Annotated in this window: 51 protein-coding genes, 1 tRNA gene and 1 riboswitch (1 of these 53 cut by a window edge); of the genes, 26 read left to right on the top strand and 26 right to left on the bottom strand. The window is 72.2% G+C overall.

Translation table 11 applies throughout. The features are described 5' to 3' along the window. Positions 1-149, top strand: the 3' end of a protein-coding gene (locus tag ACFP2V_RS17295) for a MerR family transcriptional regulator (protein WP_381212579.1). It extends 328 nt beyond the left edge of the window; only the last 149 of its 477 coding nucleotides appear in the window; the start codon falls outside the window, past its left edge; it ends in the stop codon at positions 147-149. Between the two features lie 212 nt (positions 150-361). On the opposite strand, the gene ACFP2V_RS17290 is transcribed toward ACFP2V_RS17295, so the two are convergent. The 3 genes from ACFP2V_RS17290 to ACFP2V_RS17280 all read right to left on the bottom strand — a co-directional run bounded on the left by ACFP2V_RS17290 (position 362) and on the right by ACFP2V_RS17280 (position 3,257). Beyond that, a complete protein-coding gene (locus ACFP2V_RS17290) occupies positions 362-1,219 on the bottom strand; it encodes a DUF4429 domain-containing protein (RefSeq protein WP_381212852.1) in 858 nt (285 codons plus the stop codon). Positions 1,220-1,277: 58 nt separating this feature from the next. After that, positions 1,278-2,495: an alpha/beta hydrolase gene (locus ACFP2V_RS17285; protein WP_381212576.1), complete on the bottom strand. Its 1,218-nt coding sequence runs from the start codon at positions 2,493-2,495 to the stop codon at positions 1,278-1,280. An 87-nt stretch (positions 2,496-2,582) separates the two neighbouring features. Then, on the bottom strand, positions 2,583-3,257 hold the full coding sequence (locus tag ACFP2V_RS17280) for a TetR family transcriptional regulator (protein ID WP_381212573.1): 675 nt from the start codon (positions 3,255-3,257) through the stop codon (positions 2,583-2,585). 167 nt (positions 3,258-3,424) lie between these two features. Between ACFP2V_RS17280 and ACFP2V_RS17275 the strand changes: the two genes are divergently transcribed. Both ACFP2V_RS17275 and ACFP2V_RS17270 read left to right on the top strand, forming a co-directional pair. After that, a complete protein-coding gene (locus ACFP2V_RS17275; protein ID WP_381212570.1) occupies positions 3,425-5,047 on the top strand; it encodes an MFS transporter in 1,623 nt (540 codons plus the stop codon). A 257-nt stretch (positions 5,048-5,304) separates the two neighbouring features. After that, entirely contained in the window at positions 5,305-5,613 is a 309-nt protein-coding gene (locus tag ACFP2V_RS17270; RefSeq protein WP_381212567.1) for a small hydrophobic protein, read from the top strand. 213 nt (positions 5,614-5,826) lie between these two features. On the opposite strand, the gene aceE is transcribed toward ACFP2V_RS17270, so the two are convergent. Continuing rightward, positions 5,827-8,574 (bottom strand): pyruvate dehydrogenase (acetyl-transferring), homodimeric type, encoded by a 2,748-nt coding sequence (gene aceE / locus ACFP2V_RS17265; RefSeq protein ID WP_381212564.1) that lies wholly within the window; start codon positions 8,572-8,574, stop codon positions 5,827-5,829. Between the two features lie 409 nt (positions 8,575-8,983). Here aceE and ACFP2V_RS17260 point away from each other — a divergent pair, with 409 nt between their 5' ends. The 6 genes from ACFP2V_RS17260 to ACFP2V_RS17235 all read left to right on the top strand — a co-directional run bounded on the left by ACFP2V_RS17260 (position 8,984) and on the right by ACFP2V_RS17235 (position 13,716). Then, positions 8,984-9,421 carry a DUF3052 domain-containing protein gene (locus ACFP2V_RS17260; protein WP_326752493.1) on the top strand — a complete coding sequence of 146 codons (438 nt, stop codon included), beginning with the start codon at positions 8,984-8,986 and terminating at the stop codon, positions 9,419-9,421. Between the two features lie 157 nt (positions 9,422-9,578). Further along, a complete protein-coding gene (locus ACFP2V_RS17255; protein ID WP_381212561.1) occupies positions 9,579-10,037 on the top strand; it encodes a peroxiredoxin in 459 nt (152 codons plus the stop codon). Between the two features lie 132 nt (positions 10,038-10,169). Then, complete coding sequence (locus ACFP2V_RS17250) at positions 10,170-10,745, top strand: TerD family protein (protein ID WP_381212558.1); 576 nt, start codon at positions 10,170-10,172, stop codon at positions 10,743-10,745. Positions 10,746-11,045: 300 nt separating this feature from the next. Further along, complete coding sequence (locus tag ACFP2V_RS17245) at positions 11,046-11,621, top strand: TerD family protein (RefSeq protein WP_381212555.1); 576 nt, start codon at positions 11,046-11,048, stop codon at positions 11,619-11,621. A 75-nt stretch (positions 11,622-11,696) separates the two neighbouring features. Further along, positions 11,697-12,833, top strand: a complete 1,137-nt coding sequence (locus ACFP2V_RS17240; RefSeq protein ID WP_381212552.1) for a DUF475 domain-containing protein — start codon at positions 11,697-11,699, stop codon at positions 12,831-12,833. A 145-nt stretch (positions 12,834-12,978) separates the two neighbouring features. After that, entirely contained in the window at positions 12,979-13,716 is a 738-nt protein-coding gene (locus tag ACFP2V_RS17235; RefSeq protein WP_381212549.1) for a TerD family protein, read from the top strand. Positions 13,717-13,735: 19 nt separating this feature from the next. On the opposite strand, the gene ACFP2V_RS17230 is transcribed toward ACFP2V_RS17235, so the two are convergent. Then, positions 13,736-14,671 carry a TerD family protein gene (locus ACFP2V_RS17230; protein WP_381212546.1) on the bottom strand — a complete coding sequence of 312 codons (936 nt, stop codon included), beginning with the start codon at positions 14,669-14,671 and terminating at the stop codon, positions 13,736-13,738. Between the two features lie 203 nt (positions 14,672-14,874). Here ACFP2V_RS17230 and ACFP2V_RS17225 point away from each other — a divergent pair, with 203 nt between their 5' ends. The 3 genes from ACFP2V_RS17225 to ACFP2V_RS17215 are packed head-to-tail and all read left to right on the top strand — an operon-like array spanning position 14,875 to position 19,468. After that, complete coding sequence (locus ACFP2V_RS17225; RefSeq protein ID WP_381212543.1) at positions 14,875-16,041, top strand: HpcH/HpaI aldolase/citrate lyase family protein; 1,167 nt, start codon at positions 14,875-14,877, stop codon at positions 16,039-16,041. 32 nt (positions 16,042-16,073) lie between these two features. Continuing rightward, positions 16,074-18,656, top strand: coding sequence for a phosphoribosyltransferase (locus ACFP2V_RS17220; RefSeq protein WP_381212850.1), 2,583 nt, complete (start codon positions 16,074-16,076; stop codon positions 18,654-18,656). Further along, complete coding sequence (locus ACFP2V_RS17215) at positions 18,656-19,468, top strand: HAD family hydrolase (protein ID WP_381212540.1); 813 nt, start codon at positions 18,656-18,658, stop codon at positions 19,466-19,468. Before ACFP2V_RS17220 ends, ACFP2V_RS17215 begins: the two co-directional genes overlap by 1 nt. Positions 19,469-19,538: 70 nt before the next feature. On the opposite strand, the gene ACFP2V_RS17210 is transcribed toward ACFP2V_RS17215, so the two are convergent. From ACFP2V_RS17210 to ACFP2V_RS17190, 5 genes are all read right to left on the bottom strand, one after another. Further along, a complete protein-coding gene (locus ACFP2V_RS17210) occupies positions 19,539-20,303 on the bottom strand; it encodes a DedA family protein (RefSeq protein ID WP_381212537.1) in 765 nt (254 codons plus the stop codon). A gap of 129 nt (positions 20,304-20,432) precedes the next feature. After that, the gene (locus tag ACFP2V_RS17205) at positions 20,433-20,657 is read right to left on the bottom strand and encodes an FmdB family zinc ribbon protein (protein WP_381212534.1); all 225 of its coding nucleotides are present in this window, start codon (positions 20,655-20,657) and stop codon (positions 20,433-20,435) included. Positions 20,658-20,761: 104 nt separating this feature from the next. Then, the gene (locus ACFP2V_RS17200; protein WP_381212532.1) at positions 20,762-22,201 is read right to left on the bottom strand and encodes a hypothetical protein; all 1,440 of its coding nucleotides are present in this window, start codon (positions 22,199-22,201) and stop codon (positions 20,762-20,764) included. 74 nt (positions 22,202-22,275) lie between these two features. Beyond that, positions 22,276-23,103 carry a DUF4097 family beta strand repeat-containing protein gene (locus tag ACFP2V_RS17195; protein ID WP_381212529.1) on the bottom strand — a complete coding sequence of 276 codons (828 nt, stop codon included), beginning with the start codon at positions 23,101-23,103 and terminating at the stop codon, positions 22,276-22,278. 105 nt (positions 23,104-23,208) lie between these two features. Next, on the bottom strand, positions 23,209-24,846 hold the full coding sequence (locus tag ACFP2V_RS17190; protein ID WP_381212526.1) for an IS200/IS605 family accessory protein TnpB-related protein: 1,638 nt from the start codon (positions 24,844-24,846) through the stop codon (positions 23,209-23,211). Between the two features lie 311 nt (positions 24,847-25,157). Here ACFP2V_RS17190 and ACFP2V_RS17185 point away from each other — a divergent pair. Further along, positions 25,158-25,229 (top strand) — tRNA-Val (locus ACFP2V_RS17185). A gap of 87 nt (positions 25,230-25,316) precedes the next feature. Here the strand turns inward: ACFP2V_RS17185 and ACFP2V_RS17180 are convergent. After that, positions 25,317-25,673, bottom strand: a complete 357-nt coding sequence (locus tag ACFP2V_RS17180; protein WP_381212523.1) for a hypothetical protein — start codon at positions 25,671-25,673, stop codon at positions 25,317-25,319. 139 nt (positions 25,674-25,812) lie between these two features. Here ACFP2V_RS17180 and ACFP2V_RS17175 point away from each other — a divergent pair, with 139 nt between their 5' ends. Next, positions 25,813-26,058 carry a DUF2277 domain-containing protein gene (locus tag ACFP2V_RS17175; protein ID WP_381212520.1) on the top strand — a complete coding sequence of 82 codons (246 nt, stop codon included), beginning with the start codon at positions 25,813-25,815 and terminating at the stop codon, positions 26,056-26,058. Positions 26,059-26,139: 81 nt separating this feature from the next. Here the strand turns inward: ACFP2V_RS17175 and ACFP2V_RS17170 are convergent, their stop codons facing one another. The 3 genes from ACFP2V_RS17170 to ACFP2V_RS17160 all read right to left on the bottom strand — a co-directional run bounded on the left by ACFP2V_RS17170 (position 26,140) and on the right by ACFP2V_RS17160 (position 29,385). After that, positions 26,140-26,742 carry a DedA family protein gene (locus tag ACFP2V_RS17170; protein ID WP_381212517.1) on the bottom strand — a complete coding sequence of 201 codons (603 nt, stop codon included), beginning with the start codon at positions 26,740-26,742 and terminating at the stop codon, positions 26,140-26,142. Between the two features lie 172 nt (positions 26,743-26,914). Beyond that, positions 26,915-28,651: an alkaline phosphatase D family protein gene (locus tag ACFP2V_RS17165; RefSeq protein WP_381212514.1), complete on the bottom strand. Its 1,737-nt coding sequence runs from the start codon at positions 28,649-28,651 to the stop codon at positions 26,915-26,917. An 89-nt stretch (positions 28,652-28,740) separates the two neighbouring features. Continuing rightward, positions 28,741-29,385, bottom strand: coding sequence for an HNH endonuclease family protein (locus tag ACFP2V_RS17160; protein ID WP_381212511.1), 645 nt, complete (start codon positions 29,383-29,385; stop codon positions 28,741-28,743). A gap of 492 nt (positions 29,386-29,877) precedes the next feature. Between ACFP2V_RS17160 and ACFP2V_RS17155 the strand changes: the two genes are divergently transcribed. Next, positions 29,878-30,459, top strand: coding sequence for a TMEM165/GDT1 family protein (locus ACFP2V_RS17155; RefSeq protein WP_381212508.1), 582 nt, complete (start codon positions 29,878-29,880; stop codon positions 30,457-30,459). Between the two features lie 312 nt (positions 30,460-30,771). After that, on the top strand, positions 30,772-31,449 hold the full coding sequence (locus ACFP2V_RS17150) for an HAD-IA family hydrolase (protein WP_381212505.1): 678 nt from the start codon (positions 30,772-30,774) through the stop codon (positions 31,447-31,449). Positions 31,450-31,503: 54 nt separating this feature from the next. Here the strand turns inward: ACFP2V_RS17150 and ACFP2V_RS17145 are convergent, their stop codons facing one another. After that, positions 31,504-32,928: a peptidoglycan-binding domain-containing protein gene (locus ACFP2V_RS17145; protein ID WP_381212502.1), complete on the bottom strand. Its 1,425-nt coding sequence runs from the start codon at positions 32,926-32,928 to the stop codon at positions 31,504-31,506. Between the two features lie 160 nt (positions 32,929-33,088). On the opposite strand from ACFP2V_RS17145, the gene ACFP2V_RS17140 reads away from it, so the two are divergent. Further along, positions 33,089-35,329, top strand: coding sequence for an MDR family MFS transporter (locus tag ACFP2V_RS17140; RefSeq protein WP_381212499.1), 2,241 nt, complete (start codon positions 33,089-33,091; stop codon positions 35,327-35,329). A 180-nt stretch (positions 35,330-35,509) separates the two neighbouring features. Here the strand turns inward: ACFP2V_RS17140 and ACFP2V_RS17135 are convergent, their stop codons facing one another. Then, entirely contained in the window at positions 35,510-36,001 is a 492-nt protein-coding gene (locus ACFP2V_RS17135; protein ID WP_381212847.1) for a GNAT family N-acetyltransferase, read from the bottom strand. Between the two features lie 130 nt (positions 36,002-36,131). On the opposite strand from ACFP2V_RS17135, the gene ACFP2V_RS17130 reads away from it, so the two are divergent. Together ACFP2V_RS17130 and ACFP2V_RS17125 are read left to right on the top strand one after the other, a co-directional pair. Next, positions 36,132-36,845, top strand: a complete 714-nt coding sequence (locus ACFP2V_RS17130; protein ID WP_381212496.1) for a hypothetical protein — start codon at positions 36,132-36,134, stop codon at positions 36,843-36,845. Between the two features lie 5 nt (positions 36,846-36,850). After that, the gene (locus tag ACFP2V_RS17125) at positions 36,851-37,504 is read left to right on the top strand and encodes a hypothetical protein (RefSeq protein ID WP_381212493.1); all 654 of its coding nucleotides are present in this window, start codon (positions 36,851-36,853) and stop codon (positions 37,502-37,504) included. A gap of 24 nt (positions 37,505-37,528) precedes the next feature. Here the strand turns inward: ACFP2V_RS17125 and ACFP2V_RS17120 are convergent, their stop codons facing one another. Then, the gene (locus ACFP2V_RS17120; RefSeq protein ID WP_381212490.1) at positions 37,529-37,960 is read right to left on the bottom strand and encodes a DnaJ family domain-containing protein; all 432 of its coding nucleotides are present in this window, start codon (positions 37,958-37,960) and stop codon (positions 37,529-37,531) included. 149 nt (positions 37,961-38,109) lie between these two features. On the opposite strand from ACFP2V_RS17120, the gene ACFP2V_RS17115 reads away from it, so the two are divergent. Further along, positions 38,110-38,502, top strand: a complete 393-nt coding sequence (locus ACFP2V_RS17115) for an FHA domain-containing protein (protein ID WP_332427157.1) — start codon at positions 38,110-38,112, stop codon at positions 38,500-38,502. Between the two features lie 30 nt (positions 38,503-38,532). On the opposite strand, the gene ACFP2V_RS17110 is transcribed toward ACFP2V_RS17115, so the two are convergent. Next, positions 38,533-39,204 carry an O-methyltransferase gene (locus ACFP2V_RS17110; RefSeq protein WP_381212487.1) on the bottom strand — a complete coding sequence of 224 codons (672 nt, stop codon included), beginning with the start codon at positions 39,202-39,204 and terminating at the stop codon, positions 38,533-38,535. 341 nt (positions 39,205-39,545) lie between these two features. On the opposite strand from ACFP2V_RS17110, the gene ACFP2V_RS17105 reads away from it, so the two are divergent. From ACFP2V_RS17105 to ACFP2V_RS17095, 3 genes are read left to right on the top strand one after another with little or no spacing between them, the layout of a single operon-like run. Continuing rightward, positions 39,546-41,702: a bifunctional glycosyltransferase 87/phosphatase PAP2 family protein gene (locus ACFP2V_RS17105; RefSeq protein ID WP_381212484.1), complete on the top strand. Its 2,157-nt coding sequence runs from the start codon at positions 39,546-39,548 to the stop codon at positions 41,700-41,702. Next, positions 41,695-41,961 (top strand): hypothetical protein, encoded by a 267-nt coding sequence (locus ACFP2V_RS17100; protein ID WP_381212481.1) that lies wholly within the window; start codon positions 41,695-41,697, stop codon positions 41,959-41,961. The genes ACFP2V_RS17105 and ACFP2V_RS17100 overlap by 8 nt, the downstream gene beginning before the upstream one ends. Then, a complete protein-coding gene (locus ACFP2V_RS17095) occupies positions 41,958-42,344 on the top strand; it encodes a PIN domain-containing protein (RefSeq protein WP_381212478.1) in 387 nt (128 codons plus the stop codon). Before ACFP2V_RS17100 ends, ACFP2V_RS17095 begins: the two co-directional genes overlap by 4 nt. Before the next feature lie 129 nt (positions 42,345-42,473). Here ACFP2V_RS17095 and ACFP2V_RS17090 read toward each other — a convergent pair whose 3' ends face one another. The 8 genes from ACFP2V_RS17090 to ACFP2V_RS17055 all read right to left on the bottom strand — a co-directional run bounded on the left by ACFP2V_RS17090 (position 42,474) and on the right by ACFP2V_RS17055 (position 51,769). Continuing rightward, positions 42,474-42,890, bottom strand: coding sequence for an aggregation-promoting factor C-terminal-like domain-containing protein (locus tag ACFP2V_RS17090; protein WP_381212475.1), 417 nt, complete (start codon positions 42,888-42,890; stop codon positions 42,474-42,476). A 360-nt stretch (positions 42,891-43,250) separates the two neighbouring features. Further along, on the bottom strand, positions 43,251-44,141 hold the full coding sequence (locus ACFP2V_RS17085; RefSeq protein WP_381212472.1) for an ECF transporter S component: 891 nt from the start codon (positions 44,139-44,141) through the stop codon (positions 43,251-43,253). Then, positions 44,138-45,874, bottom strand: coding sequence for an ABC transporter ATP-binding protein (locus tag ACFP2V_RS17080; protein ID WP_381212469.1), 1,737 nt, complete (start codon positions 45,872-45,874; stop codon positions 44,138-44,140). The genes ACFP2V_RS17085 and ACFP2V_RS17080 overlap by 4 nt, the downstream gene beginning before the upstream one ends. Next, positions 45,871-47,016, bottom strand: a complete 1,146-nt coding sequence (locus ACFP2V_RS17075; protein WP_381212466.1) for an energy-coupling factor transporter transmembrane component T — start codon at positions 47,014-47,016, stop codon at positions 45,871-45,873. The genes ACFP2V_RS17080 and ACFP2V_RS17075 overlap by 4 nt, the downstream gene beginning before the upstream one ends. Beyond that, entirely contained in the window at positions 47,009-47,746 is a 738-nt protein-coding gene (locus tag ACFP2V_RS17070) for an SCO2322 family protein (protein ID WP_381212463.1), read from the bottom strand. The genes ACFP2V_RS17075 and ACFP2V_RS17070 overlap by 8 nt, the downstream gene beginning before the upstream one ends. Then, positions 47,743-48,996, bottom strand: a complete 1,254-nt coding sequence (locus ACFP2V_RS17065; RefSeq protein WP_381212460.1) for a prenyltransferase/squalene oxidase repeat-containing protein — start codon at positions 48,994-48,996, stop codon at positions 47,743-47,745. Before ACFP2V_RS17065 ends, ACFP2V_RS17070 begins: the two co-directional genes overlap by 4 nt. 130 nt (positions 48,997-49,126) lie before the next feature. Beyond that, positions 49,127-49,199: riboswitch (cobalamin riboswitch) on the bottom strand. A gap of 212 nt (positions 49,200-49,411) precedes the next feature. Further along, positions 49,412-50,767, bottom strand: coding sequence for a glycoside hydrolase family 10 protein (locus ACFP2V_RS17060; protein WP_381212457.1), 1,356 nt, complete (start codon positions 50,765-50,767; stop codon positions 49,412-49,414). A 291-nt stretch (positions 50,768-51,058) separates the two neighbouring features. Then, positions 51,059-51,769, bottom strand: a complete 711-nt coding sequence (locus ACFP2V_RS17055) for a TetR family transcriptional regulator (protein WP_381212454.1) — start codon at positions 51,767-51,769, stop codon at positions 51,059-51,061. Positions 51,770-51,976: 207 nt separating this feature from the next. Between ACFP2V_RS17055 and ACFP2V_RS17050 the strand changes: the two genes are divergently transcribed. The 3 genes from ACFP2V_RS17050 to ACFP2V_RS17040 are packed head-to-tail and all read left to right on the top strand — an operon-like array spanning position 51,977 to position 55,373. Further along, positions 51,977-53,488 carry a glycosyltransferase family 4 protein gene (locus ACFP2V_RS17050; protein ID WP_381212451.1) on the top strand — a complete coding sequence of 504 codons (1,512 nt, stop codon included), beginning with the start codon at positions 51,977-51,979 and terminating at the stop codon, positions 53,486-53,488. Next, positions 53,482-54,300, top strand: coding sequence for a class I SAM-dependent methyltransferase (locus tag ACFP2V_RS17045; protein ID WP_381212449.1), 819 nt, complete (start codon positions 53,482-53,484; stop codon positions 54,298-54,300). Before ACFP2V_RS17050 ends, ACFP2V_RS17045 begins: the two co-directional genes overlap by 7 nt. Next, complete coding sequence (locus ACFP2V_RS17040) at positions 54,297-55,373, top strand: prenyltransferase (protein ID WP_381212446.1); 1,077 nt, start codon at positions 54,297-54,299, stop codon at positions 55,371-55,373. The genes ACFP2V_RS17045 and ACFP2V_RS17040 overlap by 4 nt, the downstream gene beginning before the upstream one ends. Positions 55,374-55,498 lie beyond the last annotated feature (125 nt).

The raw sequence follows: 55,498 nt of genomic DNA, 5'->3' as shown, positions 1-55,498 counted from the left end.
ACGCCGACCGCTTCGACCTCCTCAAGGCGACCCGCGAGGACGTGGTGGCCCGGATCGCGGAGCTCCAGGGCACCCTCGCCGTGCTCGACCGGAAGATCGGCTTCTACGCGGACGCCGGCCGCGCCCTGGCGTCGGAGAGGGCCCGTTGAGCGACGGCGGTACCGAAGGGCTGGGCGGTGCACACTGACGGTCCCTCTGCTCGACCGGCGCTCATCCGTGAAGGCCGTGAACACCGTGCCGCACAGTGCTCACGGTTTCGCCGACGAGGCGCCCGCCGGGCGGCCTGGATGCGGCGGCGCCCGCGAGCCATCCCGGCCGCGGACCTCGCCGCGGACCCGGCGGGGTGCCCCGCCCAGGGCGTCTAAAGCTCCGCCAGCAACTCCGCCTTCTTCACGGAGAACTCCTCGTCCGTCACCAGTCCCGCCTGGTGCAGTTCCCCGAGGTGGCGTATGCGGTCGGCGATGTCCGCGGGGTCGCGGCGCACGGCGGCCGCGGCCACCGCGGGCACCGGCGTGGACGTGCGCGCCGCCGCGAGGACGGCCGCCGCGAACGGCAGTGACTCGTGCACGGGCCCGTAGCCGAGCCCGAACACCACGGCCGCCGGATCCTGGTCGGCGTGCGGGGGCTGGGCGGGCTCGTCGCGGCGCAGCAGCCGCAGATGCCCTTCGAAGACCTCCGGGGAGCGCCACTCCACGCCACACAACTCCCCGATGGAGAAGCGCTGGTCGCCGGCCTTCCACTTCGCGGACGAGGCACCCGTCCAGAACCAGCGGAAGGAGACCGTGGTCCCGTCGAAGGCGGCCCTTCCGTCGTACGCCTTGAACCGCAGCGGCGCCTCGGGGGGCGGTACCAGGTGGCGCTCGGCGGGACCCGACTCGGTGAGCAGGGCGAGGAGTTCGCCGGCGTAGTACTCGGCGAGCGTCCCGCGTTCGGCGGGCAGCACGAGCCGGTAGGGGTCGCAGCTGTCCTTCAGCTGCCCGGCCGCCGCCTCCATCAGCGGGTCGGCGCCGGGCCGCGGCTCGATGCGCAGCACGACGGTGCCGCGTCTGCCGGGGGTCAGCGTCACTCCGGCGATGGCCTCCAGGGGGATGCGGCGCTCCCCGAGTGCCTGAAACAACTTGGGTGTTCTGATCCCCCTTTCGTACCGGATGAGCACGGAGTCGGACTCGAACTCCCAGGCAGCGTGAAATCCGGCCAGTACGTCACCCATACGGCTCATCGTATGCGGCACGAGCTTTTTCGTCCCCTCCCCGTGCGTACCGCAGTTCCTCCGTTCTCTACGCGCGTCCCGATGCGGCGGCGTGGGACAAACCCGCCCGGCATACGCCGTTCTCGTGTGCGCAGTCCACCGCACGGTATGCGCCAACGCCGATCTCGGCGAAGTTGCGCAGGCTGTCGGTGCCCGGCACGAAGTACCCGCTGTGTCCCCGGGCCTCACGCGCCGACAACACGCGCGCTCCGAAGGCCGAGGACACCGGGTCGGCCCCGTGTCCCAGCCCGCCGACCTCCAGGTAGGGCACGTCCTGGATCCAGTCGTCGGCGTCCCGCATCGCCCACACCCGTGCGTGGGTGCGCAGGTCGGTGACCGTCTCGGCCCGCATGCCGGGACTGCCGGCCACCGCTATGTCGGTCACCCGGCCGGGCAGCGTGGGCGCGGCGAGCCCGCACACCACGGAGCCGTAGCTGTGGCAGAACAGGGAGACGCGGGCCTCGCCGGGCAGGGCGCGCAGCAGCGAGCCGAGGCGTGCCGCGCCGTCCTCGGCGCGCATCGCCATCGCCGACTCCATGCCGAGCCCGCTGGGCGCGGTGTAGTCGGCCCAGGCGATCACGGCGGTACGGGTCGAGGGAGCCGCCGTGTGCTCGGCCGCGTAGAGCGACTGGGCCATGCCGACGGGCGCCGCATAGCGACGATAGGTGCGCTGGAAGGTGAGCAGGTCGGTGTCGACGCCGGGGACGACGACCGAGACCCGCTCGGCCTTGCGCAGGTTGCCGAACACCTCGGCGACCCGGCCGGGGCCCGACGGGTCGAAGGCGAGGATCTGGCGGCCGGGGCTCATCAGGGCCGTGAAGCGGTTCATCCGGCGGCCCGCCTGGTGCTGCCCGGCGGGCGTGAGCCGTTTGTCGCGCATCCGTTCCCGCTCGACCTCGCGGGCCTGCCCCAGCGCGATGCGGTTGGCGCGGTAGCGCAGCGTGGCCGGGGCGCCGTTCATGTTGCCGACCGCGAGCGGGAAGCGGTGGGCGAGGCCCACCCGTTGCGCCTTCGTGAGGGAGGCGAAGAACCGGGCCAGTTCGGCGGGCGCGGACTCGGGGTCGGGCAGCCGGTGGCCTCCTGTGCGCCCCTGCTCCCAGGCGATGAGCGAGGCCGGGAGCGGTGCCGTGTCCCGCTGCCGGCGCAGTGCCGTCCAGCCGGTGGTCGCCAGCATCACGAAGACGACGGCCAGTGCGAGGAGCGCACGCCACACGTTCAGTTGCGGGGTGGTGTCGAAGGAAGTCACTGACAGGACACACTAGGAGAACGAGAGGGTCTCGCGTCAATCGTGTGACGAGTATCACGTTTCGCTGCGTCGATGTGTGAGCAGGGGTCAACCGGCTGTGGGCCGGGTGCCGTTCCAGGGCCCCGCCAGGACGGGCCCCAGCTGGTCCAGGTGGGCCGTCATCAGCTCGCGCAGGGCGGCGAGGTCGGCGTCCCCGGCGGACCAGGACCGTTCCGCCACCCGGACCACGCCGCAGACCGCGGCCACCAGGATGCGCGGCCGGGGGTCGGTGTCCAGGTCGACGCCCTCGCGGCCGGCGATCACGCGGGCCAGCCGCTCCTCCAGTTCGCTCGAGCGCCGCAGATGGGCGGCGAGCAGCGCGGGCGTCGACTCGATCACCCGGTACACCCGCAGGTGCAGCTCCAGCGGCACGACCTGCTCGACGACCTCGTTGATGCCGTCCCAGCTCTCCCGCAGGGCGCCGCGGAGCACGTCCAGCGGCGGCTCGCCGGGTGGGCGCCCCCGTACGGCGTCGACGACGAGGGACTCCGCGAGGTGCGGGACGTAGAACGCGACCTCCTCCTTGCTGGCGAAGTAGCGGAAGAAGGTGCGCTGCGAGACGTGGACGGCCGCCGCGATGTCGTCGACCGTCGTCCCCTCGTAGCCGCGGGCCGCGAACAGCTCCAGGGAGGACCGGACCAGCGCGTCGCGGGTGAGCCGTTTCCTGCGTTCCCGCAGACCCGGCGCCGGCACCGCACCGACGACGGTCCCGACCGTCTCCATCGTTCCTCCCGTAGCTCTCCGGATCGATTCCCCGGCGGTTCCCCATGGCTTCCCTGAAGCCTTTGCAGAACCGTTCTCCCAGTTCAGGCTATACGGGCATGTCGACCGGGTTACTGATCGGTGAATTGGTTTGTCAACTGTCAGTGGCTGTCATTAGCCTCGAAGGCATGACTAGTCAGACCACCATCGACGCGACGGGACCCGGGGACAGGACCCCTCCGGACACCCCGTCGGACGCGGCACCCGGCAGAGGGCTGCGCGGCCATCCCTGGCTCACCCTCTTCACCGTCGCCGTCGGCGTCATGATGGTGGCCCTCGACGGCACCATCGTCGCCATCGCCAACCCCGTCATCGCCAGGGACCTGGGCGCCAGTTTCGCCGAGGTCCAGTGGATCACCAACGCGTACTTCCTCGCCCTCGCGGTCTCCCTGATCACCGCGGGCAAGCTCGGTGACCGGTTCGGCCACCGGCAGACCTTCCTCATCGGTGTCGTCGGCTTCGCCGCCGCCTCGGGCGCGATCGGCCTGTCCGACAGCATCGCGTCGGTCATCGTCTTCCGTGTCCTGCAGGGTCTGTTCGGCGCGCTGCTGATGCCGGCCGCGCTGGGCCTGCTGCGGGCGACCTTCCCGGCCGAGAAGCTCAACATGGCCATCGGTATCTGGGGCATGGTCATCGGCGCCTCCACCGCCGGCGGCCCGATCCTCGGCGGCGTCCTCGTCGAGCACGTCAGCTGGCAGTCGGTCTTCTACATCAACGTCCCGGTCGGCGTCATCGCGCTCGCCCTCGGCGTGTGGATCCTGCTCGACCACCGCGCGGAGAACCGCCCGCACTCCTTCGACGTGCCCGGCATCGGCCTGCTGTCCGGCGCGATGTTCTGCCTCGTCTGGGCGCTGATCAAGGCCCCCGAGTGGGGCTGGGGAGACCTGAAGACCTGGGGGTTCATCGCCGTCTCGGTGGTGCTTTTCGTGGTCTTCGCGTTCTGGGAGAAGAAGGTCAAGGAGCCGCTGATCCCGTTGGCGATGTTCCGCTCCGTCCCGCTGTCCGCGGGTGTCGTGCTGATGGTCCTCATGGCCATCTCCTTCATGGGCGGCCTGTTCTTCGTCACCTTCTACCTGCAGAACGTGCACGGCCTGAGCCCGGTCGACGCCGGTCTGCACCTGCTGCCGCTCACCGGCATGATGATCGTCGGCTCCCCGCTGGCCGGCGTGGTCATCACCAAGGCCGGCCCGCGCATCCCGCTGGCCGGCGGCATGGCCTTCACCGCGCTCGCCATGTTCGGTGTCTCCACGCTCCAGAAGGACACCGGCAGTGCCGTGATGTCGCTCTGGTTCGCCCTGCTGGGCCTCGGCCTGGCGCCCGTCATGGTCGGCGCCACCGAGGTCATCGTGGGCAACGCGCCACTGGAGCTCTCCGGTGTCGCCGGTGGTCTCCAGCAGTCCGCCATGCAGGTCGGCGGCAGCCTCGGTACGGCCGTGCTGGGCGCGGTGATGGCCTCCAAGGTCGACAGCGACCTCGCGGACAACTGGGCGGACGCGGGACTCCAGCCGCTCACCCCGGAACAGGCCGCGCAGGCCGCCGAGGCCGTCCAGGTCGGTGTGGCCCCGGTGAGCGAGCAGATGCCCCCGGACATGGTCGCGACGGTCACCGACGTGGCGCACGACACCTTCCTCTCCGGCATGAGCATGGCTTCCCTGGTCGCCACCGGAGTCGCCGTCGTGGCGGTGGGCGTCGCCTTCCTCGCCAAGCGCGGTGAGAACGCGGAGGCCGGCGCGGGCGTCGGCCACATCTGACGGATCCGGGGACCGGGTTCGCTCATCAGGGTGAACCGACGTGACGGTCCCTCCCGTTCGGAGGGCATCGCAGGTCACAGTGGGTCATGTCCTCCGTAGGGCCTGGAGGATGCCGGCTGCGGCGCGCTGCTGGAGGGGGGCGGCGCGCAGGCAGCGGCTTGCTCGTCCGCGCTTCGGAGGCATTCACGCTCCGGGTGGGGGTACCCGCATGTCGAACCCCACTACAACCCCAACCAACCCCGGGGTTCAGGGAGTTGATGATGGCGAGCTTCTCGAACGGCACGCGCAGGCACCCCCGCTCACGTGGCCGGACGTGGTCACGGACCGGGCCGGATCGCGCGACGCTCGGAATCATCGGAGTCATCTGCGCGGTCGCCGGTTTCTTCGTGCTGGGGATCGTCCTCGGCCCGGTGGCGATCGTCTGCGGCTGGCTTGCCATGGGCCGCAGTTGGGCCGGGTCCCGCCCGGTCCCGGCGCTGGTCGCCCTGGTCCTGGGCGCCATCGACACGCTGCTGGCGATCATCTGGCTGGCTTCGGCCACCGGCTCGGGCTACGGAGTGTTCTGACGACCCGGGAGATCCGGGTCCGGACGGAGGACTCCGGGTCCGGACGGAGGAAGGCCCGGCGGCGGTACGGATGCCTCCGGGACGGAATGGGGGTGGGCCTCCGGTGATTCGCCGGAGGCCCTTCCTCATGCGCCCTGCGCCGTGTGAGGCGCTCCGTGCCCGTGGGCGGTGTCCGACGTCCGTCGGGGCGGGTGGATGCTGTCCGTCGCGGCGTCAGGCGTCGCCGCCGGCCGTGCCCGGTTCGGCTGCCACCACGTCCAGCAGCTGATAGCGGTCGATGGCCTGCTTCAGCACGGACCGGTCGATGTGCCCCTCGCGGGCCAGCTCCGTCAGCACCCCCACCACGATCGACTGCGCGTCGATGTGGAAGAACCGCCGGGCCGCCCCGCGCGTGTCGGCGAAGCCGAAGCCGTCCGCGCCCAGCGACTGGTACGTCCCCGGCACCCAGCGCGCGATCTGGTCCGGCACCGAGCGCATCCAGTCCGACACCGCCAGGACCGGCCCCTGCGCCGAGGACAGCTTCCGGGTGACGTACGGCACCCGCTGCTCCTCCTCCGGGCCCAGCAGGTTGTGCCGCTCGCAGTCCACGGCCTCGCGCCGCAGCTCGTTCCAGGAGGTCGCCGACCAGACGTCGGCCCGCACGTCCCACTCCTCGGCGAGGATCCGCTGCGCATCGAGGGCCCAGGGCACCGCGACACCGGAGGCCAGGATCTGCGCGGGGAGCGAGCCCGCGGTGCCCTCACGGAAGCGGTACAGGCCCTTGAGGATGCCGTCCACGTCCACGTTCTCCGGCTCGGCCGGATGCTGGATGGGCTCGTTGTAGACGGTCAGGTAGTAGAAGACGTCCTCGCCGTGCGGGTGCTGCTCGTCGCCGCCGTACATCCGGCGCAGACCGTCCTGCACGATGTGCGCGATCTCGAACCCGAAGGCCGGGTCGTAGGCGACGCACGCCGGGTTCGTGGACGCCAGCAGCTGCGAGTGGCCGTCCGCGTGCTGAAGGCCCTCACCGGTCAGGGTCGTACGCCCCGCGGTCGCGCCGAGGACGAAACCGCGCGCCAGTTGGTCGCCCATCTGCCAGAACTGGTCACCGGTGCGCTGGAAACCGAACATCGAGTAGAAGACGTACACCGGGATCAGCGGCTCGCCGTGTGTGGCGTACGCCGAGCCGGCCGCGATCAGCGAGGCCGTGCAGCCGGCCTCGGAGATGCCGTCGTGCAGCATCTGCCCGTTCGGCGCCTCCTTGTACGCGAGCAGTAGATCCCGGTCCACGGACTCGTACTTCTGCCCCAGCGGGTTGTAGATCTTCGCGCTCGGGAAGAGCGAGTCCATGCCGAACGTGCGGTACTCGTCCGGCGCGATCAGTACGAACCGTTTGCCGATCTCCTTGTCCCGCATGAGGTCCTTGAGGAGTCGGACAAAGGCCATGGTCGTCGCGATGGACTGCTGACCCGATCCCTTCTTCACGTTCGCGTACGTCTTGTCGCCGGGCAGCACGAGCGGCTTGGAGCGCACCACGCGCGTCGGCACATACCCGCCGCAGGACTTGCGGCGGTCGTGCATGTACTGGATCTCCTCCGAGTCGCGGCCCGGGTGGTAGTACGGCGGCAGGCCGGACTCCAGGTCCTTGTCGGCGATCGGCAGGTGCAGGCGGTCCCGGAAGCCCTTGAGGTCGTCGACCGTCAGCTTCTTCATCTGGTGCGTGGCGTTGCGGCCCTCGAAGTTCGGGCCCAGTGTCCAGCCCTTGACCGTCTTGGCGAGGATCACCGTCGGCTGGCCCTTGTGGTCCAGGGCCGCCTTGTACGCCGCGTAGATCTTCCGGTGGTCGTGACCGCCGCGGCCCAGGTACAGGATCTGGTCGTCGGTCATGTTCTCGACCATGGCGCGCAGCCGGTGGTCGTCACCGAAGAAGTGGTTGCGGATGTACGCCCCGGACTCGGTGGCGTACGTCTGGTACTGGCCGTCCGGCGTGGTGTTCATCCGGTTGACCAGTACGCCGTCCCGGTCCTGGGCGAGCAGCGGGTCCCAGGAACGGTCCCAGACCAGCTTGATCACGTTCCAGCCGGCACCCCGGAAGACCGACTCCAGCTCCTGGATGATCTTGCCGTTGCCGCGCACCGGCCCGTCCAGGCGCTGCAGGTTGCAGTTGACGACGAAGGTCAGGTTGTCCAGGTTCTCGCGGGCCGCGAGCGTCAGCTGGCCCAGCGACTCCGGCTCGTCCATCTCGCCGTCGCCGAGGAACGCCCACACGTGTGACTTCGAGGTGTCGACGATGCCGCGCGCCTGCATGTAACGGTTCATCCGGGCCTGGTAGATCGCGCCGATCGGGCCGAGGCCCATCGACACGGTCGGGAACTCCCAGAAGTCCGGCATCGAACGCGGGTGGGGGTAGGACGACAACGCTTCGGGCGCCTTCGACTTCTCCTGCCGGAAGCCGTCCAGCTGCCGCTCGCTGAGCCGGTCCAGCAGGTACGCGCGCGCGTAGATGCCCGGCGAGGCGTGGCCCTGGAAGAAGACCTGGTCGCCGCCGTCGCCCCCGTCCTTGCCGCGGAAGAAGTGGTTGAAACCCACGTCGTAGAGCGACGCCGAGGAGGCGAAGGTGGCGATGTGGCCGCCGACGCCGATCCCGGGCCGCTGTGCGCGCGAGACCATCACCGCCGCGTTCCAGCGGGTCGCGTTGAGGATCTTGCGCTCGATCTCCTCGTTGCCCGGGAAGAACGGCTCCGCGCGGGTGGGGATCGTGTTCACATAGTCCGTGCTGCGCATCTCGGGCACGGCCACGCGCCGCTCGCGGGCCCGCTCGATCAGGCGCAGCATCAGGTAGCGGGCCCGCTCCCGGCCGCGCTCGTCGACGGCGGCGTCGAGGGAATCGAGCCACTCCTGGGTTTCCTCGGGGTCGAAGTCAGGGACCTGACTCGGAAGGCCACCAATGATGATCGGGGTGCGATCGGATGCGGAAGCCACGCTGTTCCTTACCTGTCGAAGGGCCGTGAGGAGGCCGCTGCTTCACTGATGCAGCCGGGTCTGCGCGCTCCCCATGGTCCACCCCGGGGCCGCACACGTCATCTCTACCGATAGGTAACCCGCACGCGACACCGGTACGGTGGCGTACGGAGCGAATCTCGGATTCATGCGAGTCTCGTACCCGTATACAGTTCCCAAACGCCCATTCGGGGCACAAAGGTGTGGTGTGAGTCACTGTGGACCAGGATGATGTGCCTGGAGTTGCGGTGACCCGGTCAGGATCGTCACCGTTTAGGCGGTCCGGACGGCCGGGTACTTGCGCGATCCGCCCCGCCCGTGTGGACTACGGCCAACGCCGCGCGCCCGCGCGTGGCTGAGATATTCCCAAACCATGATCAGGAGGCAACCCGTGAGCGCGACCGCGGACCACGCGGAGGAGCGGACGAACCCTGCCGCCAGGCTGGGGTTCCAGCCCGGGCAGGTGGTCCAGGAGATCGGCTACGACGACGACGTCGACCAGGAGCTCCGCGAGGCCATCGAGGGCGTCATCGAGAGCGACCTTGTCGACGAGGACTACGACGACGTGGCTGACGCCGTTGTGCTTTGGTTCCGCGACGACGACGGCGACCTGACGGACGCGCTGGTGGACGCCGGCACGTACATCGAGGAAGGCGGGGCGATTCTGCTCCTCACGCCGAAGACCGGCCGTTCGGGATACGTGGAGCCGAGTGACATCTCGGAAGCCGCGACCACGGCCGGCCTGACCGCCGCCAAGGGCGTCAGCGTCGGCAAGGACTGGAGTGGCAGCCGACTGGCCACACCCAAGGCGGCCAAGTCCCGGAGGTAGCAGGGGCGACGGCACTGCCCCCACGGGCAGCCGTACCCCGTTTTCAACCGGACGGGCTGATCAGCTCAGCCCGTCCGGGCCATTGTCGTCCCCCTTGAGTAGGCTGTTCCCAGGGAACAGAACCGGGCGCAGCACCCCCGAAGGGACGAACCAGGCGATGGCGATCCAGGTCGGCGACCAGGCTCCCGACTTCGAGCTCAAGGACAACCACGGTGCGCCCGTACGGCTGTCCGACCACCGAGGCCGTCAGAACGTGGTGCTCGTCTTCTACCCCTTCGCCTTCACCAGCGTGTGCACCGACGAGCTGCGCGCCCTGCGCGACGGCCGAGGCCGCCTCGCCGACCGCGACACGCACCTGCTCGCCGTCTCCACCGACTCCATCCACACCCTGCGCGTCTTCGCCGAGCAGGAGGGTCTGGAGTACCCCCTGCTGTCGGACTTCTGGCCGCACGGGGACGTCTCGCGCGCCTACGGCGTCTTCGACGCCGGCAAGGGCTGCGCCGTACGGGGGACCTTCGTCATCGACCGGGAGGGCCTCGTACGGTGGACGGTCGTCAACGCGCTGCCCGACGCACGCGACCTGAACGACTACGTCAAGGCGCTCGACACGCTATGAGCACGCCCGACAGCGACGATTCCTCGGCCCCGGGGCCTGCGGTGGCCGGGAACCCATTACTAGGATCGAATCGTTGATCCGACATCCGACGCACGAGGGGGCTTCCTGCCCCCGGACATCAAGGGAGGACTCGTGGGAGTCAGCCTCAGCAAGGGCGGCAACGTATCGCTGACCAAGGAGGCGCCGGGCCTGACCGCGGTCATCGTCGGACTGGGGTGGGACGTCCGCACCACGACCGGCAGCGACTTCGACCTGGACGCCAGCGCCCTGTTGGTGAACAACACGGGCAAGGTCGGCAGCGACGCCGACTTCGTCTTCTTCAACAACCTCAAGAGCCCGGACGGCTCGGTCGAGCACACCGGCGACAACCTCACCGGTGAGGGCGAGGGCGACGACGAGCAGGTCAAGGTCAACCTCGCGGGTGTCCCCGCCGGGGTCGAGAAGATCGTCTTCCCGGTGTCGATCTACGACGCCGAGAACCGCCAGCAGTCCTTCGGCCAGGTGCGCAACGCGTTCATCCGCGTCGTCAACCAGGCCGGCGGCGCCGAGATCGCCCGCTACGACCTGTCCGAGGACGCCTCCACCGAGACCGCCATGGTCTTCGGAGAGCTGTACCGGCACGGCGCCGAGTGGAAGTTCCGCGCCATCGGCCAGGGCTACGCCTCCGGTCTGCGCGGCATCGCGCAGGACTTCGGCGTCAACGTCTGAGACGCTCGCGTCCCGGGCGTTCCCGCCCGGGTCCGGCCGTCTCGCACGGCTGTCCCGTCCGGCGCCGCACGGTTTACGTGCGGCGCCGGACGTGCAGGACCACCTGAGAAGCTGTTGTCCCACCCCTTTCCGGGGCTGGGGAGCCTGGCACCGCCGCCTCCGGCGTTGCCGTCGGTCGCCGACGCTCGCGTCGACTCCCTCCTCCGCCCTGGATCCGACGGCGCCAGGCTCCCCAGCCTGATCCGAAACCGGATGGGACAACAGCCTCCAAGAAACATCACCCGGGGAGGGACCAGCATCATGGGCGTCACGCTCGCCAAGGGAGGAAACGTCTCCCTGTCCAAGGCCGCACCGAACCTCACGCAGGTGTTGATCGGGCTCGGCTGGGACGCGCGCTCCACCACCGGAGCCCCCTTCGACCTCGACGCCAGCGCACTGATGTGCAGCGGCGGCCGGGTCATGGGGGACGAGTGGTTCATCTTCTACAACCAGCTCCACAGCCCGGACGGCTCGGTCGAGCACACCGGTGACAACCTCACCGGTGAGGGCGAGGGCGACGACGAGTCCTTGCTGGTCGACCTCTCCAAGGTGCCGGACCGGTGCGACAAGATTGTCTTTCCGGTCTCCATCCACCTGGCCGACGACCGCGGCCAGGCTTTCGGCCAGGTCAGCAATGCTTTCATCCGAGTCGTCAATCAAGCGGACGGTCAGGAACTCGCCCGCTACGACCTCTCGGAGGACGCCTCCACGGAAACCGCGATGATCTTCGGTGAGCTCTACCGCTATCAGGGGGAGTGGAAGTTCAGGGCGGTGGGCCAGGGGTACGCGTCCGGGCTGCGGGGCATCGCTCTAGACTTCGGAGTCAACGTTTCGTAAAGCCGACTACGGCAGCGGGGAGAGTCTCCTCCGGGGAACGTCCGGGGGAGCCCCCCACACATGATGGGGTAGCCAGTGGTTCTGAAAACCTTCGGCTGGTCGTTCGCGGTCACCGCGCTCGGCCTGGTCGCAGCGGTCCTCTTCGGGGGGTGGACCGCCTTGGGCATCGTGGCGATCCTCTCGATCCTCGAAATCTCGCTGTCCTTCGACAACGCGGTGGTCAACGCCGGAATCCTGAAGAAGATGAACGCCTTCTGGCAGAAGATCTTCCTCACCGTCGGCATCCTGATCGCCGTTTTCGGTATGCGACTGGTCTTCCCCGTCGTGATCGTCGCCATCAGTGCCTCGCTCGGTCCGATCGAGGCGGTCGATCTCGCCTTCAGTGACAAGGACCGCTACCAGCAGCTGGTCACCGACGCGCACCCGTCGATCGCCGCCTTCGGTGGCATGTTCCTGCTGATGATCTTCCTGGACTTCATCTTCGAGGACCGGGACGTCAAGTGGCTGACCTGGATCGAGCGTCCGCTGGCCAAGCTCGGCAAGGTCGACATGCTGTCGGTCTGCATCTCCCTGGTCGTCCTGCTGATCGCCTCCCTGACGGTCGGCGCCAACGCCTACCAGCACGGCGGCGTCCATGTCGACAAGGCGGAGACCGTTCTTCTCGCCGGTATCGGCGGTCTGATCACCTACATGATCGTGGGCGGGCTCTCCGGCTTCTTCGAGGACCGGCTCGAGGAGGAGGAGGAACGCGAGCACGAGGAGGAGCGGGCCGCGCGAGCCGGCAAGCCCAAGACGGCCCTCGCCATCAGCGGCAAGGCCGCGTTCTTCCTGTTCCTCTACCTCGAGGTCCTGGACGCGTCCTTCTCCTTCGACGGTGTGATCGGTGCCTTCGCCATCACCAACGACATCGTGCTGATGGCCCTGGGCCTGGGTATCGGCGCCATGTACGTCCGTTCGCTGACCGTCTACCTGGTCCGCCAGGGCACCCTCGACGAGTACGTCTACCTGGAGCACGGCGCGCACTACGCGATCGGCGCCCTCGCCGCGCTCCTGCTCGTCACGATCCAGTACGAGATCAACGAGATCATCACCGGCCTCATCGGTGTCGTCCTGATCGGCCTGTCCTTCTGGTCCTCCGTGCGCCGCAACAAGGCCCACGCGGCGGCCGAGGGCGGCGCGGGTGAGAAGACCGAGGTCCCCTCCGGGGTGTGACAGCCCTCCGGGTGAGGAACGCTCTGTTCGGGGCGGCCGTCGAGGACCAGTCCTCGACGGNNGACGGCAGGGGCGTCGGCGAGGCGGCCGGGGCCGGCAGGGCCAGTGGGGCAGCGGGGGTTCGACGAGTGGACTTGGGGCGGGAATGGGCTTCCTGGACGGACTGTGGCGTGGAAACGACAGCGCCTTCGACTCGGGCAACGCGGCCACCAATGCCATCGAGCTGACGAAACGGTACGCGCAGGTGTCCCTGACCAGACAGGGCGCGGCCACCGGAAATCTCCGGGTCAACCTGAGCTGGCGGATGCGGACCTCCGACCTGGGCGGCTCCCAGCGGGAGAGCCTGCTGCGCCACCCCTTCAAGGCGCTCAAGCCCCCGGAGGTCGTCGCGCACAGCCAGAGCATGGTCAACGTCGACCTGGACCTCGGCTGCCTGTACGAGCTCCAGGACGGCACCAAGGGCGTGGTCCAGCCGCTCGGCGGCCTCCTCGGCGACGTCAACGGGCCGCCGTACGTCAAGCTCAGCGGCGACGACCGGTTCGGCTCGGGCTCCGGGGAGACGCTCTACGTCAACCTGGACCAGCGCGAGAACATCAAACGCCTGCTGGTCTTCGTGTACATCTACGACCAGACACCCGCCTTCGACCGGACCCACGCCCGGGTCACGCTCTACCCCAGCAACGGCCCGCGGATCGAGATAGGCCTGGACGAACGCCACCCGCAGGCCCGCTCCTGCGCGGTGGTGATGATCGAGAACATCAAGGAAGAGATCATCGTCCGCCGCGAGGTGAAGTTCGTCTACGGCTTCCAGGGAGAGCTGGACCGCCTCTACGGCTGGGGCCTGCAGTGGGGGCGCGGCTTCAAGTCGAAGACGGGGCGGTAGCCGGGCGGCCGGACGGGCCCTACCGCCCGATGAACTGCGGCCCCTGCGGGGGCAGGCGGAAGTCGGGGTCGGGGGTGTGGGCGGCCGGGGGCGGGTAGCCGTAGCCGGACGGGGCCGCCGCGGCGGCGGGCGCGGGGGACGTCTGGGGGTAGCCGTAGGCGGGCCGGCCGGTCGGCTGCGGGTAGCCGTAGGCCGGCTGGGTGGCCGGCGGCTGCTGGGGTGGGTAGCCGTACGCGGGCTGCGCCGGAATCCCCGGCGGCTGCTCGGGTGGCAGCGGGACGGAGAGATCGGCCGCGGCGGGGGCATGCGCCTGGGTCAGCGCCTCGGAGGGGACCGGGGGCGCGGGTGGGGCGGGAGGGGCCGAGGGTGCGGGCGTGGCGGTGTCGGCGGCGACGGGCGCCTGTGCGGCCTCCGACTCGTCCACCGAGATCCCGAAGTCCGTCGCCAGGCCCTTCAGCCCGTTCGAGTAGCCCTCGCCGAGCGCCCGGAACTTCCAGCCGTCCCCGCGCCGGTACAGCTCACCGCAGATCAGCGCGGTCTCCCGGCCCGTCTCCGGCGTGACGTCGAAGTACGCCAGCGCCTCCGCGTCCGGGGCCTGCGCGTCGTACAGCAGGATGCGCAGCGTGTCCACGGTGTCGAAGGTGACGCCGTCCGCCGACGCCACCAGCAGAATCCGCCCGACGCCCTCCTCGACCCCGCCGAGATCCGTCTGGATCGTGTCGGTCAGGCTCTCGGCGACACGCTTCTTGCCCAGCCGCCACACCTTGCCGGACGGGTGCCGGGGCTGGTTGTAGAAGACGAAGTCCTCGTCCGACCGGACCCGGCCGTCGAGCCCGAGGAGCAGCGCGGACGCGTCCACGTCAGGTACCCCCTGGCCGGGTGACCAGCGCAGGACTGCGCGTACCGTGGTGGCTCGGAGCGGGACGTTCGACCCCTTCAGCATGGCGTGCGTCATGCGGTCATCCTGCCCTCTCCGCCCTGGTCACGACAATGCGGGGTCCGGCGTGCGCCGACGCCGCCCGGCATCGACATGACCGGGTCATCCGAAGTTCACGCCCGGCGGGAACCGCCGACATCGATACGTACGTACTATTACCGGCCACCTTTCGATATTCCACAGCCATTCCTCAGCATGCCCAACGGTCCCGGGGGAGTTCAATGCATCACTTCGGACAGATCGCCCCTGCGGTGCGGAAACGTCTCTTCCACCGGGAGCCGGGCCTGTTCACGGCCCAGTCCCCGGCCCACCTGCTCTCCATGGCCCTCGGCGCCACGCTGTACAGTCCCGCGACCCGGCCCCTGCTCGCCGACGACATCGTCAAGCAGGCCGGGAACGGCGTGGTCTCGATGGTGCTGTGCCTCGAGGACTCCATAGGCGACGACGACGTGACCGCAGGCGAGGCGAACCTCGTGGCCCAGTTCGCCGATCTGGCCGGCCGGGCCGGGGCTGATCTGCCGCTGCTGTTCATCCGGGTCCGCACCCCCGAGCAGATACCCGATCTCGTCCGGCGCCTCGGCCCCACCGCCCCGCTGCTGTCCGGGTTCGTCCTGCCGAAGTTCACCGAGGAACGCGGCACGCCCTTCCTGGAGGCCCTCGCCGTCGCCGAGGCCACCGGCGGACACCGCCTCTTCGCGATGCCGGTGCTGGAGTCGCCGGAGCTGCTCTACCGCGAGACCCGTGTGGAGACCCTCGAAGGCATCCTCCGCGCGGTCGACAAGTGCCGCGACCGGGTCCTCGCCCTCCGCCTCGGCGTGACCGACTTCTGCTCCCCGTACGGGCTGCGCCGCGGCCCCGACATGACGGCCTACGACCTCCAGATCGTCGCCTCCGTGATCGCCGACGTGGTGAACATGCTGGCCCGGGTCGACGGCACCGGATTCACCGTGACCGGACCGGTCTGGGAGTACTTCCGGATCCAGGAGCGCATGTTCAAGCCGCAACTGCGGCAGAGCCCGTTCCTCGAGGTGCAGGCCGTGGAGCTGCGCCAGTCGCTGATCGAGCACGCCATGGACGGCCTGCTGCGGGAGATCTCCCTGGACCGGGCCAACGGACTGCAGGGCAAGACCTGTATCCACCCCTCGCACGTCCTGCCCGTGCACGCGCTGTCCGTCGTCAGCCACGAGGAGTACAGCGACGCCCAGGACATCCTGCGGCCGGAACGCGTCGCCGGCGGTGTCATGAGGTCGGCGTACACGAACAAAATGAACGAGGTGAAGCCGCACCGCGCCTGGGCCGAGCGGACCGTGCTGCGCGCCGAGGTGTTCGGCGTCGCGAACGAGGACATCGGGTTCGTGGAGCTGCTCGCGGCCGGCCTGACCAAGTGACCCGACCCGACCGGATCGACGGCAAGGAATCCATGGAGAAGGCAGTGAACGAGGGAGTGCGCCGCGAGGCGCGCGACGGATCGCGGACCGGCGAGGACATACCCGCCGGGGACGTCTGGTCCGGGAGCTGGGTCGCCGAGCGGCTGGGCGTCGAGCTGGCGGGCGACGACCGGCTGACCGGGCTGCTCGGGCTGGCGCTGCGCCGCAACCCCAAGCGGGCGCACCTGCTGGTGTCCCACGTCCTGGGCAAGCACGTACCGCAGTCGCCCGCCGTCGTGCACGGCCACGGCGTCGCCCTGGGCCGCCGGGTCCGCGAACTGCTCGGCGAACAGGCGCATCGGGCGGTGGTCCTCGGGTACGCCGAAACCGCCACCGGCCTCGGCCACTCGGTCGCCGACGGCCTGGGCGTCGCCCCCTGCCTGCACTCCACCCGCCGCCCGGTGCCCGGGGTCGCCACGGCGGGCGGCTTCGAGGAGTCCCACTCCCACGCCACCTCGCACCTGCTGCTCCCCGAGGACCCCGGGCTGCTGGCCGGGGACGGACCGCTGGTCCTGGTCGACGACGAGTTCTCCACCGGCAACACGATCCTGAACACCATCCGCGACCTGCACGCACGCCACCCCCGGCGGCGGTACGTGGTGGTCGCCCTGGTCGACATGCGCTCACCCGCCGACACCGGCCGGCTCGACGACTTCGCCCGCGGGATCGGCGCCCGGGTCGACCTGGTGGCGACCCTCTCGGGCACGGTACGGCTCCCGGAGGGCGTGCTGGAGAAGGGACGGGAGCTCGTAGCCCGGCAGGAGGCGGAGGCGGAGGCGCGGGTGGCGGCCGGGACGCCGACGCGGACCGGCCGGGTCGCGCGCGTCGAACTGGGCTGGCCGGACGGGCTGCCCGACGGCGGGCGGCACGGGTTCACGCCCGCGCACCGCGCCCGCCTGGACGACGCCCTGCCCGCCATGGCCGGCCGGATCGCCGACGCGCTGCCCGACGGCGCCCGCCGCGTCCTCGTCCTCGGCTTCGAGGAACTGATGTACGCCCCGCTCCGCCTCGCCCACACACTGGAACAAAGGCTGGAGCAGACAGCGGCCGCCCAGGAGGCCGACGCCGAGGTCCGCTTCTCGACCACCACCCGTTCGCCCGTCCTCGCCGTGGACGACCCCGGCTACGCGATACGCACCCGGCTGGCCTTCCCCGCCCACGACGACCCCGCCGACGGTCCCGGCGAGCGCTACGCCTACAACGTCGCCGGCGCCGGCTTCGACACCGTCGTCGCCGTCGTCGACTCGGCCGCCGACACCCCCGCGCTGCACGCGCCCGGCGGGCTGCTGGCCGAACTCGCCGCACACACCCCGCAGGTCCTCCTCGCGGTCGTGCCGTCATACGTACCCGCACCACCTGACGTGCCGGCCGGACCGGACGCCCCGGACTCCCCGGCCGCCCCCGAAAGGCCCGCCTCCATGCTGCCCGAGCCCCTTCGCGGCCCCGCCTTCTCCTCGTACGCGCCCGAGGAGGTCGGCTGGCTGCTCCAGGACCTCTCCGACGTCACACTGGAGGCGCCGACCGAGGAGCGCGAGGAGGCCATCCAGAGCGGCGGCGCGCACTACGCCGAGTCACTGCCCGTCGAGTACCAGCCGAGCGTCCAGTACCAGGAGCTGTTCCGCGCGGCCCTGCACACCTCGGCGGCCCGCCTCGCCCACGCGGTCGGCGTGGTCACCGAGACGGTCCTCGCCGAGAGGTCGCCCCGCCCGGTGCTCGTCTCCCTGGCCCGCGCCGGCACTCCCGTCGGCATCCTGATGCGCCGCTGGGCCCGGTACCGGCACCAGCTGGACCTTCCGCACTACGCCGTCTCCATCGTCCGCGGCCGGGGCATCGACGCCAACGCGCTGCGCTGGCTGGCCGCCCACCACGACCCCCGGGACGTCGTCTTCGTCGACGGCTGGACCGGCAAGGGCGCCATCACCCGCGAACTCGCCCAGGCCGTCGAGGAGTTCGAGAAGACCCATGGCGTCACCGGCTTCGACCCGGAGATCGCGGTGCTGGCCGACCCCGGCTCCTGCGTGCGGACGTACGGCACCCGCGAGGACTACCTGATCCCGTCCGCCTGCCTCAACTCGACCGTGTCCGGCCTCATTTCGCGCACCGTGCTCCGCGCCGACCTGGTCGGTCCGGACGACTTCCACGGCGCCAAGTTCTACCGCGAACTCGCCGGCGCGGACGCCTCGGTGGCCTTCCTGGACGCCGTCTCCACCCGCTTCCCCGAGGTCACGGACGCCGCCTGCGCCCAGGCCAAGGAGCTGCTCGCCGCCGACCGCACCCCCACCTGGGAGGGCTGGGCCGCGGTCGAACGCATCAGTGAGGAGTACGGGATCCACGACGTGAACCTCGTCAAGCCCGGCGTCGGCGAGACCACCCGGGTCCTGCTGCGCCGGGTGCCGTGGAAGATCCTCGCGCGCGCCGGAGCCGGCCACGACCTCGACCACGTACGGCTGCTGGCCGACCAGCGGGGCGTCCCCGTCGAGGAGGTCGCCGAACTGCCGTACACCTGCGTCGGTCTGATCCACCCCCGGTACACGCGCGGCGCGACCGGCTCCGACGGCAAGGCGGTGACGGCCTGATGACCGTCCTCGTCGCCAGCGACCTCGACCGCACCCTCATCTACTCCACCAACGCCCTCGCCCTGACCGGGCCCGACGCCGAGGCCCCGCGGCTGCTGTGCGTGGAGGTCTACGAGAGCCGCCCGCTGTCCTACATGACGGAGACGGCGGCCCGGCTCCTCACCGAACTCGGCGACGCCGCCGTGTTCGTACCGACCACCACCCGCACCCGCGAGCAGTACCGGCGCATCAGCCTCCCCGGCCCCGCGCCGGCGTACGCGATCTGCGCCAACGGAGGCCACCTCCTGGTCGACGGCGAGTCCGACCCGGACTGGCACGCCCGGGTGACCGCCCGCCTCGCCGCCGAGTGCGCCCCGCTCGCCGAGGTGCGGAGCCACCTGGAGCGGACCGCCGACCCGGCCTGGACGCGCAAGCACCGCGTCGCCGAGGATCTCTTCGCCTACCTCGTCGTCGAGCGCGAGCTGCTGCCCGAGCAGTGGGTGAAGGAACTCGCCGTCTGGGCGGAGAACCGCGGCTGGACGGTCTCCCTCCAGGGCCGCAAGATCTACGCCGTACCCAAGCCGCTCACCAAGAGCGCGGCCATGCGCGAGGTCGCCCGCCGCACCGGTGCCGACCTCACCCTCGCCGCCGGCGACTCGCTCCTCGACGCCGACCTGCTGCTCGCCGCCGACCGGGGCTGGCGCCCCGGCCACGGCGAACTGGCCGACGCGGACTGGACGGCCCCCGGGATCACCGCGCTCCCCGAGCGCGGGGTCGCGGCCGGGGAGGAGATCCTGCGGGAGTTCCTGAGGGCGGCGCACCCGCCCCGGTGAGGCGGGCTCCGTGAGGCGGCCCCGGTGAAGTGACGGCCTCAGTGAGGCCGTGCGGGAGCTGCGAGGGGGGTCAGCTGTGACGCCCCTGGCCGGCCAGGCCGTACTGGCCGGCGGGATCGTCCTCCTCCTTGGAGGAGGACGCCGACCGTGCCTCTTCCGTGCCCGCCTGCCGGTCGTGCCGCCTGCGGCCGGCACCCGGCCGCAGCATCCGCAGGGCGAAGAACGCGAGCACCGCCAGCACGGCCAGGGCGAGGACCACCTTCGAGTAGGCCGACACGACGGTCGTGACCTGCTGCCAGTTCTCGCCCAGCGCGTAGCCCGCGAGCACGAAGACGGTGTTCCAGAGGGCACTGCCCAGCGTGGTCAGACCGAGGAACACGGACAGCCGCATGCGCTCCACACCGGCCGGCACCGAGATCAGCGAGCGGAAGATCGGGATCATCCGGCCGAAGAACACCGCCTTGGTCCCGTGCCGCAGGAACCACGCCTCGGTCTTCTCGATGTCCGAGACCTTCACCAGCGGCAGCCGCCCCGCGATCGCCACCGTCCGCTCCCGGCCGAGCAGCGCACCCACGCCGTACAGCGCGAGCGCGCCGATCACCGAACCGGCCGTCGTCCACAGCAGGACCGCGAGCAGGCTCATCCGCCCGCCGCTCGCGGCGAACCCGGCCATCGGCAGGATCACCTCGCTCGGCAGCGGCGGAAAGAGGTTCTCCAGCGCGATGGCCAGCCCCGCCCCCGGCGCGCCCATGACGTCCATGAGGTCGTTGATCCACTGGGGTCCGGCTTCCGAGCCCGCTGCGGCGGACAGGTTGTGCGTTGCGATGGCTTTCATGCAGACAACCGTACGAAACCGTGGCCAAAGAGAACCTGAGGAAGATTCCGGGCGCCGGTCCCGCGGTCGCCGAGCGGCGTCCGAAGGCTGCCAGAGTCTGTCCGGGGCCGGGGCCGGGGCCGGGGCCGGTCAGCCGCAGCAGCCCCCGCCGCAGCAGCCGCCACCGCCTCCGCCGCCCGCGCGGGGAGCCGCGGCCGGTGCGGAGGCGGCACCGCCCACGGCGACCGTGGACAGGAGCTTCACGGTGTCGTCATGTCCTGCCGGGCAGTCCGCCGGAGCGGCGGACTCCGCCATGGGACGGCTCAGTTCGAAGGTGTCGCCGCAGGTCCGGCAGCGGTACTCGTAGCGAGGCATGCCCACAGGCTAACCGGCGGACGGCGGGTTGTGGCCTGTGGCGGTGGTCGAGGGGCGAGGGGTGTGGTGTGTGGCGGGGAGCGGAGCGGCCGGATCCGCCCCGGTCAGCCGGCCAAGCCGCCCCGGTCCTCGCGGATCAGGGCCACCACCTGCGCCACCGACAGGCGGACCGCTTCCGTCTCCGTCAGGAAGTGCCAGTAGTCGGGGTGGCGGCCTTCCAGCCCGGCGACGGCCCGCTCCAGCCGGGCCACGGCGCTGTCCAGCGGGCGTGCGTGGCGCGGGTCCGGGGTGTGGCGGCCGGCCATGGCCAGGCGCTGGGCGTCCCGGATGGCGAAGCGGGTGCGCTCGATCTCCTGTTCCGGGTCCTTCTGCACGGCGTTCAGCTGCCGCAGCCGGTCTCCGGCGGCGGACACGGCATCGTCGGTCGTGTTCAGCAGCGCCCGTACGGTCGAGAGCACAGCGGTGGCGTCCGCCCAGCGCTGCTCGTCGCGCGCGGTGCTCGCCTCGGCGAGCTTGCTCTCGGCCTGCCGCACGTTCTCGGTGGCCACGTCGGGGACGCCCTGGAGGTCCTGCCAGCAGGCGGCGCTGAAGCGCCGGCGCAGCTCGCTGAGCACCGGTTCCACCTGCTCGCAGCGGGTGGTGAGGGCCTGCGCGCGGGTGCGCAGGGAGACCAGCCGGCGGCCGGTCTCGGCGGCCAGTTCCGGCAGCCGGTCGGCCTCCGCGCGGATGGCCTCGGCCTGGCGGATGACCCGTTCGGCCCGCTCCAGGGTCTGCGGGACGCCGTGCTGTCCGGCGCCCTGGTTCAGCTTGGTCAGCTCCGGGGAGAGCGCGGCGAGCCGGGCGGCGAGATCATCGGCCCGCAGCCCCGACGCACGGGCGGTGTCCAGCGCGTTCGACGCGGCGAGCAGCGCCTGGCGGGCCCGCTCGACGGCGGGGGCGAGCCGGGCCAGCTGGGTCTCGGCCTTGCCGAGGAGGGGGCCGAGCCCGTCGGTGAAGCGGTCCAGTTCCCGTTTGACCCGGTCCAGCTCGCCCTTGGCGGCGGTCAGTTCGGTGCGGGCCCGGGAGGCGGCGGAGGCCTCCAGGGCGTCGCGGTCGAGATCATGGGCGTCGACGGCGTCGATGTACGTGTGGCTGGCCTCGTCGATCCGGCGGCCGAGCGCCTCGAAGTCGGCGACGGCGCGGCGGGCGGCGGGGGAGCTGTCGACGGCGGTGATCGTCTCGATGGAGATCCGCAGGTCCCGCTGGGCGCTGTCCAGCTCGTAGAACGCGGCCGCCGCCGCGTCCTTGGCGGCCTGCGCCTCGGCCCGCTGGTTGTCGGCCCGGCCGCCGAACCAGCGCCGGGTGCCGCCGCCGGCGAACGCGGCGGGCAGGACCAGCGCCGCCACCAGCGGCAGGACCGTCAGCGCGAGCGTGTCACGGAGCGGACCGGCGACCCGGCCCCGGGAGACGGGACCCCGGGGGGCCGGGCCCCCGGACGGAAGACCACGCGTGCGGCACACGCGGCGTCTCGACGGCGAGTACGGCTGTCCTGGTATCGCCGTCACATCCCTCTCCCGTATGTCGTTCGCCCTGCCCGATGGCCATTGTCCCACCGGGGAAGGACGAACACACGGGTCGGTCAGTTCGCCGTACGGACGGTGAGACTCCCGTCGCCGGTGCGGACGTCCACCACATGGGAGCTGGTGTCGTCGCGGGGCACCGACACCTTCTCGGCGCCGTCACCCGTCCCGGACATCACCCGGTAGGTGGCCCGGGGGAGTTCGACGGTGACGGAACCGTCGCCGCTGCGGGACTCCACCAGGTCGGGTACGGCGCTCAGTTCCAGGCGGATCGAGCCGTCGCCGGTCCGGGCGCGCACCGTGCGGGACGCGACCTCGGCCCGCACCGATCCGTCACCGGTCCGCAGGGTCAGGGGACCGGTGGTGTCGGTGACGTGGAGGGAGCCGTCCCCGGTACGGATGTTCAGCGCGTCGCGGAAGCCCCGGGCGCGCACACTGCCGTCGCCCTCCTCGACCTTCACGGCGACCCCGCGGGGCACCTCGATACGGTGCTTGGCGGAGCAGTCGGCGACGATGCCGGAGCACTTGATCCGCAGCTTCAGCCGGTCGCCCTCCAGCGACCAGGTGGCCTTCGGGTCCGTGCCGAGCGCGACGGTGCCCTGGAACCACCGGGTGACCTCGATCTTCCCCGAGGGGGTGCGGTCCGCGGCGACGATCTCGAGCGCGGAGTCGTCGGAGTCGACGGTGAGGGTGCTGCCCGGCAGGTCGAAGGACCGGCGGTCGGGGTCGGTGTCGTCCGCGGCCGACGCCCCGCAGGCCGTCAGCCCGCCGACGAGCACCACGGCGGCCCCGCCGAGGGCGACCGCGCGCAGGCGCACGCCACGGGAGGAGCCGGTGGCGGTGCGGGTCGTGCCGGTGGCGCTGGACGGGCGGGTGGTGCGGGTCATGAAGGTCTCCCCCTGGGACGGACGGTCGCGCTTTCCGGCGCTCTTCGACCGTACGGAAACGGGCCCCGCCAAGGGATCCGGGCCACTACCGGAATCGAGGTGGGGTTACCGTTCCTGGTCAGTGAGCAGGAGTGGGTCCTGGACCCGTTCCTGCTCACTGCGGACGCCCCGAACGGTTCTGGGTGTCCTGGTCGCCCGCGTTCGTTCCGCGTCCGGTGGCACGGATCGTGTCCGTGGTCCGGGAACGCGGGGGCGGGTCTCCTCACCCCCGGGGGCATCCGGTGCGGCCTGGACGGTCCGATGCCCGTGCACATCACTCCGGTGTGCACGGGGCGGTGCCGTCCGACGCCGGACCGAATACCCCTGGGCGCGTCGCCCGATCGCCACGGCGGCTGCGCCGTGGCGGGTGGTCCTGCGGGTGGTGCTGGTCAGCGGCTTCTGCCAGTGCTGGGCACCCCACTGGGAGGTGTAGGCCGGGTCCACGGCGACGACGGTGATGCCCATGGCGTCGGCCATCGAGACGAGGCGGGCGCGGAGCCGGCCGGTGGGCAGGCCGGAGACCAACTGCCTGAACCGCTTCCTGTGGCCGTGTTTCTCCCGGGTCTTCTCCGCGGTGAAGTCCAGGTCCTCGATGGCGATCGCCTGCACACCACAGCTGCGGGCCCAGTGCAGCAGCCGGGTCAGGGCGTGGCGGACCTGGGCGTCGCGGTGGTCGGCGGTGCCGGTCAGGTCGTAGGAGAAGCGGCGCGGGCTGCCGGTCGGGTTGCCGTGAGCATCCAGGCGCCAGGCGGCGAGGTGGTCGGCGTTCGTGTCCACACCGATCACCCCCTCGGACAGCGCCGCTGCCAGGGGAATCGTGCGTGTGACGGGTTTCTGCCAGGAGGCGGTCACGTACCAGCGGCCGCGGGCCGGGTCGTGGTGGATGCGGTAGGCGATGGCCCGGTTCGCTGCCACGCGGTCGGCCCATTGCGGCCCGCGGTGCGCGAATGCCACCCGGCCGGTGAGGACGTACCGGCCGTGCGGAGCGTTCGCCAACTCCTTGAGGGGTGCGGGGAGCCGGATACTCACCTCTCCGTCCGGGCTGATACGGATGGTTTCGTTCCCGTACCGCTTCCCGCTCTCCCCGTCCGCCCGCAGGAACCAGCGGGCGGCTTCCCAGCGTGCACGCCACTGGGGCTCGGTGAGCCGTGCGGCGGGCAGCTGGTGCCGCATGCGGGCCAGGCGCTTGCCGCCGCGCACCACGTGCACCCGCCCGGCCGTCCAGTCGGCGCGTTCCCGCGCCAGCCGGTCCTCCAGGATGTGCAGGCGGCGGGCCTTGGCGTGCCACTCCCGCCTGCTGCGGTACCCGCCCGGAGCCCGCTTGCCGCCCTTTGCGCCGAGCGGCAGTGACAGCCGGTGCCGCAGGGTTTGGACGCCCGCCTGAAGGGACTGGAGGTGGGCGAGCGCACAGCGCCGGGCCAGCGCCCACTGGTCATGCGTCGCCTTGGTGATGGCACCCGCCCAGCGGGCCGACGACACAGGCGTCAGCTCCCGCTTGCGCGCGGCCCACGCCTTCGCGTCGTGGTCCAGGCCGTCGTGGCAGCGTGTCCTCAGGTCACGACAGGCCAGCGTGCCCAGATGCGCGCCCACCCGCCGCAGCACCTCCTCATCGCGAGCGGTGAGCTGCTTGAGCCGGGTACGCACCGCAACCCCCGACGGGCCGGACGCGACAAACGGCGCCGCAAGCTCCCGCAGTCCGCCCATCCCGCACCCCCAACCACCGTGAAAATTCGCTCACCCCACCCAACGAACACCCCCCGCAAAGGTCACGCATTCGGCAGACGAACTCCCATTCCCCACCACAGGCATGACAACACACACCCCCGACCGCACCCCCGCACTCACTTGCACACGCCAGAACACACTCGTACTCAGTCACATCCCATCAGCTCCCAACCCCTGAGGGGACCCGGAGGGAACCCCGCCCGGACGGATCGCGGAAGGACCCGGGCACCCGGATCGCTCCCGGGGCCATGTAGGCTGTCGACTCGGCCTGGGCGGTGCGCCCGGGTCCCGGGTGCGTAGCTCAGGGGTAGAGCGCCTGCCTTACAAGCAGGATGTCGGCGGTTCGAAACCGTCCGCGCCCACTGCATCGCGATCTTGCGGTCTCGCGAGAACAGGGCCTTTTGGAGCTTGCTCCGAAAGGCCCTGTGCCGTTCGCGCCCGAGGGGTCCCTACGGGGGCGGCTCCGTCCCGCCCGGCGGCGGTCTCCTGTGCGCGTGCTTCAGCCGGGAGCGGGCGTGGACGCGGTCGACGCCGGTCAGCTCCGCCCAGTACCGGTGGGTGCTGACGAACACCACCAGCTCGTGCTCCCGGCGCCGGAGCTTTTCCACCTCGGCCTGCTCGTCGTCCGTCCAGCCGGGTGAGGCGGGGCGCTCGACCAGGCGCCAACCGGTGTCGTCGCTGAACCCGTCGAGCGGTTCCACCGACCAGGGAAGCCGCTTCAACAGGGCCGACAGCTCGGCCTGGACCTGACGCAGCTCCTCCTGACCGGCGAGGAGGTCACTCGGGAAGTCATAGGTCGCAGCCACGCGCCAATGATACGTCTGTTCGATTTCTGGGGAGCGGGTTACTCGGAGGTCTCCTCGCCCGGTTCACCCGACCGGGCAAGCCCGGGCGCGCGGTCGTCCGGCATGGCCGTCACGGGCGCCCCGGGGTGAGACTGGGGGCATGTGCCGGAGTATCAAGACCCTGCGTCCGCCCGCCTTGCCCGAGGAGGCCACCGAAGACGAGATCCGGGCCGCCGCCCTGCAGTACGTGCGGAAGGTGTCCGGCTTCCGGGCGCCGGCCGCCCACAATCGCGAGGTCTTCGACCGGGCCGTGGACGCGATCGCCGAGGCCACGGCCGGCCTGCTGGACGGCCTGGAGGTGCGCGGCACCGGGGCGAGCGCGAGCGCGGTGCGGCAGGCGGGGTAGACGGGGAGGCGGGGCGAGTGGGATGGGCGGGGCGGGCGACGTAGCGGGTGAAGAGGGGCGGGGCGGGCCCCCGTCACCCCGTTACGAGGCCTCCACCGGTACCGGCCGCTCACGGATCAGGTACGCCGCCCCCGCGCCCGCCCCGAACAGCGCGCCGACCGACACCGCGGTGGCGAGCCAGGTCGCGCCCAGCCAGCGGGCGCCGAGGTAGCCGAGGGCCACGCTGTAGGCGGCCCAGGACAGGCCGGCCAGTGCCGACCAGGGCAGGAAGTCGCGGGCCCGGCGGCGGGCGGCACCCGCGCCGAGCGAGACCAGTGAGCGGCCGGCCGGGGCGAAACGGGCGAGGACGACCAGACCGCCGCCGCCGCGGGCCAGCGCGGCGCCAAGACGTTTCTGCGCGCCGGCCAGACGGCGGGACCGGGCGATCGCCCGGTCCAGGCGGTCGCCACCGCGCCAGGCGAGACGGTAAGCGACCAGGTCGCCCAGGACGGAGGCGGTGGCGGCGCAGAGCGTCAGGACCAGGATGTCGGGCACGTCGGTCGCGGTGCCCGCGGCGGCGGCCGTGGCCGCCGCGATCACAAGGACACCGCTCGGCAGCACCGGCAGGAACACGTCAAACAGAACCGAGAGGGTCACCACCGCGTAGATCCATGGGCTGCCGATCAGCGACCCGAAACTCTCCACCCGAACTCCCCGTTGCTCCCCCGTCGGCCAGACCGTGCCGCGGTATCGAAAGGAGCGGCGGGAGTGACCGTTGACAGTCACTGAGAGTACGCCGGACAGGTGACGGAAAGGTCACGAAGAGTTCGTGCGTACGGCACCGTGCATTCGTGCCGCCTTGCGTTCCCCCCGTACGTCACCCGCTCAGTTCGGTCTCCGTCACCGTCCTCAGCCGGACCTCCGGCCCCGCACCCGGCCGCCCCGCGGCCGTCCCCGGCGCCGGGCTCTTCGCCGTGCGCGCGTGCTCCAGTCGCAGCACCGCCGAGCGCCCGCGCATGGTCAGCGTCATGAGCTGGTTGCCGAACCAAGGCCCGCCGGTCCTGCGCCACTTGACCGGCGGCCGCCCCGAGCGCCCGTGCCGGGCGAAGACCCGGCCGAGGCCGCGGGCGGCGGCGCTCCAGCCGAAGCGGAACCCGAGTCGGATCGACAGGGGAATGGAGTTGTGCACGGGGGAGCAGGTCAGCTGCACCACCCGGGCATCCGGCCCGCGCCCGCGCCCCCGCCCGTCCCCGGACCCGCGCCCCCGCCCCTTTGCGCCCCAGCTCGGCTCCGCCACATACGCGTGGTGGACGTCACCGGAGAGCACACACACCGTCGCCGGCGCGTCCGGCCCCGTACCGGCCTCGGCGATCACCTCCGCCAACTCCCCGAAGGACTCCGGGAACGCCGCCCAGTGCTCCAGATCCGCCGCGCGCCGCAGCCACTCCCCGAACCGCGCCCAGCGGGGCCCCTTGTCACCCCGGGCCAGGGCGGAGCTCCACCCCTCGACGTCGTGCACCAGATGCGGCAGCAGCCAGGGCAGGGACGTACCGATGAGGAGATGGTCGTACGCGCCGCGCTCGTCCAGCGCCTGCGCGCGCAGCCAGGCGGCCTCGGCCGGGTCGAGCATCGCACGCTCGCCCTCCGTCAGGACCCGGGCCGCCCGGGTGTCCACCATCAGCAACCGCACCCGGCCGAAGTCGCGCCGGTAACTCCAGCGCACCGAGGCCGCGTCCGCCTCGGCCTTCGCGGCGAAGGCCCGCAACACGTCCGTACCGTCGGGGCGTTCCCGCACGGACGCGTACAGCGGGTCCGCCGCCAGCGCGCGCGGGGAGAGGTTGCCGAGATGCTGGTACACCCAGTACGACATCAGAGCGCTGCGCACCCGCTCGCCCCACCAGGGCGTGGCCCGCATGTCGGCGACCCAGGAGGCGGAGGTGTTCCAGTCGTCGATCACGTCGTGGTCGTCGAAGACCATGCACGTGGGGACGGTCGACAGCAGCCAGCGCACCAGCGGGTCGAGCCAGGACTCGTAGTAGAGGTGGGTGTACTCCTCGTAGTCCGCCACCTGGTCGCCCGGGGGGTCCTCGAGGTCGCGGCGGGCGGCGAGATAGGCGCGCGTGGCGTCGGAGGTCTCGTCCGCGTACACCTGGTCGCCCAGAAGGAGCAGCACGTCGGGCCGTTCGCCGCCCGGATCGGCGGCGATGCGCGCGGCCAGGCCGTGCAGCGCGTCGGGGCCGACGGGATCGGGCTCGCCGGTCGGCGGGGACGCCCAGCGGCAGGAGCCGAAGGCGACCCGCACACCGGCGGCGGCCTCCGCGCCGGGAGTGGCGATGACGGAGGGCGGCAGCGACACGAAGGCCTCGTCCTCGGCCGGCGGCCACACGCGGGTGCGGTCGAGGAACACCTCGTACGGCGTCGCCGTGCCGGGTGTCAGGCCGGTCACCTCGACGAGCGCGTAGTGGTGCCCCGCGATCTGGAAGGTGCGGGCCGTCCCACCGGGCCCGTCGGCGCAGCGCACCTCGGCGGTGCCCGGCCGGCTCGTCTCGACCCAGACGGTGGCGGACGAGCCGTCGATGTACCTCAGCAGCGGCCCGAGGCGCAGTCCGGTCATGGTGGTGCCCCTTTCCTCCGTCGCCCCGTACGGTACGGAACGACGGAGGAGTGCGGGGGACCTTGAGCCTGTTGCGGCGTGCTGCGCGGTCAGCAGCTCGCGAGGTAGCCCTGCAGGGCGGACTTCTCGGCCGAGTCGACCGACAGGCCGTAGTAGTACTTCACCTGCACCCAGGCGCGGACGTAGGTGCAGCGGTACGCCGTGCGGGACGGCATCCACTCGGCGGGGTCCTTGTCGCCCTTGGCCTGGTTGACGTTGTCGGTGACCGCGAGGAGCTGCGGGCGGGTGAGGTCGTTGGCGAAGGCCTGGCGCCGGGCGGTGGTCCAGGAGCCGGCGCCGGAGTCCCAGGCCTCGGCGAGCGGGACGAGGTGGTCGATGTCGACGTCGGAGGCGGCGGTCCAGGTGGCGCCGTCGTACGGGGAGTACCAGCTGCCGCTGGTGGCGGCGCAGGCGGAGTCGGTGACGACGTTCGTGCCGTCGCGCTTGAGGACCGTCTCGCGGGTGTTGCAGGTGCCGCTGATGGTGATCCAGTGGGGGAAGAGGTCGCGGTTGTAGCCGGTGCGGCTTTCGGTGGACACGGTGAGCGAGGCGAGGTAGGTGCGGGCCGTGGAGGCGCTGACCGGGGTGGGGAGGGCGGCGGAGGCGCTCGGGCCGTTGAGCATTCCGGCGGAGGCTATGAGCCCGGTGAGCGCCGCGACTATGCTCAGGCGTCGACGCGCGTAGAACTTGGTCATGCGAACTCCCTTGTGGGGTGGGGCCGTCGGGGTGCGAGCAAGGGGAATGCTCGCCTCGCGGCGTTACGGGGAGGGGTGAGCCCGGTGAGAACTTAATGACGTGTGCATGACGTGTCTAGATGTGCGGCGGTGCCGATGTGGTGCGGCTGTCGTGCGGGCGTGACGTTTTCGCGGGATTCCCGCAGGTATGGGCGGAGCGCGGAGGGGGGTGCGGGTGCGCGCGGAGGTGGGCGTACGGGTGCTCGGACCGGCCTCGCGTACGATGGACGGCGCAGAGGGGGAGTAGCCCTTCGCCGGACCGTCGACATACTGCTCAGCCCGTCTGAGCCGGCGCCCGGAGGCAGGCCCCGTACAGGGGTCGGCCGGCGAGACCTTCGGCAAGCAGTGCACGCCCGTGCCCCTCGGCGCGGGTGCCATGTGCGCTGCCGTGCCGAGGCGTCCCGTGGATACGCGCAGACTCTCGGTGGGGCAGCCCCGACCGATCGAGGAACCTTGATCAACCTGACCGTGACGGCCATCGTGTTCGGCGTCGTCTTCCTCGCCGAGCTGCCGGACAAGACCGCGCTCGCCGGCCTCGTCCTCGGCACCCGCTACCGGGCCTCCTACGTCTTCGCCGGTGTCGCCGCCGCCTTCGCCGTGCATGTCGCGCTCGCGGTGGCGGCGGGCAGCGTGCTCACCCTGCTGCCGCAGCAGCTCGTGCAGGCGATCACGGGTGCGCTCTTCCTGGGCGGCGCGGCGGTGCTGCTGTTCAAGAAGGACGAGGGCGAGGAGGAGGTCCGCAACCCCAAGGACCAGTCCTTCTGGAAGGTGTCCGGGGCGGGCTTCATGCTCATCCTGGTCGCCGAGTTCGGCGATCTCACCCAGATCATGACCGCCAACCTCGCCGCCCGGTACGACGACCCGCTCTCCGTCGGCCTGGGTGCGGTGCTGGCGCTGTGGGCGGTGGCCGGGCTGGGCATCGTCGGCGGAAGGGCCCTGATGAAGCGGGTGCCGCTCAAGCTGATCACCCGGATCGCGGCACTGTTGATGCTGGGGCTCGGGGCGTGGAGCCTGTGGGAGGCGGCGACCGGCTGAGCGGAGCGGGCCGGGCCGGTGGGCGGGCCGGGAAGGGCGGGCCGAGCGGGACGCACGGCCGGCCGGCCGGTTCCGTCGGCGGCTGCGGCTGCGGCTGCAACTGCGGGGGCGACGGCGCGGCCAACGATCCGTGAACGCTCGGCGGAGCCGCTGGCGGGATACCGGACTTGTTTTGTATCGTGGATGAACAAAGTGGCTCCCGCCCGTTTTCCCTGACCGGCGGGCGGGGCCGCCTTGTCCCCCCTTCCCGGGAACCGCACCGGGGCCCGCACCCGCACCCGGCCCCGCCTCCCCCGCGCTTTGGAGCTGCCGATGACGGCCACCGTCGTACTCACCGCCCGCGCCCTCCTGCTGGACATGGACGGCACCCTCGTCAACTCGGACGCCTCGGTGGAGCGCGTCTGGCGGCGCTGGGCCGAGCGGAACGGGCTCGACGGCGACGAGGTCATGAAGGTCGTGCACGGCCGCCAGGGCTACGCCTCGATGGCGCTGCTGCTGCCGGACCGGCCGATGGAGCAGAACCACGCCGACAACGCGCGCATGCTCGCCGAGGAGACCTCGGACACCGAGGGCGTCGTCGAGATACCGGGCGCCCGCGCGTTCCTCGCCTCGCTCGACGGCCTCCCGCACGCCCTCGTGACCTCCGCCGACGTCGCCCTGTCCACGGCCCGGATGGCCGCCGCAGGGCTGGAGCGGCCCGAGGTGCGGGTGACGGCCGAGTCGGTCGGCGCGAGCAAGCCCGACCCCGAGGGCTTCCTCAAGGGCGCGGCGGAACTGGGCGTCGCCCCGGCCGACTGCGTGGTCTTCGAGGATTCCGGCGCGGGGATCGCCGCGGGGCGCGCGGCCGGCATGCGCGTCATCGGCATCGGCCCGCGCGCCGGACTCCACGACCCGGACGTGGTCGTACGCGACCTGACCCAGGTACGGGTGGAGCGCGGCGCGGACGGGACGATCCTGCTGCACATCACGGAAGCCGGGCACGCGGGCTGACGTCGCCTGTCGCCGCCGTGAAGCGGTGCGGCCGGTACGGCACGTTCCGTCGCCTCAGCGGTTCCCGGTCTCCGCCTCCAGCCGGGCCCGGGTCTCCGGTCCGTACACACCCGGCTCGTCGCCATGGACGCCCCGCGCCCACTGGTAGTTGCGGACGGCGTCCTCCGTGCGGCGGTTGAACCGGCCGTTGGCCGAGCCGTTGTACAGGTACACCCTGCTCAGGCGCTGCTGGAGGTCGACGACCTCCGGACCCCGGTCGCCGCGCCTCAGCGTGGGGCCGGTGGCGCTGCCGGCGTCCGGTTCCTCCGCCTCCTCGGGGGCTTCGGCCGGGGCGGTGGTCGGCGGGGTCGCGGAGGGCTCCGCCGCATCCGAGGGGGCCGCCGAAACGCCCGCCCCCGCCTCCGCCTCCGCCTCCGACTCCGAGGCCGATGGCGAAGCCGACGCCGACGGACTCGCGCTCCCGGACGGCGGGGCCGACGCCGGGGCGGACACCTCCGGTGAGCCGGACACGCTCGTGGCCGGTGCCACCGAGGGAGCGTCGGCCACGAGCGTGTCCGGCACGCTCGCCCGTACGTCCTTCGGCAGCGCGCCGTCCCGGGACGGCGTCTCGTAGGCGAACAGCCCGCTCGCCCAGCCGGCGGCCCCGATCACCGCCACGACGGCCCCGGCGGCCACGAGCAGCGTGGCGCGGCGACGGTGGCGGCTGCCGGGTGGAGCGGGTTCGCCGGCCCCCGGGACCGGAAGTGAACCCGCCCCGGCAGGGACCGTCCTTAGGGGACGCGTGGAGTCGAACAGGTTCAGGTCGGTGGCGCTCGGCTCGCTCGTGGGCGGCGCGAGAGGCGCGACGAGGGGCGTGGGCCGGGGAGCCGGGGCCGGGGCCGGCACGGGGGTGGCCGGGGGGAGTGCCGGGGGGAGTACGGACGTCGCGTCCGGGTCGCCGGGGGGTTCGGGTGCGGTGAGTGGGTCCGGGTCCAGGGTGATGGCACGCAGTTGCACGGTCGCGTCGGCGGCCGGCTGCGGTGCCTCGGGCGCCGCCTGACCGGCCCGTGCGGTCCGCTCGTCGTGTGCGGTCCGCTCGTTCCGCGCTGTGGGCCCGCCGTGAGTCGCCGGGGTGTCCCGCCGGCTCGAGTCGGCCGGGGTGCGGGCCTGCTCGGCCCCTTGCCCGGCTTCCGGCGCACCGTCGTCGGCCGGGGTGTCGCCGACCTCCGGCGCGCCGGGGTTCCCGTCGGCCGGTGCGGCGTTCGGCGTACTCGCTGCCGCCGCCGCTGCCGCCGCTGCCCCTGCCGTCGTCGTGCCGTCGTCGAGTTCGACGTACGGGCGGATGCGGAGCGGAGTGAAGTCCTCGGCCTCTGCCGCCTGCGCCGTACGGGCGTTGCGGAAGGCGTCGGACGCGCGCAGATTGCAGGCGCAGGAAGGGGTGTTGCCCCTGTTCCCTGGCGCACCGCATTCCGGGCACGGGGTGCCCGTCGAATCGTCCACGCGTACTCCCTCCCCTCGTGATCTCCAGAGATTATGCAGATCTTCTCCACACGCCTGCGCACACGCCCCCGGAATACGGTCTTCCGGATGGACTCAACAGGCCATAACCGGTCACACCGATCACGATGGACCGTGGAAACGAGAACCTGTGGAGGTGGTCATGTCCGGGGACGTGCACGGCAGGGCGGAGAGGGCGGGCAGCGCGCGGCCCTCGCCCGGTGCCGGTTCCGGACCACCGGCCGCCGATGCCGGTCCAGGCGGTCCAGGCGGTCCAGGCGGTCCGGGCGGTCCGGGCGGTCCGGGCGGTCCGGGCGGTCAGGGCGATCCCCGTGAGCAGGTGTCCCGCAACGTCATCGTCTCGATGGGCGCACTGCTCCTCGGCCTGCTGCTCGCCGCCCTCGACCAGACCATCGTGGCCACCGCGCTGCCCACCATCGTCAGTGAGCTGGGCGGCCTGGAGCATCTGTCCTGGGTGGTCACCGCGTATCTGCTGGCCTCGACCGCCGCGACCCCGCTGTGGGGCAAGCTCGGCGACCAGTACGGCCGCAAGCGGCTGTTCCAGACCGCCATCGTCATCTTCCTGATCGGGTCCGCGCTGTGCGGCGTGGCGCAGGACATGGCCCAGCTGATCGGTTTCCGCGCGCTCCAGGGGCTGGGCGGCGGCGGACTCATCGTGCTGTCCATGGCGATCGTCGGCGATCTCGTCCCGCCCCGCGAACGCGGCAAGTACCAGGGCATGTTCGGCGCCGTCTTCGGTACGACGAGCGTCCTCGGGCCGCTGCTCGGCGGACTGTTCACCGAGCATCTGAGCTGGCGCTGGGTGTTCTACATCAACCTGCCCCTCGGGATCGTCGCCCTCGCCGTCATCGCGACGGTGCTGCACATCCCGCGCAGTTCGACCCGGCACGTCATCGACTACCTCGGCACCTTCCTCATCGCCTCCGTCGCGACCTGCCTGGTCCTGGTCGCCTCCCTCGGCGGCACCACCTGGGCCTGGGGCTCGCCGCAGACCATCGGCCTCACGACGCTGGGTGCCGTCCTCGCCGTCGCCTTCGTGGCCGTCGAACGCCGGGCCGCCGAACCGGTGCTGCCGCTGAAACTGTTCGGGATCCGCACCTTCACGCTCGCCGCCGTGATCAGCTTCATCGTCGGTTTCGCCATGTTCGGCACGTCGACCTACCTCCCGACGTTCCTCCAGGTGGTCCAGGGCGTCACCCCGACCATGTCCGGCGTGCACATGCTGCCGATGGTGGCCGGAACGCTGCTGGCCTCGACCGGCTCCGGACAGATCATCAGCCGCACCGGCCGCTGGAAGGTGTTCCCGATCGCGGGCACCGGCGTCATGACCGTCGGCCTGCTGCTGCTCCACCAGATCGACGAGCACAGCTCCACCGCCGTGATGAGCGCCTTCTTCTTCGTCTTCGGCCTGGGGCTCGGCCTGATGCTGCAGGTTCTGGTGCTGATCGTGCAGAACTCCGTCTCCTACCGGGACCTGGGCGTCGCCACCTCCGGCGTGACCTTCTTCCGTTCCATCGGCGCCTCGTTCGGCGTCGCCGTCTTCGGCATGATCTTCACGAACGGCCTCGACGGCAAACTCGCCGACGTCTTCCGCGGCGCCCGGCTCCCGCCCGGCGTCTCCGCCGACGCGCTGGAGGCCGACCCGCGCGGCATCGGAGACCTGCCGGCCGCCCTGCGCCCGGAGACCTTCCACGCGTACGCCTCCGCCATCACCGACGTCTTCCTGTACGCCACTCCCGTCGTCCTCGTCGGGTTCGTCCTGGCCTGGCTCCTCAAGGAGGACAAGCTGCGGGCCTCGGTCACCGCGCCCGACGGCGCCGAGACGCTGGCCGGCAACCCGGTGGAGCGGTCGTCGCACGACGAGGTGTGCCGCGCGCTGTCACTGCTCGGCACCCGCGAGGGCCGGCGCGACATCTACCGGAAGACCACCGCCCGCGCGGGCTACGACCTGCTGCCCGCGACGAGCTGGCTGCTGCTGCGGATCAGGAGGCACGGCACGGTGGAACCGGTGCTGCTCGCCGAGCGCAGTCCCGTCCCGCTCGATGTCGTCATGGAGGCCGCCCGCCAGGCCGAGGTGCGGCACCTCGCCCGGCGCGAGGGCCTCGGCCTCGTCCTGACCGACGACGGGTTCGAGGCCGCCGAGCGGCTGGCGCGGGCCCGGGAGGAGTCCCTGGCCGAGCTGCTCGGCGACTGGTGGGGACCGAACCGGCCCACCGATCTGGTGCAACTGGTGTACGAGCTGTCGGGGGAGCTGGGCGGATCGCGCGGGGATTGCCCGCACGGCGGCGGGGAACGCCCGCACGGCAGTGGGGAACGCCCGCACGGCGGCGGCGAGCGTCCGGGGGGTGCGCGCGGCGGGCGCCCGGGTACGCCGGTCGGCTGAGGGCCGGTCGGATGATCTCTGATCGGGCGGCCACGCCCTGGCACGCACGCTTCCCGCGTTGCCGGAATGTCCCAGTGGCTCCGCTGCGAGGACGTCCCGGCGCCTTGGAAGCGCACGCGCCGGACCGCGTCCGCTCTCCGGTCGAAGGTCACCCGACCTGCTCCGAGCCCGCACCGGAGGTCACCCGAGCCGCTTGGTGAACCAGTGCTCGGCGGCCGGTCCGCCGTTGTGCGGTTCCGTCTCGGTGAAGCCGAGCCGCGCGGACAGGGCGCGGGCCTCCACCGGGTCGCCGCGCGTGTCCGGGATCAGCCGGGTGGCACCCGACGCGCGGGCCGCGTCCTCGGCGGCGCGCACCAGGAGCGCCGCACCGCCCCTGCCCCGCATCCCCCGGTACAGGAAGACCCGGGTGAGTTCGGCAGTCGCGGGGTCCGGCAGCCGGATCCCCGCACTGCCCGCCGCCTCGTCCCCGTACCGCGCGACCAGCGGATGCCCGCGTGGCGGCACGAGGCCGGCGCCCGACTCCGCGGCGATCTCGCGCTCCAGCTCCTCCGGATCGGTCCGGCGTCCCCCGTGCGGCAGATACCAGCGGTCGCCGGCCTCCGTGCGGTACGCCCGCCAGAGCGCGGCGGCGACGGGGGAGCCGGGGAGTTCGGGGGCGACGCGACGGTCCAGGACCTGACCGCATCTTCCGGTCCTCCGGCACCGCGCGCGCAACCCCTGTTTGCGGGCGGGTCTTTGGGCAACCCGCATGGAGAACCGGCGCGCGGGAAGTGCCGGTTGGCCGACGAACCGGAAGGCATCCATGTCCACTGGCCTGATCATTGCCTTGATCGTGATCGTGGCGGTCGTTGTCGTCGCGGCGGCCGTACTGACCCTGCGCGCCCGTGGTCCACGCCACGGCACGCACCTGAAGCGGCGCTTCGGACCCGAGTACGACCGGGCGGTCGCCCGGCACGACGGGGACGCGGAGGCCGCCGAACGTGAACTGGCCCAGCGCGTGAAGCTCCACGGCGACCTGCGGGCACGACCGCTGGGTACCGCCGAACGGGAGAGGTACGAGGCGGACTGGACGGCCGCGCAGGAGCGGTTCGTCGACTCGCCGCGGGACGCCGTCGCCGAGGCGGACCGGCTGCTCGCCGACCTCGCCGCCGCCCGGGGCTACCCCGACGGCGGACAGTACGAGGAGCAGCTCGCCGCACTGTCCGTGCACCACGCCCACCACGTCGACGGCTACCGCCGGGTGCACCGGGTCGCGCAGGCCCGCGTGAACGGCGGGCACGAAGGCGGCGCGGGCACCGAGGAGATGCGCGAGGCCATGGTCGAGGCCCGCGCCCTCTTCGACGATCTGGTGCGGCCGTCCCGTCACGACGGCGGAGACCATCACGACGGCGGAGACCATCGCGGCGGCCCGGACGGCCACCGTGGCGACCCGGACGACCACCGCGCGAGGACGGCCGAACGCGGCCGCCCCCACACGCCCTCATTGCTCCACCGGCGACAGGCGAAGGAGAGCTGAGCGAGATGACCGACACGACCCGGCGCCCCGGCGACGAACCGCTGGCCGAGGGGCCCCGCACCACCACCCGCGCGACCGTCCCCGGGACCCGTGACGGAGTCCACGGGAACGTCCGCGAGGACACCCACGGGGACGTTCACCAGGACATCCACGAGGACGTCCACGGGGACCCCCGCCGTGACGCCTACGAGAAGGGCGCCCGAGCCGGCGCACCGGACCTCCGCGAGGACACCGGCACGGTGCTGCCCGCCCGCGACGGCGCCGGCTCCCCGACCGCCGACCGCTCGCGGACCGGCGGCACGCCGGACCCGTACACGCCCCTGGACGACCGCCACGACGGTGACCGCGTCCCCGGCGCCGCGTACGGCCCCGGTCTGCTTCCGCTCGACGAAGGCGACCAGCTCTCCGCGCAGTTGCAGCACGCCGTGACCGGTTTCGTGGACGCCCCGCGGGACTCCGTCGCGGAGGCCGATCACGTGCTGGAGGAACTCGCCGCCCGCTTCACGGACGCGGTGACCGAGCGGCGCCGTACCCTGCGCCGGTCCTGGCAGACCGAGGACGCCGGCGCGGGCCCGAGCGCCGCCGAGACCGGCACCGAGCAACTGCGCCTGGCCCTGCGGGACTACCGCGAACTGGCGGAACGGCTCCTGCGCGCCTGACCGGCTCCGCGCCGGGGCCGGCCGTCAGGTGCCCCGGCGCTCCGGCCCCTCGGCCCCCGCCCGGCGCTCCCGCCACTGCCGTACGACGTCCTCGACGTCGTACGGTTTTTTGCCCAGCGGGGGGCCGGGCGGCGGCTTGTACATCATGTCGCGGATCTTGACGTTGATCTCCGTGAGGATCCTCCGGACGATCCGCTCCGAGGGGGCCGCGTAGGCCGCCTCCAAGGCGTCCTCGGCCTCCTTGCGCAGGGCCAGCGTCGGCGGCAGCACCGAGCAGCCCTCGCGGGCCAGCTTCCGCTTGACCCACCACATCTCGTCGTACGGGGACTCCAGGTCGGGCGGCAGGGGCTTGCCCGCCCCCGGCAGCCGCGAGAAGTCCCCGCGCGCCTCGGCGTCACGGATCTGCTTGTCCACCCACGTTTCGAAATCGACGTCCGGCGGCTTTCGCTCGGTCATGGGGCCATTGTGCCCGCCGGACGGACGGGAGGGAGCCGGGCGTTTTATCATGCGGCGACAGCGAGCCGTTCCGGCCGCCGCACCAGGCCGTTGTGGCCGCCGTCGGGCCGGTACCGCCGGTCCGCCAGAACGTCCCAGGAGGAGCGCACGTGCTCGAACTCACCATGGCCACCGTGTCGTCGGCGGAATCGGGAGCCACGGCCGGCATGCTCATGGCCGACGCGCCGACCGAGCCGGGCGCTGTGCTGCGGGTGGGCCGGGACAGGTCGGTGTGCCGGCTCTCCACGCCGGACGACTGGCTGTTCGTGTCCCGGGTCCACCTGGAGTTCCAGTGCGCCCAGGACGGCACCTGGTACCTGAGCTGGCTGCGCGGTTCGCTCCCCGAGCCGTCCTCCGAGGTCCGGCTGACCATCGGGGACCAGGCCCACCCGGTCGCCTACGGCGGCAGCGTCGCCCTGCCCCGGGGCGGCAACGGCGAGGTCGTCATCCTGGACCGCTCGGCCCCGCGCAGCGTCAACGTGGGCTTCTACCACGAGGTGTGAGGCCGGCCGGCACCGCACGGGCACACCGGCTCACTCCAGCACCCGCGCCAGGGCGAAGCCGTCGTACTCCTTGGCGCCGACCGTCTGGACCGCCGTCCCGCTCAGCCTCGGATGGCCGGCGATCAGCTCGAGGGCGGCACGGGTGCCCACCACGTCCGGGTCGGTGCTGTCCCGGTCGATCACCCGGCCGCCCCGGACGACGTTGTCGAGGACGATGATGCTGCCCGCGCGGGTGAGCTTCAGGGCCCACTCCAGGTAGTGCGGGTTGTTGACCTTGTCGGCGTCGATGAAGACCAGGTCGAACGGGGGCGGGTGCTCGTCGGCCAGCCGGGGCAGCGACTCCAGCGCCGGACCCACGCGTACCTCGACGAGCTTGTCCAGGCCCGCGCGGGCGATGTTGCCGGTGGCGACCTCGGCGTGCCACGGGTCGTACTCCAGGGAGATCAGCCGCCCGTCGGCCGGGAGGGCACGGGCCAGCCAGATCGTGCTGTAGCCGCCGAGGGTGCCGATCTCCAGGATGCGCCGGGCGCCCTGCACCCGGGCGAGGAGGTGGAGGAGCTTGCCCAGGGCGGGGGTGACGGCGATGGGCGGGAGGCCGGCGGCCTCGCTGTCCCGCAGGGCGGCCGTCAGGGCTTCGTCGTCGGGCGCGAAGAGGGTGGCGAAGTAGTCGTCCACCTGGTGCCACAGTCGTGACTCGTTCATGTGCGCACACCTTCGTTCTTCAGCTCGTTCTTCATGCGATCTCGTTCTTCATGCGACCCGTCAGTGGGACCCGGCTGGTTCGTCCCCTCCGGTCACCCCGGTGAAGGTACGTCTTCGGCCTCCCCTGTGATCCCTCTCGCATCCCGGCGGGCAACCTGTCCTCCTCCGTCTATCGTCATCCGGACCAAAGCGGGACCAAAGCGGGACCAAAGCGGGACGGACGTCAGGTGAACAGGGGTTGCCTGCGTCTCTTCCGGGGGCGGCGCGAGCCTCATAGGGTTCGCGCAGTGACCCTCACGCGCGGGACGCGTGGGATCAATGGGGCGGGAGGCCGACGAGGCGTGGCAAACGCGGAACACAGGGGGCGAACGGCGAAGGCCTTCGGAACCACGGCCGCCGGCGGTACCGGATCACGCCTGCACACGGTGCGGCTCGGACTGTGGCTGCTCGCCGCGGTCCTCGCCGTACGCCAGGTCGCGGCCGTCCTGACCACCCCGCGCGGGGAGCGGCTCACGGACCTCGAGACCTGGTTCGGACACGACGGCGTGCTGCAGGTCAGCGGCTCGCTCTACGAGTCGACCCGTTTCACCGGTACGCCGTTCGGCGGGCTCGTCCTCAAACCCCTCACCCGATCGGCTGAACAGGCGCTCGGCTGGGGCTGGACCTTCGGCACGCTGCTGCTGGTCGTCGCGCTCGGCCTGATCGCCGCCCGCGCCCTGCCCCAGCCGGTCGGCCGCCGCGCCGCGCCGCTGGCCGCGCCGGTCGCGATCAGCCTGCTCATGCTGTCCCTGCCCGTGCGCAACACCCTCTGGCTCGGACAGACCAGCATCATCCCGGTCCTCCTCGTCCTGCTGGGCTGCTTCGTCGCCCGCGGGCAGCGGGCCGGCGGCATCCTGATCGGTGTCGCCGCCGCCCTCCAACCGACCCTGCTGCTCTTCGCCCCGCTGCTCTGGTCCACCGGCCGCCGCCGGGCCGCCGCCACGTCCGGCATCACCTTCGCCGCGGGCACCGCGCTCGCCTGGGCCGCGATGCCCCAGGACTCGTACACCTACTGGGTGCACCACCTGGCGGGCGTCGGACTCGGCGGCCGGGCCGACGGCCTCGCCAACCAGTCCCTGCACGGCGCCCTGCTCCGCCTGGGAGCCGAGGGCCCCCTGGAGATCGGCCTCTTCCTGCTGCTCGGCGCGGCCGTCGTCACCCTCGGCCTGCGCCGCGCGGTGCGCTACGCCCACGACGGCCAGCTGCTGCTCGCCGTCGCGATCACCGGCTGCGCCGCCATCGTCGTCTCCCCGGCCGCGTGGCAGCACCAACTGCTGTGGGCGCTGCTCACCGTCGTCGGCACGGTCGGCAGACGCGCCTCCGACCGGCTGGTGTGGCCCGTCGCCGTCGTCCTGGTGATGACGCTGCCGGCCCAGATGATCCTGCCGGAGATGCCGTTCCTGTACCCCGTCCGGGACAACGCCGTCCTGCTCGCCGCCCTCGCCGCCGCCACGGTGGTCCCGTTCCTGTCGCACACCTCGCCGTACTTCCGGACGCCCGTCCCGACTCGGTACGCCGAGCCCGTCCCCACCCGCTTCGGGCGCGTCCCGCTGCTGCCGTTCCTGCGCCGGGTCGTGACCCGCCCCAATCTGCTGCTGGAACTGCTGCTGATCCGCGTCACCTACGCCGCGTACTCCAAGGTGCGGCTCGCGGCGACCGGCGGCAGCAACACGCAGGGGCGGGCCCGCGCGGAGGAGCACGCCCACCAGATCCTCGACCTCGAGCGCGTGCTCCACCTGGACATCGAGCACGCGGTCAACCACGCCGTCGTGCGGATCGACTGGCTGCGGCACTTCTTCGACTTCTACTACACGTCCTTCCACTTCGCCGTCCCGCTCACGGTCCTCGGCCTGCTGTACTGGCGGCGCCCTGTCGACTACCGCTGGGCGCGCGCGAGCCTCGGCTTCACCACACTGCTGGCCCTGGCCGGCTTCTGGCTCTACCCGCTGGCCCCGCCGCGCCTGATGCCGAACCTCGGGATCATCGACACCGTGCACGGCGTGCAGGACTTCTCCAAGCCGGACTACGGCACCCTCACCGCCCTCACCAACCAGTACGCGGCGATGCCGTCCCTGCACTTCGGCTGGTCCCTGTGGTGCGGCGTGGTCATCGCGATCATCGCGCCCAGGATGTGGATGAAGGCGCTCGGCCTGCTCCACCCCCTGTTCACCGTCGCCGCGATCGTCGCCACCGGCAACCACTGGATGCTGGACGCGGCGGGCGGCGCCCTCGTCGTCGTGGCCGGTTTCGGCCTGACGTACCTCTTCCAGGGACCGCGGGCCCGGACGGTGTCCGCCGCCGTCACCGGCACCGCGCCGGGGCCCGAGGCCGCGGAGGTCAAGCTGCCGGGCCCCGCCCCCGCACAGGAGGAACCGGCCCGGAAACAGGTTCCCGCGCGACCGGTCGGTCATGAGGAGCGCGGCGCTGTATACGGGGGCGTAGACTCCCCTCATGGCTGATGCGATGATTCGGGTTCCCGCCGAGGTGCGGGACCGGTTGGCGGTGATTGCGGAGTCCCGGGGGACGTCGATCCGTACGCTCGTGCAGGAGTACGCGGAGTCGACGCTGACCGACGAGGAGCGTCGGGAACGGGCCGAGCGGACGCGGGCGTACCTTGCCGAGCACTTCGGTGTCGAGGTGGGGGACGAGGAGAGTGCGGCGATGGGACGCAGGCTCCGGGAGGCGTTCGCCCGGCAGCAGGGCGAGGCCGCCGCGTGATCCTGCACCATCTCGTCCTCGACGCGCCGACCCTCCTGGCACTGTCGGGGAACCGGCAGGTGTCCGCGCTCGTCCACCGCGCTCACTTCGAGACCGACACGCGCCTGTGGGTGCCCACGTTGTCGGTCCTGGAGGCCGACCGGGAACGTCTGGGGATCGCCGAGCACGTGGGGCAGTTGGAGGTCGTCCACACGGTCGATCTGGACTATCCGGCGGCGCTGGCGGTCGCCCGGATGGAGCGGGACGGGGTGCCGCCGGGAGTGGGAGCGGCGATTCACGCGGCACGGCATCTGCCCGAGTGGGGGGCCGACTCCCTCGTGGCCACCGTCGAGGCGAAGGCGTACAAGGGGCGTGGTGTGCCGGTGCTCGATCTCGAGCGGTGAGGGCTCGGCGGTGAGGGCTCGGCCGCGCATGGCGAAAGCGGCGGCCCCGGGGATCTGGGGGCCGCCGCTTTCGGTATGCGGGGTGGTGCGGGTGGTGCCGGGGTGATGCGAGGGCTGGTGCCGGGTCGGTCAGTACCAGCTGTTGGACTGCCAGAAGTCCCAGGCGGCGCACGGGCTGCCGTAGCGCTCGTTCATGTAGTCGAGGCCCCACGAGAGCTGGGTGGTGGGGTTGGTCTTCCAGTCGGAGCCGGCCGAGGCCATCTTGGTGGCGGGCAGGGCCTGGACCAGGCCGTAGGCGCCGCTGGAGGGGTTGGTGGCGGTGTGGTTCCAACCGCTCTCGTGGTGGACGATGTTCGAGAAGCACTGGTACTGCGCGGAGTCGCCGACCATCGCCTGCGCGGTCGCCTGGGCCGAGCCCGAGCCCGTGGTGGCGGCCTGCGCGGGGGCGGCGGCGATCAGCGAGCCGCAGGCCGCGGCGGCGATGGCGGCACCGGCGAGGGCCTTCTTCGGAGTGGCGATGGTGCGGAGGAGGGAAGCGGCGGTCACGTAGAAACCTTTCTTCGGCTGCAGGGCGGTCGTCGTAGGTCCGGCCCCCGGAACACCCGGTGGTGTGTGGGGGCGGGGCATACGTCGGCGCCGGGGCCCGGGTGGGGCACGTCGGCGCCTGGCGACTGCTCCACAGAAGCAGGTTTCGAGGTTTGTCCGCAAAGGTCCCTTTTACTATTCGCGGTCGCATTTCGGGGGAAGTGCCGTCCTGGGGTCGGTGGTCATCTGCGCAGCTCGGGGCGGGTGGGCGCGGGTGCGGAGGAGGCCTCCGGGGCTACGACCCCGCTTCGTATGTGAGCCGGGTCATGTGGGGCGTCTCACGACGGGCCGTCAGTTCCGTCACTGTCGACGCGCGCGGCGTCACTCAGGGTGCCCGGTGAAAGTGACCGGCGTCTCGAAAGCCGCCCTGCGGGTGGCGCGGCGCAGGGCGCGGAGCACCGGGGGGCCCAGGGTCAGGGCCAGGACGACGGTGAGCAGGGCCCGGCCCAGGTCCCAGCCGAGGGACGTGGCCAGGCAGTACGCCAGGAAACGGGCCAGGTTGGCGGGGACCGACGCGTCCGGGTCGAAGGAGATGTTCGAGGCCAGGGCGGCCATGAAGGGCCAGCCCGCCATGTTCATCATCGTGCCGTAGGCGAAGGCCGCCAGGAAGCCGTAGACGGCGAGCACGCACAGCTCCGCCCGGCCCCGCAGCCGGTCCGGGCCCGGGAGCAGGCCCGCGCCCATCGTGAACCAGCCCATTGACAGCATCTGGAACGGGAGCCACGGGCCCACCCCGCCGGTGAGCAGCGCGGACGCGAACATCGTCACCGAGCCGAGCACGAAGCCGAAACCCGGCCCGAGGACCCGGCCGCTGAGGACCATCAGGAAGAACATGGGTTCCAGACCGGCCGTCCCCGCGCCGATGGGGCGCAGCGCCGCCCCCGCCGCCGCCAGCACGCCCAGCATCGCGACCGCCTTCGGACCCAGGCCCGACTCCGAGATCGTCGCCGCCACCACCCCGACCAGCAGCACGAGCAGGCCCGCGAAGAGCCACGGCGCGTCCTGCGCGTGGGCGTTGAGGGCGGAGGCGGGCGGGGCCAGGAAGGGCCAGCCGAAGGCGGCCACGCCCACCGCGCTCACCAGGGCCAGCGCCACCAGCGAACGCGGGCCCAGGCGGACGGCCCGCGCCTGGCGCTGGGTGCCGGTGGCCTTGCCGGTGGGGGCGGTGGCTGTGGTGGCCTGGTCCGTGGCCGGGGTGGGAGCGGGCGTCATGACAGGGCCTCCCGGACCTGGGAGACCGTGAGCCAGTGCTGCGGGGCCAGGATCTTCGCCACCTGCGGGGCGAAGGACGGCGACGCGACGACCACGTCGGCCGCCGGACCGTCGGCGATGACCTCGCCCTCGGCGAGGAGGACGACCCGGTGGGCGAGTTCCGCCGCCAGCTCCACGTCGTGCGTGGCCAGGACGATCGCGTGGCCCTCGGCGGCCAGCCCGCGCAGGACGGTCACCAGACGGGCCTTCGCCGCGTAGTCCAGGCCGCGGGTCGGCTCGTCGAGCAGGAGCAGCGGCGGGCGGGCGGTGAGGACGACCGCCAGGGCGAGGGTCAGACGCTGGCCCTCGGACAGGTCGCGCGGGTGGGTGCCGTCCGCGATGCCGGGCAGCAGCTCCGACAGCAGGGCGCGGCAGGTGCCCGGCTCCGCCTCCGCGTCCCGGTCGGCGGCGGCGCACTCCGCGGCAACCGTGTCCGCGTACAGCAGGTCCCGCGGCTCCTGCGGGACGAGTCCCACCCGGCGGACCAGGTCGCGGGGGCGGGTGCGGTGCGGCACGGCGTCACCGGTGCGGACCGAACCGGCGGACGGTTCCACGAGCCCGACCAGCGCGCCGAGCAGCGTGGACTTGCCGGCGCCGTTGCGGCCCATGAGCGCGACCGTCTCGCCGGGGGCGACCGTCAGATCGATGTGGCGCAGCGCCCGGACGCTGCCGCGACGGACGGCCAGGGCGCGGACCTCGGCCACGTGGGCGGGGGCGGGAGCGGAAGGAGAGGCCGTGGCTGTGCCCGGCCGCTTGCGGGTGAACAGGGAGAGAGGGGTCCTGCGGGGGGTGGAAGTGGTGGGGGCGGCCAGGGGTTTCCGGGCGGGGGCCGGTGCGGTCGTCGCGGCTGCCCTCGCCGTCGCGGTTGCCGCTTCCGCCTTTGCGAGGCGCTCGCGCAGGGGGGTCGCGCGACGGCGGGCGTCGCGTACGGTCAGCGGGAGCGGGGACCAGCCGGCGAGCCGGCCCAGGGCCACCACCGGCGGGAACACCGGGGACACCGCCATCACCTCCGCCGGGGTCCCGAGCAGCGGGGGCTCGCCCGGTCCCGGCAGCAGCGCCACCCGGTCGGCGTACTGGACGACGCGTTCCAGGCGGTGCTCGGCCATGAGGACGGTGGTGCCGAGATCGTGGACGAGCCGCTGGAGCACCGCGAGGACCTCCTCGGCCGCCGCCGGGTCCAGCGCGGACGTCGGCTCGTCGAGGACCAGCACCCGGGGATGCGGGGTGAGGACCGAGCCGATGGCGACGCGCTGCTGCTGGCCGCCGGAGAGCGTGGAGATGGGGCGGTCACGCAGGTCGGCCAGGCCCAGCAGGTCCAGGGTCTCCTCGACGCGGCGGCGCATCACGTCCGGGGGAAGTCCCAACGACTCCATGCCGTAGGCGAGTTCGTCCTCGACGAGGTCCGTCACGAAGTGCGACAGCGGGTCCTGGCCCACCGTCCCCACCACGTCGGCGAGTTCGCGTGGCTTGTGGGTGCGGGTGTCGCGGCCGGCCACCGTGACCCTGCCGCGCAGGGTGCCGCCCGTGAAGTGCGGGACGAGGCCGCTGACCGCGCCCAGCACCGTGGACTTGCCGACCCCGGACGGCCCGGCGAGCAAGACGAGTTCACCCTCGGGGACCTCGAAGTCGACGCCCCGCACGGAGGGTTCGGGGGCGCCGTCGTACGTCACGGAGACGTTCTCGAAGCGGATCACGACGGCTCCTTGCCGGTGTCCTCGGGGGCGGGGGTGACGAAGGCGGGGAGCAGGCCGATGAGTACGGCCACCGCCGGCCACAGGGGCAGCGTGGGCGCGACCAGCGGCACCACGCCGGGGTGCAGGGCCGCCGGGTCGCGTACGGAGGCGAGGGCCAGCAGCGCCGCGACCGCCGCGCCACAGCCGGCGACCAGCCAGGCGCGGGCGTCCCAGCGGTCGGGCCGGTAACGGGTGCGCAGGGAGCGCCGCCCGCCCAGCCACAGCCCCGCGAGCGCGGCGGCCAGACCGGCGAGGAGCACGGGGACACCGTACGCGGCGCCTTCGGCGGTGAGCAGCCCGTACGTACCCGCGCAGACGCCGAGCAGCCCGCCGAGGGTGAGGACGGCGGTGGTACGGCGGACCCCGGCCGGGACCTGTGCCGTACGGCCGTACCCGCGGGCGTCCATCGCGGCGGCGAGCGCGACCGAACGCTCCAACGCGCCCTCCAGCACCGGGAGTCCGACCTGGAGCAGACCCCGGACCCCGCGGTCGGGACGGCCCCGCAGCCGACGGGCGGCGCGCAGCCGCTGGACGTCCGTGATCAGACTCGGCGCGAAGGTCAGCGCCACGACCACGGCCACACCCATCTCGTACAGCGCGCCGGGCAGGGACTTCAGCAGGCGGGACGGGTTGGCGAGGGCGTTCGCGGCGCCGACGCAGATGAGCAGCGTGGCCAGCTTCATGCCGTCGTACAGGGCGAACGTGAGCGCCTCGGCCGTGACCCGGCCGCCCAGACGGATGCCCTGCGCCCAGTCGGGGAGCGGGACTTCGGGCAGGTCGAGGAGGATGTGCGTACCGGGGATGGGGGAGCCGAGGACGATCGCGAAGAGCAGCCGGATGACGATCACGGCCAGCGCCAGCTTGACGAACGCGCCGTACGCGCGGGCCCAGGGGGCGTTCGGCCGGCGGGTGGCCACGACGTACGCGGAGACCATGACCAGGAGGGCGAGCAGCAGGGGGTTGGTGGTGCGGGTGGCGGCGACACCGAGAGCCAGCGCCCACAGCCACCAGGCGCCGGGGTGCAGGGGGGTGCCCTGCCGGCGACGGAGGGCGGGGGCGGGGGCAGTGCGCTCCCGTGGCCGGCCGCCGCCGGGCTCAGCCACGACGGCGTATCTGCCGGGAGACCGCCGCCCCGAGCAGCGCCACCACGGCGATCCCGGCGAAGAGACCGAGGGACGGACCACCGGAGTCCCCGGCGTCCCCGGCCTCCTCGGACGCCGAGGACGCCGGGGAGGCAGGGGAACCGGCCTCCCCGGAGCCGTCCCCGGTCTCCTGCCCAGGCGCCGAGGCGCCCGTGCCGGACTCCGTGCCCGTCCCCGACACCTGCTCCCCGCACCCGCGCTGCGGGTATCCGGCGATGGCGCACAGCAGGGCGCTGTTGTCGTAGCGCAGGGGTTCGGCGACGGAGGCCAGGGCCTCGGCGGTGCTGGCGTCCGGGGCGACCCGGGCGCAGGCGGTGCGGTTCGCGGGCGGGGTCTCGCCGGACGGGGCGTCCTCGGCCGTACCGAAGTCGATGACGAGGGCGACCCGCTTGCTGCCGTCCTTCGCGGGGGTCTGCGCGCAGATGCCGGCGAAGTCGGCGGCGCCCCGGGGCTGTGACGAGTCGTCGGACTCTTCGCTGACGGCGAAGCGGAAGCCCTGGACGTCGCCGTCGGCGGGGCGGGCGACGGACGGGCCCTGGGTGGCGTACGTCCACCTGTCGCCGTCGAGGTCCCAGAACGACCAGTACCGGTAGCCGGCGGCCTGCGCCTGGCCCGCGCCCGCCGACAGGGGCAGGAGCGCGGCCAGGAACAGTACGGCGGCCCGGCCGGTCCGGCGGGACCGACGGATCACGGCTTCCGCCTCTTGTTCCGGCCGCTCACCAGGAAGCCGATGCCGATACCGGCGACGAGGCAGCTCCCGACGGCCCACCAGACGTCGGAAGAGGAGCCCGAGTCGTCCTTCTCCTTCTCGTCCTTCTGCTCCTGCCCGTTCTTCTCACCGGAGGTGTCGGCCGCCTGTGCGGCGGGCCCGGCGGCGGTCAGCTGCTTCACCAGGTCGGTGCCGCCGAAGGCGCGCGGGTCGGTGCCCGTGGCATGGGCGGCGAAGATCAGCTGGGCGTAGGCGGCGGGACCGCTCTGGGCGGCCCAGTCGGCGGCGTTCTTCTCCAGCCAGGCCGCGGACTTCGCGGCCGGCTCGGTGGCACCCTGCGCCGCGAGCGCGACCACCGCGTCGGCGGTGTTGCCGTAGTCGGGCTGGTCCTCGGCGCCGGGGAGCGAGGAGACGAGGTGACCGTCCGCGGCGAGCGCGTCCGTGAGGTGGGCGGCACCGTTGGCGGCGGCCTGCTCGGGCGTCGTGGCCTTCTCGCACGCGGCGTCCGCCGCCTTGCCCTTGCCCTTGCCCGGCTCGACCACCAGGCCCGCGCCGAGGGAGCCGGCCACGCCGGCCGCGGTGGCGTCGGCGTTGGCGACCAGTTCGCCCTTCTTGTCCGGCTGGAAGGCGAAGGCACCCGCGCCGTCGCCCCGGGTGTCGCACGGCAGTGCCAGCTTCAGCAGGGCGTCGTAGGGGGACTTGCCGTCCTTGACCACCTCGGCCGGCTTCTCGCCCGCGGCGGCGAGCGCGCCGACGACGACGGACGTGGAGTTGGCGTCACTGGCCCCGTCCGCCGTGTAGCCCCAGCCGCCGTCCTTGTTCTGTACGGACTTCAGCCAGTCGACGGCCTTGCCGGTGACGGCGTCGTGCCCGCCGAGCGCGGCGAGGGCCTGCACGGCGGCGGCGGTCTGGTTGGTGTCGACCATGGTCTTGGCGTCGCACGGCGTACCGGTGTCGGCGCGGAACGGGGCGAAGGAGCCGTCGGCACACTGCTGGCCGGTCAGCCAGTCGACGGCCGCCTTCGGCGGCTCGGCACCCACCGTGTGCTGGGCGAGCAGGGCCAGCGACTGGCGCCACACGCCGTCGTACTGCGGGTCGCTCTTGCCGTACAGGGCGGAGGGCAGGGCCTGCCGGGACGGCGAGGGGGACGGGGACGAGTCGGCGGCGGCCGGTGCGGCGGCGCCGATCACGGCGACGGCGGCCAGAACCGCTGCGCTGCTGCGGACGTTCATGATCGGCGGGTGCCTCTCCCTGCGGGGGAGCCGGGCAGCACGGGACACCCCGGCGGCTCGGCTCCGCATACCTCGACGGTGCCGCGCACCGGCGGACCGCCGGACGCGTGAGCCGGTCACGATCCGTCCGGGGCATTCCGGCTCACCGTCACGGTGGACGGCTCACGGTTGCGGGTCAGCGCCGGAGTTGCACCGGCTTCCCCCCGTACGGGTGTGATGACGACGTCGCCACTCTACCCGCCCGTAAGAAAGCGGCCAGGAGTGGCTTGAAGCGGGTGGCCAAGGTCACGTGGCCGCGCAGGTCACCGCTCACACCACCGCGTACGTCACCGGCCCGCACGGCCGCGTACGTCACCGGCCCGCACCCGTCGACGGGTGCGGGCCGGTACCTGGGCCGCCGGAGCCGGGGCTCCGCTCAGGAGGCTGTGCAAGGGCCGAGCTGGGGTGGCGCCGTCGAGCCGCCGTTCCTCGTCACCGTGAAGCCGAAGGTCGTCGAGGCTCCGGCCGCGAGCGTGCCGTTCCAACTGGACCGCACCGTCATGACGTTGCCGCTGGTGTCCCAGGTGGGTGAGCCGTTCCAGACCGTGGAGACCTTCTGCGGGGGCGTCATGGTGACGTTGACGCTCCACGCGTTGATCGGCGAACTGCCCGCGGTGATGGTCACCTTGCCGTTGTAGGCACCGCCCCAGTCCTCCGTCGTGGTGTAGGCGGCGGTGCAGGCCGCGCCGGGGGTGCCGGGGTCGCCGCCACCGCCGGCGGAGCCGCCGAGCGCGCTCAGGACGGCGTGGTAGGCGGGCTTCTTGGTGTAGTTGTCGTCGAACAGCAGGGGCGTTCCGCTCGACCGCCACGAGTACTTGTCCGGGATGCCCCACACCGTGATGCCGGTGCATCGGGACACCGCGAGGCAGGCGGTGACGACATTGCCGTAGTGGGTGGCCTGGGTCGTGCCCGAGCCCTCGATGTCCAACTCGGTGATCTGCACGTCCACGCCGAGGTCGGCGAAGCGCTGGAGGTTGGCCCGGTAGTCGGAGGGCACCGGCGACGCGCTGTTGAAGTGGGACTGGAAGCCGACGCAGTCGATGGGCACCCCACGGGACTTGAAGTCCCGAACGAGGTTGTAGACGGCGTTGCTCTTCGCGTTGACGCCGTCGGTGTTGTAGTCGTTGTAGCAGAGTTTGGCGTTCGGGTCGGCCGCGCGGGCCGTGCGGAAGGCCTCCTCGATGAAGCCGTTGCCGAGCTTGTCCTGGAAGGGCGAGCTGCGCCGGGCGCCGCTGCTTCCGTCCTGGAACGCCTCGTTGACCACGTCCCAGGAGTGGATCGCGCCCCGGTAGTGCGTCATGACCTGGGTGATGTGGTTGTTCATCGCCGACCGCAGGTCGGTGGCGCCGAGGCCGGAGACCCAGCCGGGCAGCTGGGAGTGCCACACCAGGGTGTGCCCGCGCACCGACTTGCCCCGGCTCCGGGCGTGGTCCACGATCCTGTCGGCGTTGCCGAAGCCGAACGAGCCGCGGCTGGGCTCGAGGGCGTCCCACTTCATCTCGTTCTCGGGCGTCACCGAGTTGAACTCGGTGTTGAGCGTGGCGGCGTACTGGGCCTCGCCCAGGCGGTTCGCGGCGACCGCGGCACCGAAGTAGCGGCCCTTCTCGGCCGCCGCCGAGCCCAGGGTGTCGGCGGCGTGCGCGGTGCTCTGGGGGAGCGCCACGAGCGCGGTCACGGTGAGCAGCGCGGTCGCGGCGACGGCCAGGGGGCCTCTGGTCGCCTTGGCCCTCATCTCTCGGACTCCTAATTTGATCATGCGCATGTCATCTCTTCTCCGGTGGGGGTGCCGTAGTGGTGCGGATGGCGGGGATCGTCTGCTGCCGTGCTCTGTGCCGAGGTGCCCGAAGCTCGCCCTGCGGGTTCGAATGTTTCGGGATGAACTCCGAATGGCAGCGCAGACGATATGAATGAACGGAGGGGTGGTCAACCGTTCACGCGTAACTGGGTTGCTTATGGCCGAAGGATGACAGGAGTGAAGAGGGAGGGGCGATTGCGTGGGGAGTGTTCGAAAGTTTCGACTTCGTCAGTCGGAATCCTTCGATGGTGACGCAGGTGCCGCCAGGTCGATCAGGCGGCACGCCGTCTCTATGTCGATCTTGACCTGGGCGATGGAGGCGCGCCCCGACAGCCAGGTGATGAGCACCGAGTGCCAGGTGTGCTCGATGACGCGGACCGCCGAGAGCTGGTCCGGCGTGGGGTCGTCGAGACCCATCGAGTCCAGGATGATCGCCGTCGTCTGGCGGGAGACCTGGTCGACCTCCGGACTCACGCTGCGGTCCGCGAACGTCAGGGCGCGCACCATCGCGTCGGCCAGCCGGGGCTCGCGCTGCAGGGCGCGGAAGGCCCGCATCAGGGTCTCCGCGACCCGTTCACCGGCCGTCGCGCCCGTCGGCGGCTTCTTCCGCAGGGTGGCGTGCATGTGTTCGAGCTGGGCCTGCATCGTGGCGACCAGCAGATGGATCTTGGACGGGAAGTACCGGTACAGCGTGCCCAGCGCCACCTGGGAGGATTCCGCGACCTCGCGCATCTGCACCGCGTCGAAGCCGCCCCGGCCGGCCAGCTGGGCGCTCGCGTGCAGGATGCGCCGCCTGCGCGCCTCCTGGCGCTCGGTCAGGGGTGAGGCAGGGGAGGTGCGAGTGGTGCCGGCTTCCATCGTCGCCGCCTTGTCCGCCGTGGCAGGTTCGTCCGGTTCCGCCGCCTCGGCCGCCTTGTCCCTGTGGGCTTCCGCGGGCATGGGCCCCATTCCGTGACCGTCGGTGAGGGTTGGTGATCGGACAGCATGGCACGCATCCCGCCGTGGCGTGAATCACCTGATCCACTGCTCGCCGCGTCCTTACCTGCCGGTAGATTCGGAGCCTCCGAACGATCAACTCTGAAACTTGTTCTAGATTAGCGTCCCGACGTACAGTCGCGGGACCGCGCAGGGAGAAGGGGGCCCAGAGTGACCGCTGAGGCCAGTCAGACCGGGCTCTCGCAGGGGTCCTCCCCCGCGGTCTCGACTGCGCTCGCGCAGGGAGGTGCCCCCGTCGACGACTCGCGACCGCTCCGCATAGCGCTCCTCACCTACAAGGGGAACCCGTTCTGCGGCGGACAGGGTGTCTACGTCCGTCACCTCTCCCGCGAGCTCGCCCGCCTCGGACACCAGGTCGAGGTCGTCGGCGCCCAGCCCTACCCCGTCCTCGACGAGGGCTACGACGGGCTGAGCCTGACCGAGCTGCCCAGCCTCGACCTCTACCGCCAGCCGGATCCCTTCCGTACCCCGGGCCGCGGCGAGTACCGCGACTGGATCGACGCGCTCGAGGTCGGCACCATGTGGACCGGCGGTTTCCCCGAACCGCTGACCTTCTCCCTGCGTGCCCGCCGCCATCTGCGGGCCCGGCGCGGCGACTTCGACGTCATCCACGACAACCAGACGCTCGGCTACGGCCTGCTCGGCGACGTCGGCGCGCCCCTGGTGACCACGATCCACCACCCCATCACCGTCGACCGGCAGTTGGACCTGGACGCGGCGGAGAGCAGGCGCCGGCGCGCCTCGGTGCGCCGCTGGTACGCGTTCACCAGGATGCAGAAGCGGGTCGCCCGCCGTCTGCCCTCCGTGCTCACCGTCTCCGGCACCTCCCGCGACGAGATCGTCGGTCACCTGGGCGTACGCCGGGACCGCATCCACGTCGTCCACATCGGCGCCGACACCGACCTGTTCTCGCCGGACCCGTCGGTGCCCGTCGTACCGGGCCGGATCGTGACGACGTCCAGCGCGGACGTGCCGCTCAAGGGACTGGTCTTCCTCGTCGAGGCGCTGGCCAAGGTCCGCGTCGAACAGCCCGAGGCACACCTCGTCGTCGTCGGCACGCGCCCCGCCAAGGGGCCCGTCGCGCAGGCGATGGAGCGGTACGGGCTCGGCGACGCCGTCGAGTTCGTCAAGGGCATCTCGGACGCGGAACTGGTCGATCTCGTGCGCTCCGCCCAGGTCGCCTGCGTACCGTCGCTGTACGAGGGCTTCTCGCTGCCGGCCGCCGAGGCCATGGCCACCGGCACCCCGCTGCTCGCCACGACCGGCGGCGCGATCCCGGAGGTCGCCGGCCGCGACGGCGAGACCTGTCTGGCCGTCCCGCCCGGCGACGCGGAAGCGCTGGCCGCCGGGCTGAACCGGCTGCTCGCCGACCCGGAGCTGCGCGCGCGGCTCGGCGCCGCCGGACGGGAACGGGTGCTGCGGCACTTCACCTGGGCCCGCGCGGCCGAGGGCACGGTGGCCCGCTACCGCGAGGCGATGGCCCGCGCCCGGGCCGCAGCGGCCGACCCTGTCGTCGCCGCTCCCGCTCCCGTTACCGCGGCCGACCCGGCGCCCGTGGCGGCCGGTCCGGCCGCCGAGGACGCCGCCGGCCCCGGGGCGGTCCGGACGCCCGCCGCAGAAGAACCCGTCACCTCCCCTCGTGAAAGCAGGGCCACGTGCTGACCGTCGACTTCTCCCGGTTCCCGCTCGCCCCGGGCGACCGTGTCCTGGACCTCGGATGCGGTGCCGGCCGGCACGCGTTCGAGTGCTACCGGCGCGGGGCGCAGGTCGTGGCGCTGGACCAGAACGCCGAGGAGATCCGCGAGGTCGCCCAGTGGTTCGCCGCGATGAAGGAGGCCGGGGAGGCGCCCGCCGGGGCCACCGCCACCGCGATGGAGGGCGATGCCCTCGCCCTGCCCTTCCCCGACGAGTCCTTCGACGTCGTGATCATCTCCGAGGTCATGGAGCACATCCCCGACGACAAGGGCGTCCTCGCCGAGATGGTCCGCGTGCTCAGGCCCGGCGGCCGCATCGCGGTCACCGTGCCGCGCTACGGCCCCGAGAAGGTGTGCTGGACCCTGTCCGACGCCTACCACGAGGTCGAGGGCGGCCACATCCGCATCTACAAGGCCGACCAGCTGCTGGCAAGGATGCGCGAGGCCGGCCTGCGCCCCTACGGCACCCACCACGCGCACGCGCTGCACTCGCCGTACTGGTGGCTGAAGTGCGCCTTCGGCGTGGACAACGACAAGGCGCTGCCGGTACGGGCGTACCACAAGCTGCTGGTCTGGGACATCATGAAGAAGCCGCTGGCGACCCGCCTCGCGGAGCGGACCCTGAACCCGGTGATGGGCAAGAGCTTCGTGGCGTACGCGACCAAGCCGCACCTGCCGCGCGCCGGGGCCGAGGCCGGTACGGGCATGGGTACGGGTACGGGTACGGGTACGGGTACGGACACCGTGACGGCTGCCGAGGCCGGGGCGGCCACCCCGTGACGATCCCCCGGACAGAACACCTCGTCCTGCCCGGGGTCCTCACCGTCGAGCAGGCCGCCGAGACCGTCGCCGGCATCCTCGCCGTGCAGCGTGAGGACGGGGCGATCCCGTGGTTCAGGGGCCACCACCTCGACCCGTGGGACCACGTCGAGGCCGCGATGGCCCTGGACGCCGCGGGCGCCCACGAGGCCGCCGAACAGGCCTATCGGTGGCTGGCCAGACACCAGTTGGCGGACGGATCCTGGTACGCGGCGTACGCCGACGGCGACCCCGACGACGTCACCGACCGGGGGAGGGAGACCAACTTCGTCGCCTACATCGCCGTCGGCGTCTGGCACCACTACCTCTCCACCGGCGACGACACCTTCCTGGACCGCCTGTGGCCCACCGTGTACGCGGCCGTGGAGTGGGTGCTGCGGCTCCAGCAGCCCGGCGGGCAGATCGGCTGGCGGCGCGACGACGACGGCACGCCCACCACGGACGCGCTGCTCACCGGCTGCTCCTCCGTCCACCAGGCGCTGCGCTGCGCCCTCGCCATCGCCGAGCAGCGGGAAGAGCCGCAACCGGACTGGGAGTTGGCGGCCGGCGCGCTCCGGCATGCGATCCGGCACCACCCGGAGCGGTTCCTCGACAAGGACCGCTACTCCATGGACTGGTACTACCCCGTACTGGGCGGCGCCCTCACCGACGCCGAGGCCAAGGGCCGGATCGAGGAGGGCTGGGACCGCTTCGTCGTCCCCGGGCTCGGAGTGCGCTGCGTGGTCCCCAACCCATGGGTGACCGGCGGTGAGTCGGCCGAACTCGCCCTGGCCCTCTGGGTGATGGGCGAGTCCGACCGCGCGCTGGAGGTGCTCCAGTCCATTCAGCACCTGCGCGATCCGGAGACCGGCCTGTACTGGACGGGGTACGTCTTCGACGACGAGGCGATCTGGCCGGTCGAGCTGACCGCCTGGACGGCCGGTTCACTGCTGCTGGCCGTCGCCGCGCTCGGTGGTCACGAGGCCACCTGCGCGGTCTTCAGCGGCGACCGCCTCCCGAAGGGCCTCGACCCCGATTGCTGCACCCGGGTCTGACCGGGGACGCGGCCGCCGGGGCAGCCGCGCCCCGGCGGCCGCGGGCGAAGACCCTCGTGCTCAGCGCCGGTGGAGGCTGTTGGCGATGGCGTGGCCGATGAAGAGGTGGACCAGGGCGGCCAGGC

The organism is Streptomyces incanus, assembly GCF_042656345.1.
Taxonomy (GTDB): domain Bacteria; phylum Actinomycetota; class Actinomycetes; order Streptomycetales; family Streptomycetaceae; genus Streptomyces; species Streptomyces incanus.
This window is presented reverse-complemented; position numbering and strand designations above follow the sequence as displayed.

Excerpts from the sequence above, each read along its gene's own strand:
- ACFP2V_RS17110 (WP_381212487.1), bottom strand. The coding sequence starts at position 39,204 with ATGAACGAGTCACGACTGTGGCACCAGGTGGACGACTACTTCGCCACC.
- ACFP2V_RS17210 (WP_381212537.1), bottom strand. The coding sequence starts at position 20,303 with ATGAAAGCCATCGCAACGCACAACCTGTCCGCCGCAGCGGGCTCGGAA.
- ACFP2V_RS17235 (WP_381212549.1), top strand. The coding sequence starts at position 12,979 with ATGGGCTTCCTGGACGGACTGTGGCGTGGAAACGACAGCGCCTTCGAC.
- ACFP2V_RS17060 (WP_381212457.1), bottom strand. The coding sequence starts at position 50,767 with ATGAGGGCCAAGGCGACCAGAGGCCCCCTGGCCGTCGCCGCGACCGCG.
- ACFP2V_RS17175 (WP_381212520.1), top strand. The coding sequence starts at position 25,813 with ATGTGCCGGAGTATCAAGACCCTGCGTCCGCCCGCCTTGCCCGAGGAG.
- ACFP2V_RS17290 (WP_381212852.1), bottom strand. The coding sequence starts at position 1,219 with ATGAGCCGTATGGGTGACGTACTGGCCGGATTTCACGCTGCCTGGGAG.
- ACFP2V_RS17140 (WP_381212499.1), top strand. The coding sequence starts at position 33,089 with ATGTCCGGGGACGTGCACGGCAGGGCGGAGAGGGCGGGCAGCGCGCGG.
- ACFP2V_RS17215 (WP_381212540.1), top strand. The coding sequence starts at position 18,656 with ATGACCGTCCTCGTCGCCAGCGACCTCGACCGCACCCTCATCTACTCC.
- ACFP2V_RS17275 (WP_381212570.1), top strand. The coding sequence starts at position 3,425 with ATGACTAGTCAGACCACCATCGACGCGACGGGACCCGGGGACAGGACC.
- ACFP2V_RS17245 (WP_381212555.1), top strand. The coding sequence starts at position 11,046 with ATGGGCGTCACGCTCGCCAAGGGAGGAAACGTCTCCCTGTCCAAGGCC.
- ACFP2V_RS17195 (WP_381212529.1), bottom strand. The coding sequence starts at position 23,103 with ATGACCCGCACCACCCGCCCGTCCAGCGCCACCGGCACGACCCGCACC.
- ACFP2V_RS17160 (WP_381212511.1), bottom strand. The coding sequence starts at position 29,385 with ATGACCAAGTTCTACGCGCGTCGACGCCTGAGCATAGTCGCGGCGCTC.
- ACFP2V_RS17125 (WP_381212493.1), top strand. The coding sequence starts at position 36,851 with ATGACCGACACGACCCGGCGCCCCGGCGACGAACCGCTGGCCGAGGGG.
- ACFP2V_RS17100 (WP_381212481.1), top strand. The coding sequence starts at position 41,695 with ATGGCTGATGCGATGATTCGGGTTCCCGCCGAGGTGCGGGACCGGTTG.
- ACFP2V_RS17190 (WP_381212526.1), bottom strand. The coding sequence starts at position 24,846 with ATGGGCGGACTGCGGGAGCTTGCGGCGCCGTTTGTCGCGTCCGGCCCG.
- ACFP2V_RS17255 (WP_381212561.1), top strand. The coding sequence starts at position 9,579 with ATGGCGATCCAGGTCGGCGACCAGGCTCCCGACTTCGAGCTCAAGGAC.
- ACFP2V_RS17055 (WP_381212454.1), bottom strand. The coding sequence starts at position 51,769 with ATGCCCGCGGAAGCCCACAGGGACAAGGCGGCCGAGGCGGCGGAACCG.
- ACFP2V_RS17230 (WP_381212546.1), bottom strand. The coding sequence starts at position 14,671 with ATGACGCACGCCATGCTGAAGGGGTCGAACGTCCCGCTCCGAGCCACC.
- ACFP2V_RS17280 (WP_381212573.1), bottom strand. The coding sequence starts at position 3,257 with ATGGAGACGGTCGGGACCGTCGTCGGTGCGGTGCCGGCGCCGGGTCTG.
- ACFP2V_RS17130 (WP_381212496.1), top strand. The coding sequence starts at position 36,132 with ATGTCCACTGGCCTGATCATTGCCTTGATCGTGATCGTGGCGGTCGTT.
- ACFP2V_RS17150 (WP_381212505.1), top strand. The coding sequence starts at position 30,772 with ATGACGGCCACCGTCGTACTCACCGCCCGCGCCCTCCTGCTGGACATG.
- ACFP2V_RS17085 (WP_381212472.1), bottom strand. The coding sequence starts at position 44,141 with ATGACGCCCGCTCCCACCCCGGCCACGGACCAGGCCACCACAGCCACC.
- ACFP2V_RS17065 (WP_381212460.1), bottom strand. The coding sequence starts at position 48,996 with ATGAACGTCCGCAGCAGCGCAGCGGTTCTGGCCGCCGTCGCCGTGATC.
- ACFP2V_RS17225 (WP_381212543.1), top strand. The coding sequence starts at position 14,875 with ATGCATCACTTCGGACAGATCGCCCCTGCGGTGCGGAAACGTCTCTTC.
- ACFP2V_RS17165 (WP_381212514.1), bottom strand. The coding sequence starts at position 28,651 with ATGACCGGACTGCGCCTCGGGCCGCTGCTGAGGTACATCGACGGCTCG.
- ACFP2V_RS17270 (WP_381212567.1), top strand. The coding sequence starts at position 5,305 with ATGATGGCGAGCTTCTCGAACGGCACGCGCAGGCACCCCCGCTCACGT.
- ACFP2V_RS17220 (WP_381212850.1), top strand. The coding sequence starts at position 16,074 with ATGGAGAAGGCAGTGAACGAGGGAGTGCGCCGCGAGGCGCGCGACGGA.
- ACFP2V_RS17120 (WP_381212490.1), bottom strand. The coding sequence starts at position 37,960 with ATGACCGAGCGAAAGCCGCCGGACGTCGATTTCGAAACGTGGGTGGAC.
- ACFP2V_RS17205 (WP_381212534.1), bottom strand. The coding sequence starts at position 20,657 with ATGCCTCGCTACGAGTACCGCTGCCGGACCTGCGGCGACACCTTCGAA.